Genomic DNA, 57,671 nt, shown 5'->3' with positions numbered 1-57,671 from the left:
ACCTTTAGTGTCATATCCTGCGTTTACTGTTACTCCAAATCTTGTGTTGTCAAATCCGATATTTAAGTCAAATTTACCATTTCCTTTTCTATCTTCTTTATCTCCTCTCAATTCGTAGTAATCTGCTGTTGTTCCTTTCAATCTAGCTTTGTTTCTAACATCGTTTACTTCTCCTAATTCGTTTGTATACGCTGCTGTCAAACTAGCTTTAAAGTGACTCTTAACTCCCACAGGTTGGCTATAGTTGAATGCTACTCCTAATTCTGGTTGTACTGAGAAGTAATCGTTTCCTTTTACTTCCAATGCCATAGGCCCATCTTCTTTAATATTAGAATATCTTCCATATTCCAAGTTCAATGCTCCATATGGTCTTATGCTTGTTCTTTCACTAGTTCTAAAGTCTTTTCCAATTTCATTTTTCAAAGCAACTCCATATGTTGTATAATCTGATTTCGCTTCAAATGTATCATCTACGATCCAGTATCTACGTGTCATATTATTAACACCTGCAAATGCTTCTCCTGCAATTGTCCAAGTCAATGAACCATTGTGATCATTGTAAGGCGATACTGTCTTGAATAATCCAGCTTTTATCATAGTTTGAGTTTCTTTCGATTTACCTAAATCTTTGAATTCAAATCTATTTGTTACAGCTCCTGCATACCATCCTGATTTACGTCCAAGTTTAACAGTTTCATTTTCATGAACATAAGCCACTCCGTAAGCATTGTCTGTATAATCAACTACGCCAGCTGTATCAGTATTATATTCTCCTCTATGACCAAACATTTTAATCTTGTTATTATCTTTAGTAGGATTTCTCCATTCATCTTGTAAGTAATTAAATTCTTGACTCAAGATATCTCCAGTTTCTTTAGTTCTTTGTTGGATATTTGAGTATTGGTGACCTTTCATTTCATCAAATGCTTGTGCTAAAATGTGTCCTTCTCCACCACTTAAATTACTAATCTTATCAAATGCCGCTTTTTCTCTAGTTCCTAAACCTTCTTGTCCATATTTTTGTTCAAGTCCAGTCAAGAAATTAAATGTTTGTGTATCATTTTTATTTGCAAACATTGTGTAAGGAATTTTAACTAAGTAAACTTTATCAAGAAGTCCAGTTGCCGCATTTTTTGTAGGTTGTGCCATCCAAGTTAATGAAGCAGCTGTTACATTTAATGTAGTTCCTGCTGTTACAACTCCGCTTAACGCATCGTTATAAGGTTTCAAGATATTATCTCCAACTTCGATTGCTCTAGCAGTAGTATATCTAGACGCTTCTGTTCCAAAGAATAAGTTAATATCAGTCAATCCTGTCAAGTTACTTAATCCTTGAATAGGGTTAGTATAATTAACTCCTGAAGTATCTACATACATTCCTAAACTTGAAGCTTCTGAAGCTGATGGGAAGTTCAAGAAATTACTTGTAGCAAGATTTATTGAAGTAATTCCTGAAGGTGCTGTTACAATTGCAGTTGTTGGTGCTGCAGTTGGGATGTCTGTATCTACCTTGATTATTGGAATTACGTTTCCTTGTGCATCAGTTACTGTAGCTGGTGTCATTCTAGGTGGAACTTTAATTGTTGTTCCTCCCATTTCTTTCATATCATCAGGTGTTACCACTTTTAATGCTGGTGTTGAAGTTCCTGTTTGATTTGTTCCTCCAGGTAATGGATTTAATCCTGTTGCAGTATCTTCAACGTTTGGATAAGATGAACTATCTGTCCAAATTCCTGCACTCTTAAGATCTGTAGCTGAAATCGCTATTGTACCATAGTTTTTAACATAACTTCCATTAGCTACATAAATACCTTTTACTGATTTAAGTCCATTTACTGTTGTTTTAATAGTTCCCCAGTTTATTCCTGTTGCTCCTCTATCGATATACATTCCAATTGTGTTATCTCCAGAAAGATCAATTGTATTATAGTTAACTGCTTTAGAACCTGTTCCAACAGCATACATTCCAATTGAATTTGGTTGACTTACTTCAATTGTTCCATAATTTTCAATTGTTCCTTGGTTAGAAGTTTGACCATATGTTGGTGATGCTGGATTATCATCATAATATCCAGTTGCCATACCTACACCGTATTCTTTAGTTGCTGTATTAGAAGGTCCAACTTTTATTAAATTATTATTTTTTGCAATTCCACCAGTTGAGTAAATACCTACGTTTCCGTTACCAGTTGAGAAATTAATTACTCCATCATTAATCAATGTACCATTTCCGTATAATCCGTAGTTTCTGTCACCTGCTGATGTTAATGGTGTATAATTTTTTACTTCTCCAGTATTGTCATTTTGATAAATGAATACTGCATCTGTTCCTAATGTTGTATTTGAAGCATTAGAATCAATTTGATTTCCACTTCCTTGGTTAACTAGTCCAAATGAATCGTTACCAATTGTAATATTTCCATCGAAAGATACAGTTTGTCCTGTTCCAACTGTAAGAATACCGATTGATTTATTCGATCCAACTGTAAGATTTCCATAATTTCCTACATGTCCTTCATTAGAATAGATTCCTATACTGTCATCTCCCATAACAATAGTACCATTCGCTTCATTAGATATTCCTTTACCGTAAATACCTACTACATCAGTTATACCTGCTCCTGTTATCAGTCCCTTATTTTTTACCGAATCTACAGTTGCATTTTCTGAATATATTCCAGTACCTTTACTTGCAGTTATTTTAATCGTACCATCATTAACTAATTTACCAGTTTTAGTAACCATACCAAAGTTAGTAGCTCCTACTTCAATTGTTCCAACTGCATTGTTTGTTGCCAGACCACTTGTAGTGTATATTCCTGTGTTCTTAGTTCCTGTATTAAATAAAAGTTTTCCATCATTAGTAATTGTTCCACCTTTTTGATAAATACCAATTACTCCGTTACCTATAGAAGTTAAATCCTGTTTATTATATATTCCATTTACTCCTACTGGACTTGTCGCATCAGAGTAAATAAAGATTGCACCGTCATCTAATGTTATTGGACTACTTCCATTTGTATTTGTATAAGTTAAGCTGTGAACATTTTTAAAGTAGTATCCATAAGATTTTTTACCAAGTGGACCTTCAATTAAATTATATACATCTACGTTTACACTTCCTGCTGAACCTTTATTTTCTACAAATACTCCTGTTGCACCATCTGCTGGAGTTGTACCTGTTCCACCTTTCAGAAGTTTAATTTTAGCTCCTGAGTTAACTGTGATGTCTCCTGTACTTGAGTATACACCAACTCCTGAATCTCCAACTGTTATACTTGAAGCAGTTCCTAATACAGTTTTTGTATTTCCATAAATTCCAATTGTTTTATCTATTCCTTCAATTTTTCCATTATTTGTAATAGTTCCTTTTGTTCCTTCTTCAGAGTACATTCCAACATTTTCTGTAGAATTATTTAATTTAATTGTTCCATTTGTGTCATTTGTTATCTTAGAATTTTTTGCAACCATTCCAATATTTTTATCACCTGTTGTTGTGATTATTCCTCTATTTATTGCTGTTTTAGTAGGGTTAGTCACAGTTGAAGGTTCAGTAGAATACATTCCTGTCGCTGATGTTCCATTAACTGTTATATTTCCTTCATTTGTTGTATTAGCATTTGAACCAACCATACCAAAGGCACCATCTCCATCCATTGTTATAGATTTATTAGATTTATTAGTTCCTTCTGCACCATCTGAAGCATAAATTGCAATTCCTTTTTTGATTTTACTTGTGATTGTTCCGTCGTTTATAGCTTTTGAAACTGTTGTTCCAGCAGTATTTTTACCCATTGCAACTAATACTTTTAATTCATCTGGTGATGTAGAATTTAATGTAATAGTTCCGTTGTTTGTTAATGTTCTTCCGTTATTTACACCTAGGATGTATTTTTGTCTAACTAAATTTGTTGAATTTACTACACTTGGAGTAGCTCCGTCTTGGATAGTTTTTCCATTTTCTACTGTTATATCTGAATCATATATCGAAACCTTGTTTAATTTATTTGTTCCAACTGATAAATCAATATTTTCATCTATTTTTACATCTGCTCCTTTTAATGTTACATAGAAATAATCTCCAGAAGCACTATTAAGTGTTGCTACTGTTTCAGGAGTTGATTGAGCATTTTTTAAAGTTGAAGTACCTGGTGCTATAGGTGGTGTTATATTAGTAAATTTTATAGTTCTACCCGTACCCGTAGCAGTACTTACATCAGTTAATAATAAGCTTGAACCAGTCTTCATCGTTAAATCTAACCCTGTTCCAGTTGTTGTGCCTTTCCAATCATTCAAAAATGTAGCAAAAGCATTAGAACCTAATGCAAAAATGTTATTTGTAGTATAGAAAGCAAATGAATTAGCACCTATTGTAGCGGTACCTGGGTTTGTATCTGATAAATCAAAGAATCCTTTATTAGTACCTGTTTTTGGTAGATTATAAAATAAAATTGATCCTGCTGAAGCAGTTCCAGATACATTTGCAGTCAATCCTATTAATTTTTGTGTAGAACCTTCATTTGCATAAAGTCCAACTCCTCCATTTAAAACATTTAAAGTTCCCGATAAAGTTGTAGTTGAATCTGTTCCATTTGCAGAATAAACACCTACTGAACTTTCTCCATCAGCATTTATTATTCCACCTGTAGCAAAATTAAATTTTCCATTATTTACAACCCCAACATTTTTAGATTTTGCAGTTATAACTGCACCATTAAGTTGTTCTGCATAAGAATCTTTATCTGCTGTATACATACCTACCGAGTTTGTTCCATTAACATTTATTTTTCCATTATTTCTAATAATTGTTTTATAATTAGTAACTGTTCCAGATTTATCTTCTGCCATCATACCAACGTTAGTCCCGCCAACATTAATAGTACCTCCACTAGCATTTTCCCCTAAAATTTGATATCCATTTATTCCGACAATATCGTTAGTGTTTGCTACATCATAAGCATATATTCCTACATTTCCGCTTCCATTATTAAGATTTATTGTCCTGTTATTTATACCTACAAGATCTCCTGTTGCTAAATCAGCTGTTTTAAAACTTTGAATTCTTATTCCAGCATTACTTGTAGCATAAGCATTGGCATAACTACGATCACGTTTATCAAATAAATTATACGCTCTATCTATTGTTATATCTCCATTATTCGTTACAGTATCCTTATAGATAGATTCTAATAAAATTCCTGAATTATTGTTACCTGCAACATAAATTCTACCATTATTGAATATTGTATTCTTTGAATTCCATTTTGCTTCTGATAATTTTGCCATTCCAGCAGATGATCCTTTTTTATCTGTATCGTATGAACCTGAAATTAATATTAGTCCATTATTAGCTATATATGAAACTGCAGAACTATCTCCATAATCATCATTGTTATCAACATATAGTTTTTGACCTGATAATTTCATTCCATAAGAATAAGCACCATCTAATTGCATATAACCTGTTTGTCTATTATCAGCTCTAAGTAATGATTCACCAGTTCCACTTCTTTGAACCGAGGCAATCTGTATCCCTGTTGAATAATCTCCACTGAAATGTATTACTCCATCTTGTGAAAAATTATTTCCACCAATGGATGTATCTTTTTCAATAGTAGAAATTGAAACATTACCAGCAGTAGTTGTTCTATTAGCAATAGCTCCATTCACCTTTGCATCAAAATCATTAAAAAAGCTTGAACTTGTAGCTGTTGTTTGTCCATTATGCAATTCGTAATAAGTTCCTGTATGATGGTCAACTGTTTCTTCAGTAGTTTGTGTTATACCCACTTTATAACCTACTTTTCCGTTTCTTGCTGTTACTTGTAAAGGTTCTGTACTTGTACCATCTACATTTAATCTTCTTGTTCCATTAAATACTCCACTTAAATTTTCACTCTCGTCACTAATACTTCCTAAATTTTTAATATTCGTAGTTATATTACCATCTGTATATGAAGTTTCTTCATTTACTATACCAGCTATCGCAGGTCCAATCAATTTAATATTACCTTTATTTTCTAAGGTAAACTTTACATTAGTCACTGAAAGAGCTCTTCTTACATCATCAACATAAGCAAATCTACTTCCACCACCATAAAATTGATTAGAACCATATGTATTATTTGCCGTTGCATTTCCATTTAAAGTTATTGTTACATCTGAGGTACTCCTTATAGGAACACCTGTTCCATCTTGATTTCCAGCAAATTGATAATATGAAATATAATTGGGAGTTCCTGGATGAATAAATGGAGCGTTTGAATTTGTATTTGTAGATAAATTCACTGATGTTCCATCACTACCATCTGTATAATATTTACGTGTACCATGAGTTCCATTATCTCCTGAACTAGGAAATACCAAAGTAAATCCTTTAACACTATCCATACTAACAATCGGTATAGTTACACTCGGCGGAGTTATAGAAGGCACTGTTGTCTCTGATGGATTCACAGCCGACACCTGTATATTCAAAGTAGGCGTCACAATAGTTGGAGCTTCCGCAGAATCCACAGTTTTTATTGTAGGTATTTTAGGTTTAACCGCAGCATCCACTGGTACCGCTGAAATTGGTTCAATAACCTTTTTATTTAAAGTTGTACTTCCATATTTTCCACCTGTGTAAGTTCCGAATTTATCTTCTGAATTTCTTTTGTATTTTACGTTAGGTGTTTTGTCTCCACGACCTTTGTATGTTCCAGTCCAGTCGTTATAGAAATAGTTCATTCCGTATTGCCAGCTGCTCCAAGGCGATTTTACTACATGATCTCCTTGTTCCATTAACTGAATTAATTCTAAGTTGTAATTTTTTACTAATTTATTATTTTCTGTTTTTACTTTTTTAAATTCTTGTCGTATATCGCCTATTGAAGTCGATATTTCTTGTCTTTTATTTTGAATTGCTTGATCCGTCGTAGTCGCCACATCTGCAAAACCAGCTATTCCACATAACAAGAATACAAACAAAGCTTTTTCTGTATATTTAAAGTCTTTACATCTTTTTGCAAAAGCCTTCAAATCTTTAGCCAATTTTCTTAAACTATCGTCATAGTATCTCACCCCGATAAATTTATTTTTTGCTACTTAATCCCCCTAAAACTTCCTTCATTCACTTCCACAAAACAACCAAATCAAAAACAAAAAAGGTGAACTACTCCCGCTTTTAGAAGTGGGAGCTTCTTGGGAAGTACCTGCTTTTGCTAGCCAAATATATTTACCAAGCTCTTCGGACAGTCCCTGCCCTGTTTTTTTATTTCTCTAATATTCCAACATCAATTTTCCAATGTTTTTTATATTCACTGCAGCATTGTAATCTCTATCAATTTCAATCCCACAGCACTCACATTTGTAGTTTCTTTCTGATAATTTCAGTTCCTCTTTAACGTTTCCACATTTACTACAAGTTTTTGACGATGGAAACCACTTATCTATCTTCAAAAATTGTTTCCCTAAAAACATCAGTTTATACTCAAGCATTCTCAAAAACATTCCCCACCCATTATCTCCTACACTTTTACCAAAATTTAATGCCTGGCTCATCCCTTTCATATTCAAATCCTCAACAACCACAGTATTATACGCTTCAGACAATTTTTTCGACAATTTATGCAAAAAATCCCTTCGACAATTTTTGATATACTCATGTAATTTTGATATTTTCATTTTTTGTTTATACCAATTTTTAGAAAATCTCACTTTTCTTGATAATGATTTCTGTAATTTCTTCAATTCTTCTTCTAGCATCCTAAAATATTTTGGATAATCAGCTCTTTGGTTTTCAGAACTGACAAATAATTCAGACATTGAAAAATCAAGTCCAATCACTTTATCTTTACTTGGCATTTTTTGAATTTCTTTTTCAAATTCTGTCAAAACAGAAACATAGTAATTTCCATTACTGTTTGTTAGTGTTACCGACTTTATCTTGTAATCTTCTGGTATTTCTCTATGATATTTCAATTTTATTCTTTTCAATTTTGGCAAAATCAAATATTTATTTTCCTCAATTCGTATTGAATTATTCACACAATTTGTCGTGTAACTTTTAACATTATTCTTTTTAGATTTGAACCTTGGAAACTTTGCTCTCTTCTGAAAAAAGTTCGTAAATGATCGTCTCACATTCAATTGAGCATTTGAAAGTGCTAGACTGTCTACTTCTTTTAGAAATTGATTTTCACTTTTCAAACTAGCAGGTGTAATTATTTTATTTTTTCCAGTTTCTTCATAAATTTTATTCGCAGTATACAAAATCGTATTGTAAACAAAACGAACACATCCAAAAGTCTTGTTTATCAACAATTCTTGATCTTTATTCGGATAAATTCTATATTTGAATGCTAAATTATATTTCATGAAATTACACCTCCTTTTGATTTTGAATATTATTTTTAATTATTTCTTTAGAGATTTTATCATTAATGATTTCTCTTCGATATTTTATATAAAAATTGTATCATAAGAGTATCCTTTTTTCAATTTTTTTTACAAAAAAAGCAATTCATCTCCCACTTATAGAAGTCGGAGACTTCTTGCTATCTTTTTGTTAAAAAGACAGTCAATAAATTTTTTTCAATTCGTCATTTTTATAGAAATCTACTAAAATTCTACTTTAAGGCATATTTTTATTGTAGTGAATTTTGATTAATCATTAATTATTACAATAAAAATATATACTTTTAATTAGCTCAATCTTAGTATAACACATAAAAATAGAAAAGACAAATAATGTAAAGAAATTTTTATCAAAAATTCAAGATTTAAGATAAATTACTGTGAGTTTTTGTATTTGTTAGTAATAGAATTAACTCCTCATTATTATTTATTATCGTTGTACTTATTCTCATCACTTATTTAATTTTATTCTTATAATACATCTATTATACTGATAAAGAAAATAAAAAAAGACAAAAAACTTTCAAACTAAAAATGATCCAAAAGTTTTCTGCCTTTTTTCATGTTTTTAAAAATATTATATTTAACTTCTAATTATAAAATTCCTTCAACCTATATTATTTAGGAGATACCAAGATTTTTACTTGGCTTTTTTCTTTTACTAAAGTCTCAAATCCTTCTTCAATAATATCGTCTAATTTTATTTTTTTTGTAACTAATAAATCTTTTGAGAAATATCCTTTTTTCATTAATTCTAATGTTTTAGGGAACACATCACGATAAGCGATAACTCCTCTTATTGTTCTTTCTTGAATTACTACTTGATTTGGATCAATTTCTGCTGGTTTTTCCCATATACTTACAATCATTAATTCTCCATCTTTTTCAGCTACTTCCAATGCTTGTTCTAACACTGCTGGAACTCCTGTTACTTCATAAGAAACGTTAACTCCGCCATCAGTTTGCTCTTTTATATATTCTACCGCATTTACTTTCGATGGATCTACAACTATAGCACCCAATTCTTTTGCTTTTTCTTGTCTTTCAGGCGATAATTCCACTGCATAAATTGTCGAAGCTCCTGCTGCTTTTAATGCATCAATCATCAATAATCCAATTGGTCCGCAACCAAAAATTGCTGCTGTATCTCCTGATTTTATTTTACTTTGTCTTATCGCATACAATGCAACTGCTGCTGGTTCTGTCAAGGCCCCTTGCTCATAGTCAATTTCATCAGGCAACTTATGTGCTTGATCTTCATTAACAACTACAAATTCAGAAAAACCTCCTCCTCCACCAGCTAATCCAACAAAATTAAGATTCGGATCTAAATTGTATTTACCTTTCAATCCATGTTTTGCTAAAATTGGTTCTACAGTTACTCTATCTCCAACTTTAAATTTTGTAATTTTATTTCCCACTTCAATAACTTCTCCACAAAATTCGTGTCCCATTGTTATCGGAGCTTTTTCTCCAGTATATGGATGAGGATTTTCAACAGGAATAAAAATTGGCCCTCCCAAATATTCATGCAAATCGCTTCCACAAATACCAGTATATTTTACTGCTATTTTGATTTGTTTTTCTCCTGTTACTGGCACATCAATTTCTTCTACTCTAATATCTTTTCTTCCGTACCATCTTGCTGCCTTCATTTTTGCCATTTCAATTTCCTCCAAAAATATTTTGATTTTAAAATGTTTTTACTTTAGAAGTATACCACAAAAATAAATTTTGGCAATAGCAATTTACATTTTTTTATTACATCAGTAAATTTTTATCTTTATTGTCATACAAAATTACTTCAACATTTCCCTTTGTTCAGGCGTCAAAACTTTATCAATTTCTTCATTTCTAATTTTTCTCAATTCATAATATTTTTCCGAAAATTCACTGTCTGATAAATTTTGATTTTTCAATTTATTTATATTTCTTTCAAATTCTCTTTTAGCCTTCAAAACTTCATTTTTTTGTTCATTTGTCAAGTCTAACGAATCCACTAATTTTTTTATCTTATCATTTTTTTCATTAAATTCAGTCTTTTGTCCATTCACATAATTACTAAATTTTTGTAACTGTTCAGGCGACAAAATTTTAGAAATTTCTAAATATCTTTCCTCTTCAATTTTCCCAATTTTTGCTTTCTTTTCATCAAATTTAACAGTTCTTCCATCTACTTTATCTGCTTCTTTTTGATATTTTTCCAATATTTTATTCAATCTTTTTTGTTGTCTTGGAGTCGCATTTATCTCCTTGTAAATATCATTTTTTGAAACTTTTACAACATAAACCTTCTCGTAATAATCTTCATACGAAAATGAAATACCACTCAATCCAAGCATCAATGCCAAAAACAATAATTTCTTCATAAATTCTCCTTTTCACTTAAATTTATTAGATGTGTCCAAAAACACAAAATCCCTAATTTTTCAATCATTTTTAAACTAGAAATTCCTTACTGTAACTCGTTTTCAAACACATCTTTCTAACATTTTTATTTTTTCTAATAACTTTTTATTTCAAAAATAGTTTTTTTAAATTTTTCTAAAAATTATTTTCAATATCTTATTTTTTATTCTAAAAACTATTTGCTAGTATTGTTATAGTTTGGTGCTTCTTTTGTTATAATTACATCATGAGGGTGACTTTCTGCCAATCCAGCTCCTGTTATTTTAACAAATTTTCCATTTTCTTTTAAATCTTTAATTGTAGGTGCTCCACAATATCCCATTCCTGAACGAAGTCCTCCACAAATTTGATAAACAGTGTCTTTCAATCTTCCTTTATATGGAACCATTGATTCAATTCCTTCTGGAACCAATTTATCTGTTGCAGATTCTAATTGGAAATATCTGTCTGAACTTCCTCTCTTCATCGCTGCAAGTGATCCCATTCCAGCATAAGTTTTGAATTTTCTTCCGTTATACAAGATTTCTTCTCCTGGTGCTTCCTCAGTTCCAGCTAACATTCCACCTAACATAACGCAATCTGCTCCAGCTGCAATCGCTTTTACAACATCTCCAGATAATTTAATTCCACCATCAGCAATTACACCAATTCCTCTTTCATGACAAACTTCTGCAACTTGCATTACTGCTGAAATTTGAGGAACTCCAACTCCTGCAACTACCCTTGTCGTACAAATTGAACCAGGTCCAACTCCTACTTTTACCGCATTTACTCCAGCTTCGATCAAATCAAGAGCTGCTTCTGGCGTTACAATATTTCCTCCAATAATATCTAAATCAGGAAATGCTTCTCTAATTTCTTTAATTCTTTCGATTACACCTTTAGAATGTCCATGTGCCGAATCAACTGCAATAATATCAACTCCAGCTTCAACTAATGCTTTTACTCTTCTTACTGAATCAGCTCCAACTCCAACTCCTGCACCTACTCTCAATCTTCCTTGAGCATCTTTCGCAGCGTTAGGATAGTTAATAACATTATCAATATCTTTTATTGTGATTAATCCTTTTAATTTATCGCCTTCGACTATTGGCAATTTTTCGATTCTATGTTCCAACAAAATTTGTTTTGCTTCATCCAATGTAGTCCCCACTGGAGCAGTGATTAACGGTTGTTTTGTCATAATATCTACAACTTTTACCGATAAATCTTCTCTATATTTCAAGTCTCTATTTGTAATAATTCCTTTTAAATTATTTTCTTCATCAACTACTGGTAATCCAGATATTTTATACATTTTCATTAATTCATTTGCTTCTTTTAGAATTGCATGTTCTCTTAAAGTTATAGGATTTGTAATCATTCCACTTTCAGATCTTTTTACTTTCGCAACTTCATCAGCCTGTCTTTCAATTGTCATATTCTTATGAATAAACCCAATTCCACCTTCTCTTGCAATCGCAATTGCTAATTGAGATTCTGTTACTGTATCCATTGCCGCACTTAAAATAGGTACATTTAACTCTAATTTTTTAGTTAATTTTGTTTTTAAGACAACCTCACTAGGTATCACCTCAGACGCTTGTGGAATCAACAATACATCATCAAATGTTAACCCTTCCATTACAATTTTTGAACTTTGATTCATTTTCAAATCTCCTCCTTATTTCGAATTTATGTGTTACGAACAGTTTTGTACATGAGTGTAATCAGTAAATTAAGAGAGATTTTTTACTCTTCTGTATTACTATCACTATTTTTTAAATTAAACTATTTTATCACAAAATACGCTATAATTTCAACACTTTTTTCAAAAGAAAATAAAATTATTTTATTTATTAAAAATCTGGAGTTTCTGGCAATATCTGTCCGCCATCTACAACTATTCTTTGTCCAGTAATAAATCCAGCTTCATGACTTGCCAAAAAAACAGCTGTGTACCCAATATCTTCAGGTTTTCCTAGAGCATTAACTGGAATTACACTCTTCATCTTATTCATATATTCTTCCCCAGCTTCTATTAATCCATCTGTCAAAATATTACCTGGTTGAATAGCATTAATTGTAATTCCATATTTTGCATATTCTAAAGCTGCAGTTCGCATAAATCCTAATTGAGCCGCTTTACTCGCTCCATAATGTGCCCATCCTGGATATCCAGTAATATCACCTGTAATTGAAGATGTTAATACTATACGTCCATAATTTTGTTTTTTCATATGTTTCAATGTCGCTTGTATTACCAAAAAAGCTCCTTTTACATTTATATTCTGAACCTTATCCCAATCTTCTTCTGTCATATCTTCAATAGCCACTTGTGGAAAAATCCCTGCATTTGAACAAAGAATACTCAATTTTCCATATTTTTCACAAATATTCTGAACAACTTCTTGCACTTGCTCTTTATTTGTAACATCAAGATAATAAAAATCTCCATCCAGCTCATTTGCTGTCATCTTCCCATTTTCCTTATCAATATCTCCAATAATAACCTTTGCCCTAGCCTGTTTCAACGCTTTCGCAATTCCTTTTCCAATTCCTTTTGCTCCTCCTGTAACAAGAGCAACTTCACCTGCTAAATCAAACATTTCATCTCATATCCTTTCCCATCATATTTTTTTATCCTTTAAACTTAACTCCAAAACCTTTTCTTTCGCAACTTTAATAAAATAAATTTCACTTTCTTTTTCAGCCACTTCCTTATAAAATTCCATTGTTTTTTCAAAATTTCCAATTTCTTCATATGTTATTGCTAAAGCATTCTCCACTTGCAGTTTATACAATCTATTTTTCTGTTTTGGTAATATTTTTTCAAGTTCAACAACCTTTTGTTCGGGATTATCTCCATAATCTAAAAAAATTTCTAATAAGTTTTTGTTAGATTCTTTCTTAATATTCTCATCAAGTATTTTTCTAGCTTCTTCTTTTTTTCCATTGTAATATTTATATTCTGCTAAATTCATATAATAACAATATCTCACTATTGGCAATGTAAACCTGCTTATTCTCACTTCATTCAAATATCTCAATGCTTCTTCCTCTTTATTTAATAACCTATAATAAGCTGACAAATTAATTCTATGAATATCTTTCATAATATTAATTTTTTTAATCTTATATAGTTTTTTCTCCATCATAATACTTTTTGAAAGATTCAATTTATACACATAATATTGCGATCTCAATAAAATTATCAAATAAATTATCAAATAAAAAAACACCACAATATTTATTATTAAAATTATAAAAACTCCTAAAATAAATTTTTCTTCAAAAATTTCCAAAAGTTTATTCATAACTGTTAAATAAATACACAAAAAAATTAATTCATATATATACGTTTTTACTAGCGCTTTCCTCATTTATTATTTTTCTTCTCCATTCAATTTCACAATTTCCACAATCACATCAGTTGCCAAAATCATGCTTTCAAGTGCAACAAATTCATATTTTCCATGAAAATTTTCTCCACCTGCAAAAATATTTGGTGTAGGAAGTCCCATAAATGAAATTTTAGAACCGTCTGTTCCACCACGAATTGGCTCAATTACTGGTTTTATTCCCAAATTTTCCATTGCTTTTTTAGCAATTTCCACTACATTCATATGGTCTTTAATTATTTCACCCATGTTGTAATATTGGTCTTTTATCTCAACACTTACCAATTCTTTTCCATATTTTTCATTAATTTTTTTCGCAACATTTGCTGCAAATTTTTTCTTTGCTTCAAATTTTTCTCTATCATGATCTCTCAAAATATACGACAATTCTGCTTCTTCACAATTTGAATTAATTTTATCAAGGAAATAGAAACCTTCATATCCTTCTGTTTTTTCAGGCACTTCATCAGCTGGAAAACTATTCACAATCTCTGCTGCAATCAAACTTGCATTTATTAATTTTCCCTTTGCTGTTCCAGGATGTACGCTCTTACCTTTTATCTTGAAAACCGCTCCTGCTGCATTAAAGCTCTCGTATTCAAGCTCTCCAACAGGTCCTCCATCCATCGTATACGCAAAATCAGCACCAAATTCTTCCACATTAAAATTATCTGCACCACGACCAATTTCCTCATCAGGCCCAAACGCCACTTTTACAGTCCCATGCTTAATTTCTGGATGCTCAATCAAATACTTCATCGCTTCAACAATTTCCACAATTCCAGCTTTATCGTCAGCTCCCAAAAGCGTAGTCCCGTCAGTAGTAATCACCGTTTTTCCCACATAATTTTTCAAATTAGGAAACTCCTCAACTGACAACACAATATCTTTCGCCTCATTCAACACGATATCTTTCCCATCATAATTTTCCACAATTTTCGGATTAACATTAGTCGCATTAAAATCTGCAGTATCCATATGCGCAATAAATCCAATCACAGGCACATCTTTATCAACATTTCCAGGCAATGTCGCATTTACAAAACAAGCATCATTCACATACACATTTTCCATCCCAATTTTTTCCAATTCCTTCGCAAGAATCTTCGCAAACTCAAGTTGTGTCGGTGTCGATGGAATAGTCTCACTTTTCTCATCCGATCTAGTTTCAAATTTTACATATCGCAAAAATCTATCTTTTAATGTATCATACATTTTCTCATTCCTCTTTTCCTTTTAAAATTTTCTTCATCAAATTTCTATTTATATTTTCATTATATCACATTTACTTCATTTCAAAAAACAGAAAAATTTCATTTGAATTTTTCAAACTACTAATTATTTTATTGAATTAACACATCCTACTGAAAATAAAAAGAACTAACTTTTATTTCAATAAAAATCAGTTCTTTTACATTTTTACAACTTCTGTTTCAACAAATGTCCCATTTTCTCTTTTTTTGTCTTCAAATATTTCTCATCAACATCATTTGCTGGAATTTCAATTTCTTCTCTATCTACAACTTTGATTCCATAAGTTTCCAATCCCTTGATTTTAGATGGATTATTTGTCATTAAAGAAATTGATTTAATATTTAGATCTTTTATAATCTGAGCTGCCACAGCATAATCTCTCAAATCATCTTCAAATCCTAATTTGTGATTAGCTTCCACAGTATCATAACCTTGATCTTGAAGTTTGTATGCTTTCAATTTATTCAAAATCCCAATTCCTCTACCTTCTTGTCTCAAATAAATTACCAAGCCTTCTCCTTTGTTTTCAATTTCATGCAACGATTTATGTAACTGATCTTGACAATCACATCTTTTAGAACCGAAAACATCCCCCGTCAAACATTCTGAATGAAGTCTCACAGTCACATTTTCCTTACCTCTAACATCCCCTTTTATAATTGCTAAATATTCTTTATTCTCAATTTGATCACTGTAACCAACGAACTCAAATTCCCCAAATTTCGTAGGAATTCTAACATCCGCCTCATTTTTAACTAACTTTTCGTTTTTTTTTCTGTACAAAATCAATTCATCAACTGTAATTATTTTCAAATCATGTTCTTCACAAAATTCAAATAAATCATCTCTTCTAGCCATTGTCCCATCTTGATTCAAGATTTCCATAATAACTCCAACTGGTTCAAATCCACAAAGTTTCGCCAAATCAACTGCTGCTTCAGTATGTCCTCTTCTTTCAAGCACTCCACCTTTTTTCGCTATCAACGGAAACATATGACCTGGTCTCAAAAAATCCTCAGCCTTTTTAGTCGGATCTGCCAAATCCAAAACTGTTTTCAATCTATCACCTGTCGAAATCCCAGTTGTCGTACCTTCTGCCGCATCTACAGAAATCGTAAATGCTGTTCCATGATGATCAGTATTTCTAGCAGTCATCGGATCCAATTGTAATCTTTGTGCAACCTCCACTGAAACAGGCACACACATCAAACCTCTTGCTTGATTTATAATAAAATTTAACCATTCATAAGTAGCAACTTGTGCTGGCAATACTAAATCTCCCTCATTTTCTCTATCTTCATCATCCACAACAACAACCGGTTTCCCAATCTTCAAATCTTCCAATGCTTCTTCTACTGTATTAAATTTTCTCTCCATTTTCTTCTCCTTTCTAATTAATATTCACTAAAATCCATTCTTTTGCAAAAATTCCATTGTCAATTTTGATTTTTTCTCATTATCATTATTTTCAAAATTATTAAACTTCAAGATTTTTTCCACATATTTTCCAAACAAATCAGTTTCAATATTAACGAAATCTCCTATTTTTTTCTTCCCAAGCGTAATATTTTCCAAAGTATGCGGAATCAACGAAACCGAAAAAGCTCCCAAATCATCGTCCACATCAATTATAGTAAGACTAGCTCCATCTATCGTAACTCGCCCTTTTTCAACCACATATTTAATATTCTGTCTATGCTTTTCCTCCAACTGAAACTTATATAATTTAGCGATCCCTTTCGGAACAATTGAAATAATCTTTGCTTCACTATCGACATCTCCCATTACTAAATGTCCACCTAGAAACGTCATCAAAGTCAATGATTTTTCAAGATTTACCGCTTCTCCAACAGTTATTCTCTTCAATCCACTTCTTTCAATTGTTTCATACATCACATCTGCCGTAAAAGTATTTCCACTAATTTCCGTAACCGTCAAACAAACTCCATTTACCGCTATACTATCTCCAATTTTTGCCTTTTCAACAACCTTGTCACCTTTTATCGTTATTCCTAAACCCGTAGCCTTCTTAGAAATATTCACGACTTTTCCCATTTCTTCGACTAAACCTGTAAACATATTTTCTCCTAATCTTATCCCATTTCATTATATTTCTTGAAATAAAACTCCATTCCTACATTTTCGCCATAAATATTATTTTTCACATTTGTCAATTGAATAGCCTCGTCCATTTTTTCTCTCACAAATCCAGAAATAAAAGGTTTTGCACTACTATCACCTAAAATTTTATTTGCAATGAAAATTTCTCCACCATCAATCACATTTTCTTTAAATGCAAGTGAAATAAGGCTTTCTCCACCTTCTAGCAAAACACTGTCAATTCCTATTTTCCCAATCTCTTCAAGCATTTTTTCAAAAGAAAATTTTTCACCTTCAATAAAAATAAATTTTATTTTGTTTTCATCACATAATCTTTTCTGTTTTATTTGAATCTCAGTATTTTTAGATTTTTCAATATTTTCAATAAATTGATTTTTTTGTGAAGTAATAATCACTGTTTTTTCGTCCTCATTATTTTTCACAACCTTAAAATTTTCATTAATCTTTAAATGTGGATCAACAATGATTCTAAAAGGATCTACACCATTTTCAATTCTCGCTGTTAAACTTGGATCATCCACGAGAACCGTATTTATCCCAACCATTATTCCCATAAATTTATTTCGATAATACTGAACTTTCTCTCTAGCGATACTATTTGTTATCCATTTTGAAATCCCATTTGACAAAGCTATTTTCCCATCTAATGTTATCCCACATTTCACAAACAAATAAGGAATTTTTGTTTTTATATATTTAAAGAAAACTTGATTCACCTCATCACATTCTTCTTTTAATACATTTTCCACGACTTCAATTCCTGCTTCCTTTAGCATCGCCACACCTTTTCCAGCTACTTTTGGATTCGGATCACTAGATCCAATAAAACATTTTTTTATTCCCATATCTATTATTTTTTTCGCACAAGGCGGTGTTTTCCCATAATGCGAACACGGCTCTAAAGTCACATAAATCGTAGCTCCATGAGCATCTTCTCCAGCCTCTTCCAACACATAAACTTCAGCATGAGGTCCACCAAAAAACTTATGATATCCTTTCCCAATCACTTCTCCGTTTTTTACCACAACAGCTCCAACCATTGGATTAGGATTTACCGCACCCGCACCTTTTTTCGCAAGTTCAATTGCCATTCGCATATATTTTTCATCAATATTTTCTTCCATTTTATTTTCCCTTTATTTTATTAATCTTTCTAAACTTTTAAAACTTAATCTTAGAAAATATCAAATATTTATTCTGAAATTATCCAATATTTTTTATCAAATCAATCATTTCCAACGCACCAAATGCAACGTCAGCACCTTTATTTCCTGCTTTTGTTCCTGCTCTTTCAATTGCTTCTTCAATATTATTCGTAGTCAACACACCAAACATCACAGGCAATCCTGTTTGCAATGAAATTTGAGCCACTCCTTTAGAAACTTCTGCACAAACATAATCAAAATGAGGTGTTGCGCCTTTTATAACAGCTCCTAAAGTCAAAATCGCATCATATTTTTTTGATTCAGCCATTTTTTTAGTAATTAAAGGTATTTCAAAAGCTCCTGGAACCCAAGCAATATCGATATCTTCATCATTTACATCATTTCTTTTCAATACATCTACTGCTCCACCTACTAATTTTGAAGTAATAAACTCATTAAATCTCCCTGCAACAATTCCTATTCTTAAACCTTTTCCATTAAATTTTCCTTCTAACGTTCTCATTTTTATTCCTCCTAAATTATTTTAATATTCATTTTTCTTATTTCCCATCAAAATTTTTCACTTATCAAAAGTTGTTAAATTCAAAAAAAAAACTGGATTTCTAAAACCCAGAACATTCACTATTAATAAAAAATATTTTTCTTAATACCATTTACAAAAATCTAAATATTTTAATTTTCTGTAGTATAACTCAAAATTTCTAAAATAACTTTTACAAACTTATTCTCAAAATCAATAAATTAAAATTAAATTTAGATCAAAATATTTTTATATTAACTTCTTTCATCTAGACTCTACTATCGGTACTGGAATCCCACCAGTTCGTGCTTGCAAAATAATCATATTTGCGCTCGTGGACTATACCACCGGTCGGGAATTTCACCCTGCCCTGAAGTTTTTGTATTTACAATCTTATTGTATACCTTTTTTCTTTTTTTGTCAAACATTTATTTTTTCTAGGACAGAGCAAAATAGTGAATAACCATAACTTTTACATTTGATTTCAAAGAAATTTTACTGTACAAATAAAAATACGCCACCATTTTTACATTTTATCAACAAAAAACTTATGACGTATTTACAACATTTTTATAAAATAATTTTCCCTTAAAAATTACAATATTTCCTCAATAGAATTATCACAATAAATAGTTTCAGACGTTTCCTCCAAAACTTTTTTCAACCTAATTTTTTCCTCAATTGGCAAATATTTAACATAAATATTTTTCAATCCTTTTCGTTCTTCATTAGTCAAATCTGATAAATAAACAATTCTTTCAGACTTTTTACTTTTGAAATCTAAAATTTTCAAACGATACTTTTCAATAACCTTTTCATCCAAATCTGTTTTTTTATTTGTAATTATACAAAATTTATTTTTCCATTCATTTTTAAAGTCTTCTAAGTTTTCTTTTTCCCTATTATCACGAGTTCCTACAAAATTTTCTGTAGCTCCCCCATCTTCAGCAACTTTCAATCCTACGTCTTCACTAACAACTCCAGAACTTGCATTTTTTATTTCCAAATTCTTTCCTTCTAAATTTGTATTTTCTTTATCTTCAACTTCATTTTCGTTTTTTAATTCATCAGAAAACAAATCTAAAACTTCATTTTCATCAAATTCATAAAATACAGTAAATGGATATTCTCTCACATCTTCAACATTATTATTAATATCAAAATAATCTTTAAACAATGGAGTTGCAAATATTTTCTCATTTTCTTCTGTAACAACAATTTGACTTTTTTTATCCAACTTTGTTTTATAAAACATCCCTACTGTCAAAATATATTTTATTACAGAAAATAAATTTTTGTTTTTTCTATTTAATTTTACTGAATTAGAATCTGTAAAATCATTTTCAATTATCAAATTTTTATCATTCCTAAAAAATTCTGCTAACATTTTTTTTGTAAAAGAATTATATTCCAATTTTCCCAATAAAAATGATTTAATCTTATTAAAAATTCCAACATCCTTAACTTCATAACACTTAAACGAATAGTCCCTTTTTATTGTAATAAAAATAATATTATGAGTTGTTGTACGCTTTATTTTTTCAATTTCCACAGAAAAATTCCAATTGTAGTATTCTTTCAACTGCATCAATAATTTTGAGACATTATAATCTAAACGTCCTATAAATTTTTTCCCTTGAAACAACGAAATTTGATCAACTTCTGTTTTCATACTAATTTCACTTTTACTTTCATCACTAACATCAATATTTGTATAAAATACTGATTTTATCGGAAAAGACGTCGTAAAAAGCGAATAATAATAAATAAGTCTATCATCTATTAATTTTGAGTGTTTCACATCCTCAATATAAACTTTCGTATAATATCTATCTTGATACAATTCATTTTTCATTTTATAAACAATATCATAAATTAACCCTTCATTCAACTCTTTAAAAAATTCTCCTGAATTAAACCAAACAGCATTTCTACTCGTATAACCCTTTTGTTGAACATCAAACATAATATGATTTTTATTCTCACCAATAAATTTAATATTCTCAAAAAAAACACTCTTTGTCAAAAATGTTGGCGTTGGATTTCCAAAACCAAATGGTTTCAATAAATCTATCAACTGAAAAAACTCATATGATATTTTTTGAACAGGAATTTGCTTATCAATTTCTATTATCTTAACAAAATCCTCTTCCTTCAAAATATTCTTTGCATAACTATTAATTTTTTTTCGTAATAATTCAATATTCTTTATAGGTAACGTAAATCCCGCTGCACCTGAATGCCCACCAAATTTCAAAAACAATTCTGGCATTGACTGTAACGCCTCCAAAATGTTAAAATTCCCAATACTTCTACATGACCCTACAGCTAACCCTTGATCCTCCTTAATTTCCATAATTATTGTCGGCTTGTTATATTTATCGACAATCTTTGAAGCAGCAATTCCAATTACACCATGATGATATCCTGGATCCCCATCCACAATAATATAATCTTCTTTTAAATTCTTATCTTCAATATTCTTTTCAACCATTTCAACTATATTATTTTGCAAATCTTTTCTCTCAAAATTTTTATCAATCAATTCTTGTACAATAACTTCAATCTCACGACTATTATCAGAAATCAGCAATTTTACAACCATTTTTGCATCTTTTAATCTCCCAGCTGCATTAAAAACTGGTGCAATAATAAATCCTACATCATATGTAGTATACTCTGTTTTACTCTCCTTCTGATCCTTATTCCCACTAAAAAATAATTTATACAACAAATAGTTCAAACCTTTATTTTTAGAATGTAACAATTTTTCCAATCCAAATTTAGTTAAAATTCTATTTTCCTCTAATAATGGAACAATATCCGCTACTGTCCCTATTGCCACTAAATCTATGTATTCATAAGCCTTTTCTTTTTCTCCAGCCCTTTCAAATAAACACAAAACGACCATAAAAATCGTCCCAACTCCTGCTAAAGATGGAAACGTAAATTTGTTTTCTTTTCTTTTAGGATTCACAACTGCAACTGCATCAGGAACTTTATTTCCATGTAAATTATGATGATCCGTAATAATAATTGGCAACCCAATAGAATTTGCAAACTCTATTTCTGGAAATGACGTTATCCCACAATCCACTGTTATAACTAAATCTGCTCCCGATTCTTTAATTTTCTTTAATGCCTCATTATTTAATCCGTATCCTTCATCTCTAATCGGAATATAATAATTCACATTTTTAGCTCCTAATTCCTTCAAAGCCAAATAAAGAACTGACGTCGAAGTTATCCCATCAACATCATAATCACCATAAATCCAAATATTTTTATTCTCTCTAATCGCATTCTCAATCTCTAAAACTGTCTTCTCCATATCAAATAACCCATATGGATCTTGTATATTTTCAAGCTTAGGATTTAAAAATTTTTGAACATCTTCTTTTTCTCTTATCCCACGCGAATAAAGAATTTTCAAAATGTCATAATCAACATTTAAATTTCCCCCTACAATTTCTCTATTACTAGGTATACTTTTCACATTCCACTTAGTATTTCTCATAACAACTCCTCCCAATTCTATAACCCCCAAAAAGTTCTAATCTTCAAAATATAAAAATTTTACCACAAAATATAATATTTATCAACTCCGTTTTTTACAATATTTTTTTGTAAAATAAAAAAATGGCGTCCCCGGTTGGACTCGAACCAACGACCCTCTGATTAACAGTCAGATGCTCTAACCAGCTGAGCTACGGAGACACTCTTTTTTAATAAGAATATATATTAAAAAGTTTGGCAATTTCCTATTTTCCCTAGATAACTCTAAGTATCTTCGGCGTAAACAGACTTAACTACTGGGTTCGAAATGTAACCAGGTGTATCCCTGTCGCTATTGTCACCAAACTTAAAATTTAATAAAGACAATGAGAAATAAATAGTACGGTAAAAAGAATATTAAAAGCTTTCGTAATATTAGTACTGGTCAGCTAAATATATCTCTATACTTACACCTCCAGCCTATCACCACCTGTTCTCGATGGATACTAAAAGAACACTCATCTCAAAGTGGGCTTCTCACTTAGATGCTTTCAGCGATTATCCCTTCCAAACGTGACTACTCAGCCATGCCACTGGCGTGACAACTGATACATCAGAGGTTTGTCCATCCCGGTCCTCTCGTACTAAGGACAGATCTTTTCAATATTCTAGCGCCTGCAGTGGATAGGGACCGAACTGTCTCACGACGTTCTGAACCCAGCTCGCGTGCCTCTTTAATGGGCGAACAGCCCAACCCTTGGGACCTTCTCCAGCCCCAGGATGAGACGAGCCGACATCGAGGTGCCAAACACTTCCGTCGATATGGACTCTTGGGAAGTATCAGCCTGTTATCCCCGGGGTAGCTTTTATCCGTTGAGCGATGGCCCTTCCATACGGAACCACCGGATCACTAACTCCTACTTTCGTACCTGCTCGACCCGTCAGTCTCGCAGTCAAGCTCCCTTATGCGTTTGCACTCTTAGGTTGATTTCCATCCAACCTGAGGGAACCTTTGAACGCCTCCGTTACTCTTTTGGAGGCGACCGCCCCAGTCAAACTGCCCACCTAGCACTGTCTCCGATACCAGATTAGAATTTCAACAACATATGGTTGGTATTCCAACAGCGACTCTGTAACAACTGACGCCATTACTTCATAGTCTCCCAACTATCCTATACACACATTGCCAAAACCCAATGCCAAGCTACAGTAAAGCTCCACGGGGTCTTTCCGTCCTACTGCAGGTAGTCGGTATCTTCACCGACATTACAACTTCACCAGGCCTCCAGCCAAGACAGCTCTCAAATCATTTCACCATTCGTGCAGGTCGGAACTTACCCGACAAGGAATTTCGCTACCTTAGGACCGTTATAGTTACGGCCGCCGTTCACCGGGGCTTCAATTCGGATCTCTCAATCCTCCTCTTAACCTTCCGGCACTGGGCAGGTGTCAGCCCATATACGTCGCCTTTCAGCTTAGCATAGACCTGTGTTTTTGGTAAACAGTTGCTTGAGACTCTTCACTGCGACCTATTTCCCCTTGAAGTGTTTCTCTTCTCAAGTAATATAGGCACCCCTTCTCCCGAAGTTACGGGGCTATTTTGCAGAGTTCCTTAGCTAGAGTTAGCCTGTCGGCCTTAAGTTTCTCACTCTGTCCACCTGTGTCGGTTTACAGTACGGGCACTTAATTTCCTCCTTAGAAGTTTTTCTTGGCAGTGTAGGATTTGTGACTTACACCAAGAGGTGCTTACCCATCAGTTCTCACGTTTAAGCATACGGATTTACCTATATGCTCACGCTACTTCCTTAGAAAGGCTAAACCGTCAGCCTTCTCACATACCTTCCTGCGTCACTCCATCAGTAATAACGTTAATTAAGTGGTATAGGAATATTAACCTATTTTCCATTCGCCTGCGCTACTTAGCCTCGGCTTAGGTCCCGACTTCCCCAGGGCGGACAAACCTTCCCCTGGAAACCTTGGACTTCCGGCCGGCGGGATTCTCACCCGCCTTCTCGCTACTCATTCCTGCATTCTCACTTCTGATACCTCCAGCAGGCCTTACAGCCTGCCTTCATCGGCTTACAGAACGCTCTCCTACCAAGATGCGAAAGCATCTTCCACAGCTTCGGTTTATGTCTTAGCCCCGTTACATCTTCGGCGCAGATACTCTCGACCAGTGAGCTATTACGCACTCTTTTAAGGTATGGCTGCTTCTAAGCCAACCTCCTGGTTGTCTGTGAATATCCACCTCCTTTCCCACTTAGACATAATTAGGGACCTTAGCTGGTGGTCTGGGCTGTTCCCCTTTTGTCCACGGACCTTATCATCCATAGACTCACTCCTAATCATTAATATATGGTATTCGTAGTTTGCTTGATTTCGGTAAGCAATACGCCCCCTAGATCATACAGTGCTCTACCCCCACATATCTTAAAATTAAGGCTGCACCTAAATGCATTTCGGAGAGAACGAGCTATCTCCTAGTTCGATTGGCTTTTCACCCCTAGACCTATCTCATCTCCCAACTTTTCAACGGCGGTGAGTTCGGTCCTCCACTAAGTCTTACCTTAGCTTCAACCTGGACAGGCCTAGATCACTAGGTTTCGCGTCTATGACATACGACTTATCGCCCTATTAAGACTCGGTTTCCCTTCGGCTCCATTCTTTTTAACCTTGCCATATATCATAACTCGCAGGATGATTAACCAAAATCCACGCAGTCACTCTTGCGAGCTCCTACCGTTTGTAAGCACACGGTTTCAAATTCTATTTCACTCCCTTACTCAGGGTTCTTTTCACCTTTCCCTCACGGTACTCTTCTCTATCGGTCAACAAAAGTATTTAGCCTTACGTGATATGGTCCACGCTGATTCACACCAAATTCCTCGTGCTTGATGCTACTCGGGTGCTTTAAGTTTCACTAATAGTTTTACGTTCTACAGGACTATCACCTTCTTTGGTCCAGCTTCCCAGCTGTGTTCCACTTACTCTACTAGTAAAATAACTTTATGGCTATCAGTCTATTAAAGTCCCTCTACCCCATATACACAACGTCGCCAACTTACATGTATATGGTTTAGGCTATTCTCCGTTCGCTCGCCGCTACTTAGAGAATCGTTTTTACTTTCTTTTCCTCCCGTTACTTAGATGTTTCAGTTCACGGACTTACCTCTTTCGTATATGTGATTTACACATATAGGTTTTCCCATTCGGACATCTTGGCATCAAAGGTTATGTGCACCTCTACCAAGCTTTTCGCAGCTTATCACGTCCTTCATCGGCTTTTGTTGCCTAGGCATCCTCCGTGTGCCCTTAATAGCTTTTTATTCTAACTCTAACAGTTTCCTGTTTTCATTGTAATCTTTTTACCTACTATTCATTTCCCATTGTCCTTATGCTAGAAGAAACATAATCCAAACAGATTTAGTATTTATATACTCCTTAGAAAGGAGGTGATCCATCCGCACCTTCCGGTACGGATACCTTGTTACGACTTCACCCCAATCACTATCCACACCTTAGGTACCTTCCTCCTTACGGTTGAACCAGTAACTTCAGGTGCAAACAACTCTCGTGGTGTGACGGGCGGTGTGTACAAGACCCGAGAACGTATTCACCGCAACATTGCTGATTTGCGATTACTAGCGATTCCAACTTCATGAAGTCGAGTTGCAGACTTCAATCCGAACTTAGATTGGCTTTTTAGTTTTGCTCCACGTCACCGTTTTGCTCCTCTTTGTACCAACCATTGTAGCACGTGTGTAGCCCAGATCATAAGGGGCATGATGACTTGACGTCATCCCCACCTTCCTCCTGCTCTTCGCAGGCAGTCTAGTTAGAGTCCCCAACTTAATGATGGTAACTAACTATAGGGGTTGCGCTCGTTGCGGGACTTAACCCAACATCTCACGACACGAGCTGTCGACAGCCATGCACCACCTGTCTCTACGTTCCCGAAGGCACGGCCTGTTCTCACAGGCCTATGTAGGATGTCAAGATCTGGTAAGGTTCCTCGCGTTGCGTCGAATTAAACCACATGCTCCACCGCTTGTGCGGGTCCCCGTCAATTCCTTTGAGTTTCAACCTTGCGGTCGTACTCCCCAGGCGGATTACTTATCGCATTAGCTTCGGCACAGACACTCTTCATGCCCACACCCAGTAATCATCGTTTACAGCTAGGACTACCAGGGTATCTAATCCTGTTTGCTCCCCTAGCTTTCGCACTTCAGCGTCAGTTGCTGTCCAGTGGACTATCTTCATCATCGGCATTCCTACACATATCTACGAATTTCACCTCTACTCGTGTAGTTCCGTCCACCTCTCCAGCACTCTAGATATACAGTTTCAAAGGCAAGCTTTGAGTTGAGCCCTAAGTTTTCACCCCTGACTTGTATATCCGCCTAGATGCCCTTTATGCCCAATAATTCCGGATAACGCTTGCGACATACGTATTACCGCGGCTGCTGGCACGTATTTAGCCGTCGCTTCTTCTGCAGGTACCGTCACTTTCTTCTTCCCTGCTGAAAGCACTTTACAATCCGAAAACCGTCTTCGTGCACACAGAATTGCTGGATCAGAGTCTCCTCCATTGTCCAATATTCCCCACTGCTGCCTCCCGTAAGAGTAAGGGCCGTATCTCAGTCCCCTTGTGGCCGTTCATCCTCTCAGACCGGCTACCTATCTTCGTCTTGGTGAGCCGTTACCTCACCAACTAACTAATAGGACGCAAAGCTCTCTCTTAGCATCTCTTTTCATTAAAGCTTCATGCGAAGCTTTAATAATATCTAGTCTTATCAGTCGTTTCCATCTGTTATCCCAGACTAAGAGGCAAGTTCTTTACGCGTTACTCACCCGTCCGCCATGGTTATCACGGTGCAAGCACCGTTTCCCCATTGACTTGCATGTGTTAAGCATTCTGTCAGCGTTCATCCTGAGCCAGGATCAAACTCTTCATTCAATATTTATTTTCACCTTTTAAAGTCTTATTGACAGGAACTTTTTATTATTAAAAGTCCTTATTTATCACATCTTTTATGGTATATGCTTCTTCTATTTATTTGTTTATTGTACATGATACATTTTCGTATCGACAAGAGGTATTATATCAAAAACAAAAAAGATTGTCAACTACTTTTTTTTTTTTTTTTATATTTTTTTAAAATGGACGTTAAAGTTTCTATTACTTTTTCATTGTTTAGTTTGTCTTTTATTGCCAATCTAAAATAATGTTTATTCAAATAAATAAAATTTGATGCATCACGAATTAAAATGCCTTTTTCTAACATTTTTTTTCTTAGATTTTTTACATCTAAACCTTTTTCTAACAAATTATCTTCAATTTTTAAAAGAATAAAGTTTACTTCTGTTTTATAGGCTCTTAAACCTTCGATTTTATTTAAATTTTCATACATGTATTTTTTTTGATCTTTTATCCATTCTTTTGTTTTTTGAATATAATTTTCATCATCTAAAACAGTTTTTCCAGCTAAATCTGCTATATTGTTTACGCTCCATGGTTCTTTTTTTTCTAGCATTTTTTTTAACAAATTGTTATTGAAACAAATTCCATAGCCTAATCTTAAGCCTGGAATTGCGAAAAATTTTGTGAAAGCTCGAATTACAAATAAATTTTCTTTATTTTCTTTGGAATTTATTATGCTTTCATTTTCCCAATCTTCTACAAATTCTACGAAGGCTTCGTCTACGAATAATTTTGTATTTTTTTGTTCACAAATTTTTAAAATCTCTTCTAATTTTTTTAATTTTAAAAATTGTCCCGTTGGATTGTTTGGATTACATAAAATTAATAAATCATAGTTATTTTCTAATTCTGTTTCAAGATTCTTGACATTTAAAACAAAATTTTCTGTTTCTTTTAATTCAAAATAATTTATTTCAAGGCTATCATTAGCTAATGTTGAGGCTTTTATCGCTCTTTCGTACTCTCCGAAAGTTGGAGATACTATTAAAACTTTTTTTGGAGATAATATTTTCATAAAAAGAAAAATTATTTCTGTAGCTCCATTTCCAACAATTATATTTTCTATATTCAAATTATTTTTTTCTGCTATTTTTTCTCTAAGTTCGATATAATCTGGGTCTGGGTATCTTTCCAAAACAAATAATTTTTCAAAAATTTCTTTTTTTAAATTTTCTGGTAATCCGTAAGGATTTATGTTTGAGCTGTAATCTAAGATTTTATCCATATTTTTTTCTCTAAAAATTTTGTATATGTTTCCTCCGTGAAAATCTGTTTTTTCTTTATTCATCTCACATCTCCTTTCTTTATTTTTTACAAGTTTTTTAATATTTTTTATGAAATAGAATTTTAATATTGTTGTAAATTATTCCTGCTAAAAGACTTATAACAATTGTTGCGATAGACTTAAAAATCATTTCATCGCTTATTCTTATTACATAATCTAAAACAATTAAATGGACTAAATATGCAAAATATGTTGCGTCTGAAATACTTTTTATACTTTTTTTTCGTTCTTTAAACCTAAATTTTAGCCAAAATCCAAAAAATGATATTGTCATGAAAAAAGTTCCTAGGGAATTCTTATCAAAAAAATTGGATATTTGTTTTCCTGTTGTGTTTAAAATATATTTTGTTGAAAAAAAACTTATTAAAAATCCGAAAAAATATATTCCTAAAGTGTAAAATATCGGTATTTTAGAAATTTTTTCTTTGTATTTCTTGAAGTAGTATCCGATTAAGTAATATCCAAAAAATCCTACGATTGGAAAATTGGAAAACGGAATTCCTTTTAAATGAAAAAATCTTAAATATGGATTTAAAATATTACATAAAAACCATATGATTATTACAAAAAAAGTTTCCTTTTCTGCATATTTTAGTACTTTTCTCAACCACGGCGTTAAAAGGTACAATCCTAAAATCATGTAAATGTACCAAAAATGTGGGGCTGAAAGACTCTTTCCATTATTTTTTATTAATGAAAATTTATACATAAAAACATATATTATATTAAATGTGATAAATAGAGGGATTATTCCCATCAACCTTTTTTTGAAAAAATCTTTTGTAGTTTCGACTTTATCGAGTAATAAATAACCACTTATCATGATAAAAAGGGTTACTCCAATTGAGATAACTGAATATCCTGCCATCCAAATATCAAGTCCATATTGACGATTTAGAGTGTGCAACATTACTATGAAGGTTAAAGCAATTATTCTGATTATGTCGATATTCATAAATTTAAGTATCTCCTTTCTTTTTGAGAGAATAATTTCTGTCAATTTTTTATATTTTTTGTTCCACAATCTTAAATTAATTTTTTTAATTCTATAAAATTTTAAAAATAATAAATCTTATTAATGAAAAAATTACTAATCCAACAAAACTTGTGACGTACATTATTCTAATATTTTTTCTAATGTCTTCTGTTCTAAATTCCTTTTTTTTATCACCAATTGTTGGTTTTTCGACTTCTTTTCCAAAATAAGAAACTTTTCCACCAAATTGGACTCCTAAGGCCCCAGCTACACTTGCTTCTGAATGTGCAGAATTTGGGCTGCTATGATTTTTTCTATCTCTGAAAAATATTTTTTTTGCATTTTTGTAATCAAATCCTAGAAGGAAACTTGAAATAATTATTAAAATTCCTGTTATTCTAGCGGGAATAAAATTAGCAATATCATCAATTTTTGCTGAAAACTTCCCAAAATCCATATATTTTTCATTTTTGTATCCCACCATTGAATCCATTGTATTTATTGCTTTGTAGGTCATTGCAAGTGGTAGGCCCCCAATAAACATGTAAAACATTGGAGCAATTATTCCGTCGACTGTATTTTCTGAAATTGTTTCCATCGTGCTTCGAATTATCATTATTTTATCCATTTTCTCAGTATCACGAGAAACCAAGTAAGATAGCTCTTTTCTAGCAATTTCTAAATTTCCTTTTTGCAAAATTTTATAAACCTTTTTTCCTTCTCTTGCTAAAGAATTTATAGAAAAAATCGTATACATTAAGTAAATTTCAAAAAATGTAAAAATTATATTTTTTTGACTTAATTTTTCTAAAATTAACATTGATACAAACGTAATAAAAATCACGCAAATATTCATTAACATTCCATTCCAAAAATTGCGTTTTTTTATTTCTTGAGAAAGATTTTTTGAAGTCTTATTATTTTTATCTTTTCCTATTTTTTTCTCTTCAACATCAAATTCTTCCGTTTCTTCTTCCTTTTTGGTATATAATTTTTTTTCTAAAAAATCTATCAATTTCCCAATAATCTGTACTGGATGTGTTACATTTATCGGATCACCAAAAATTAAGTCTAAAATATATGCAATAAAAATTTTTGATAATAAGCTCATAATTACTCACCGTCCATTATTTCATATATTTTTTTCATATCTAAATTTTCTCGCAAAATCTTTGCTAATTTATCATATTCATTATTTTTATACTCTGCAAAACTAAAATTTTCGCTTAATTCATCGACACCTTTTTTCCGTCTAATTGCATTCAACAAATAATTCGTAAATTCTGAATTATCAAAAATTCCATGCAAATATGTTCCAATTATATTATTTTTCACAATTCCTTTTATTTTTTCATCACCAAAAATACATTTTATGCTATCCTCTGACATTTCTTTATTTTCAGAACTTTTTTCTTCTATTGGATAACTGTAACCTTGATGAATCTCGTATCCCTTCACTTTTATTTCACTAATTCCCTCTAAAATTCCACTAGCATTTTTTATTGTATTTTCGTATTGAGTCGTAACTTTTCCTTTTTCCATGACCGTTTCAATTTCTAAAAGTCCTAATCCGCTGATTTCTTTTAGATTTGACTCCATTTCGTGAGGGTCTGAAATTTTTTGTCCAAGCATTTGAAAACCACCACAAATTCCAAAAACAAAGGTTCCTGTTCTAGCTAATCTCACAATTTGTCGGCTAATATCTTTTTCAATTAAATCTTTCATATCTTCAACCGTATTTTTAGATCCAGGAATAATTATCATATCTTCGTCACCTAATTCACTTGCTTTTTCCACATATTTTATCGAAACATCTTCATAATGAGCCAAAGCGTCAATATCTGTAAAATTAGAAACTCTCTTCAACCTAATTACCGAAATTTTTATTTTCGCATCTTTTTTTTGCTTATATTTATCAATTCCAAGGCTATCTTCCTCTTCAATTCCTAGTTTTACATACGGAATTACTCCTAAAACTGGCACGTTCGTAAGATTTTCTATCATTTCGATTCCTGGAGTCAAAAGACTTTTATCCCCTCTAAACTTGTTAATAATCACACCTTTTATACGCTTTCTTTCACTTTCTTCAAGCAACATAATCGTTCCATAAATTGCTGCAAAAACTCCTCCTCGGTCGATATCTGCAACCAAAATAACAGGTGCATCAGCCATTTCAGCCATTCCTGTATTTACAATATCATCTTCCTTCAAATTAATTTCTGCAGGACTTCCTGCTCCTTCCAGTACACAAATATCAAAATTTTTTCTAATATGCTCATAAGCCTTCATAATTTCGCCTTTCAAGTTATGCTTATACGCAAAATATTCTCTTGCATCCATATTTTTAAATATTTTCCCATTCACAATAACTTGAGATTTTCTATCTGTTGTAGGTTTTAACAAAATTGGATTCATAAATGCTTCTGGCTCAATGTTAGCTGCTTCAGCCTGTACCACTTGTGCTCTACCCATTTCTTTTCCATCTTTCGTAATAAACGAATTTAGAGCCATATTTTGTGATTTGAAAGGAGATACGCTAAATCCATCTTGATAAAAAATTCTGCATAACCCTGTATTAATTATACTTTTTCCTACATTTGACCCTGTTCCTAATATCATTATATTTCTGTGTTTTCTATCCATAAATCTTACTCCTATTTTCATTTATCTAAAAAGGTTATAATTATTTTCCTTAAAATAATTATAACCGATAAAAATACTATAAGCAAATAAGTTTTTGAATTTCTTTCTCCTTTATTTTTTTGCATCTTTTAAGGCTTTATCAAGAGGAACAAAATTAAAATCAGAATCTATTGATTTTAAATCGTCCTGTGAGGAAATTACTCCTATCATATTATCTGAGTATTCTCTTGGATCAAAACCAGAATAATCTGCATCTTTTTCTATTGCAAAAACACCATTTTTGTATCCTGGAACTTCGATTTTTATTGATTCATCTGAATCCCTAAAAATTGTGTATCTCTTTTTTAATTTTTCATACATTTTTTCATAAGAATCATTAGTATCAAATTTTTTCAATTCACTTCCAAAATTGCTCAAATAAAATTCTCTTGGAAGATCTACAACTTTATATTCATTGATTATTACATCGTTTGCTCCCCATTTTTCATTGACTTCTGAAACTTTTTTTAGTTCCACATCTTGGATATCACCTAATTTTTCTGCCTTTTCCTTAGTTGAAATAAATTTATCAACTGTTAATTCTGAATCTTTTCCATAAAGTTTTATATCAGATATTCCTGTCATAGCAAGTTCATTTATATGAACTTTTCCATATACTTTTATAAGTCCTCCATCTGCATTTACTTCTTTTAATGTCTGATTTTTTCCATCTAGTACAAGAGTTGCATTTTCAAATACCCATATAGGTGAAGTTATAGCATCTCCATCAATTTCAAGTGTACCTTCCAAAACTTGAGTTGGACCTTTATAATTTAGATTTCCTGTTGTTATAAGCGTACCTGTACCAGCTTTTCTAAGTCCTGTATTATATTTACTTAATTTTTCATAATAATTGTATTCGCTAGGAAGTACAGCTTTTATATTCATATTTTCTATTACACCCTTTTCTTTTCCTTCAGTTGTTATTTTATACTTGTCATAGTTCACAAGAAAATTGTATGTCTTATCATTTGATGGAACGCTTGTCAATCCTCCACCAATATCATTTGACCATTCCCACTTATCATTGTCCTTTACATCTGCATAAAAATAGACATTTCCTTTTTTGTCAAAAATTTTATCATATCTTCCTGTAAAAAATTTTTCTTCTTCAATTAATCCTGCATTGAAACTTGATGGACCTTTTAAGGCTTTTTCAATATCTACGGCTCCCCATCCAGCTATGTTACTAAGTTCATCTTTAGGTCTATATGCTGTTGTTAAGAGAACTTGTTTTATTTGCATATAATTCATATTTGGAAATTTTTCTTGAATGAGTGACGCATAACCTCCTACTTTTGGAGTTGCATACGAACTTCCGTGAGAATATTTATTTACTGCTTTTATTTCACCATTACTAATTACAGCTGCCGCTCTATTATACAATGCAAAATTTGCCATTTCTCCTTTTGAAGCTGCAAAATTACAAGTATACGAATCTTCGTTATAATTACTTTCTCTTTTATCATTTTTAGCTATCCTCTTAGGAACTTCAAATTCCCATTCAAATCCTCCATCATCTCTACAGATATACTCACCTACAAATATCTTGTCACTTCTTATTAATTTTTGTGCCTCACTTCCAAAACTTGGAAATATCATCGTTTCTGTTGTAGGTACTACAATATCTCCTATTTTAGTACCACTCGTATTATGAAATTTATAATCACCTTCATCCTCTGAATTATCAAGAGCTGTAATAAAAAGATTTCTATTATCAGTATTATCAGTAAACACTCGTCTAGAACCATTTCTTCCAAGTAATACTTCATTTATCACATTTCCAAAATAAATTCCATCGCCACTTAAATAACTTCTCCCACCATAAACTCCAAATTTTGAATTTACTATTATTCCACTCCACCATCTAGGATTAGTAAATGATGACATTATATAGTATCTATCCTTATTTCTAAAAAACCAATCTTCTCCCACTGCATTTTTAAAGCTTTTTATCATTTTTGAAGTATGAGCATCATCTATTTCTTTTGTAGGTTTATTACTTGCATAAACATTTATATTTGAAAGTCCTGTTATAGCTTTCAAATCCTGTACTCCATAGCCAAGATCAGAAAATTGAATGTAGCTACTTTCATCCATCTTTTCGTGTTTCTCTTTTTTATATTTTATATACTTTGCATCTTTTTCTAAACTATCTGTTTTTTCCTTTGTCATTTTTAGACTTGCACTCAAACTGTTTAAACTTAAAAATAATGTTAACAATATTAATGTTTCTTTCATTTTTTCTCCAATATATAATTTTTTTAATGAACAATTATATCATAAAAAAAGGCTCTATTCAATTAAATAGAGTCCCTTTTTCGTTATTTTCCCATTCTAACAAAACTTTTCGATGGATTTTTAGTGTTACTATATTACTTATCTTTTTAAAAATCAAAATAATTACTTCTACTACTTTATTTTTATTGATATCCCTGAAACTACAAAATACACTTCATCTGCCTTTTCAGCAACCATTTGATTCATTTTGCCAGCAATTTCACGAAAATATCGTCCAAGTGGGTATGCAGGGACTATTCCCATTCCTAGCTCATTTGATACAACTACTACATTTTCAAAATTTTTTGCAGTTTTCAATAATTCTAGAACTTCTTTTTCTACGGCTTTATCGCATTGCTCCAATTGATTTTTTTTAGGATTATCCCAATCAATTTCCATATTTTCAAAAATAATATTGCTTACCATATTCGTCAAACAATCTACAAGCATATTATTATTTTCTACTGAAAAATCTTTCAAACTTTCCGAAATATTTTTATAACTTTCTACTATAATCCACTTATTTTGTCGTCTAGCCTTGTGTAAATCAACTTTTGTCTGCATTTCCTCATCATAAACAATGGAAGTTGCAAGATATATATTTTTCTGATTACCATTATTCATAGATAACAACAAATCTTCTGCAAACTTGCTTTTTCCACTCTTTGCTCCACCCGTAACATAAATTAATGCCATTATTTCCCCCTTTCTTTACTCGAAAAAAGAACAAAAATATTTTTAATATTCGTATTTATTACTGTAACCTCTCGGAGTTATCATTTTTCCATCTTTAATGAATGTATTTGCATTTCCAATTATTACGATTGTAAGCATATTAATTTCATGATTTAGCATTTCATCTAAAGTCGTTACAACGTGTTCTTCGTCTTCTCTTCCTGCATTTCTAACGATTGCAACTGGTGTTGTTTTTGGTTTATATTTTAACATAATTTCTCTTGCTTCTTCAATTTGAGTCACTCTTCCACGACTTTTTGGATTATAGATACTCACAACGAAGTCTCCTTGTGCTGCTAATTCCAATCTTTTTTTAATCAATTCCCAGTCAGTTAATAAATTACTCAAGCTAATTGTCACATAGTCGTGCATTACTGGTGCTCCAACTATTGCTGCTGCTGCATTTGTTGCTGTTACTCCTGGTATGATTTCCACTTCTACTTCTCCATCAGCAATTTCCAACATGATTCCAGCCATACCATAAACTCCTGCATCTCCACTACTTATCAACGCCACATTTTTCCCCTCTTTAGCCAATTTCAAAACGTTAATACATCTATCAACTTCTTTTGTCATTTGAGAATTTTTCATTTCTTTTCCTGGGTAATATTCTTTTATTAAATCCATATATGTTTTATAACCAATTATAATATCACTTTTTTCCATTGCTTCGTATGCTCTAAATGTCATATCTGCTTTTTTTCCTGGTCCTATACCTACTACGTAAATTTTTCCTGTTTTATTCATCGGGTTCCTCCTGAAATTTTATTTTGTTTAATCTTATTACATTTTTATTATCTTGTCAATTTTTTTTCTTGAAAAGTTCAAGCTCTACTCTCAAACTTAATTTTTATTTCAAAATTTTTAACACTTCTTTTTTCTAGTGACATAATTACTAAAAATTTTCCATAATTTTACTATAAAAATAGAGTAAAACTCACAAGTTTACTCTATTTTTTAACAAATCAACTCTCTACAAACTAGAAAGTATTTCTCCATTTCTTAAATTTGCTCTCATTTTTTGAATTTTTTCGTCCATTTTATCTAATTCTTTTAAAATTTCTTTTTCTTCTAGCGTTGTTTCGATTATTTTAGCAATTCCACCATTTTTTATGATTACTCTTTTGTTTGCAATTAGAGCTAATGTTGGATCGTGAGTCGCCATTAAGACTATTTTATCTGCAGAAACCAATAATTCTAATGCTTTTTTTCTATCAATTCCAGCGTTTTCAATTTCATCAATTAAAACGATTGGAGATGAACTTAAAATTGCTGTATCAGCGATCATTAATGCTCTTGATTGTCCTCCACTTAAGGCTGTAATTGCTGTATCTAGGTTAAACTTTTCTCCTGCTAATTTATTTGCTTCTAAAATTATTTTTTCTGTTACAGCTTCCACATCTTCAACCATACGGCTTTTAGCATGTAATTCCAAAAATTCTTTAACCGACAAATCCATAACAAAATTCATATTTTGCGATAATTGAGCAACTAATTTATTATTTGATGAAAATCTCCATTTTTTGTCAGGAGATTCGTTATTTATTAAAATTTCTCTTTGGGTTGGCGTATCTTTTTGTGCCGTCCATTCGATGTCAGCTAATAATCTTGATTTTCCTGAACCTGTTGGTCCTACGATTGAAATTATTTCTGATTTATGAATATCTAATCTTCCAAATCCTTCTGGATTTCCTGTTTTGTCTTGTCCAGCCAAAATTGTAAGCGTTTCAACACCTGTTTCTTCTTCCATTCCCAAAAACAATTTCATTTGCTCAACATATTCAATTAACGAAATCTCAATATTTTCCACATCAAGTGCCATGTCTTCTTTTTGCTCTTCTGTAAACATTTTCAAAAACTTACTAAAAGTTTCGTTTTCATATCCTTCAATAATTATATTATTTTCAACGAAAAAATTTTCAGCAAACGGATATTTTTCTATTAATTCTTTCATCGAAAGTTTATCCACTAAATTTCTATTCATTCGCACCACCTAAATTCATTTTTCTAACATTTCCCATTTGGTATTTTTCACCAATTCTTGTTTCACCTAAGCAATACGAACAAAGTGCTGAAGGCATTGGAAATCTAAGTTTTTTCCCTTGAACTGTTTCAATTTCTTTTTCTTTTTCATACAACAATGTGCTCAATTCATAAGCTCCTTGTCCTGTCAAACCATTCACATGCATTGTTACAGCTGTCGGATTTACTGAATTAACTCTCGACGCAAATACTTCTCTTTCTGCTTGAGAAACGATGTCCCCTTTTGTGATGATGACAATATCAGCTGATTTTAACATTGGACCAATTTTTTTAGGCGTATTAATTCCTGATAAATTATCAATTACACAAACTCCTTTTATATCTTTAATATATGGCGAACAACGATTACACAATCCCGCTGATTCTGTAATTAAAACCGATAATCCCAAACTTCTTCCCCATTGCACAACTTCCTCGATATTCGATACGAAAAAATGATCTGGACACAAAGCTCCTGAAATCCCTTTTTTCACTGGAATCCCTGCTTTTTCATACAATTTGTCATCATCTGTGTACAAGCAATCAAATTTTACTACACCAACTGACATTCCTTGTTTTTTTAATGCATCGACCGTTTTCAAGATAACACTTGTTTTTCCTGAAGATGGCGGTCCTGAAAATATAACTAAATTCATTTTTCTCTCCTTAATTTTTTCATTTTCATCATTTTAATTTTTAATAAAATTTCTATCTTATATATTTTTCCACAGCCTTATTAAATTCATCTTCTCCTTCTCTAATTATTTTCCCAATATCATGACTGTGAATATAATCCCATCCAATCCACTTAAATCCTTGTTCTGGCGTTAAATGATTATCTGTTTTTGGATTCGTTGAAGGAAATTTCCCACTTGCTGAAAATAATTCTCCAATTTTTTCTGATACAAAGAAATCCATAAATGGTTTTATTTTATCCATTTTATCTTTTTTCGTAATCATAAATATCGGACTTAGTAATGCTCCATCTTTTGGCCAAACTGCTTCTAAATCTTTTGCTCCATTTAACATTTGTGTAAAGAAATATGGAATAATACTGACTGCTGGAGCTTCTGGCGTTCTACCTTTAGCTTTTACCATTTGAGCTGGATGTAAATTTTTCTTGTATGATCTTGCTAATTTATAAATCCCATCCATACCGTAATCTTTGTAGATAGTTGCTATTAACGCATTAAATAAATCCAAATCATTCATTGGTAACGCAACTGAGTTTTCCAACTCTTCACTCAAAATATCATCCCACGTTTCTGGAACTTTTCTATCTCCTAAAACCGCTTTATTTATCAAAAATACTGCTGGAACAACTCCCATAATCGCATATTTTTTTTGAGGATCTCTCAAATCAATCTTTTCATTACAAAAATCTTTATTAATTTCATCAAAATACGTTTCAAATATACCTTTTTTCATGTATTGACCCATCAATTCCTCATCAAAAAATAACTCGTATCCAGCTGATAGTAACACATCTGGCACTTTGTCAGGATCTCCAGTTTTTACTTTTTCCACAACATCATCCAATCCTAAATTTGCCGATTTCAATTCATAAGTAATTTTGTAATCATTTTTCTTGTTGCTATCTTCAACCCACTCTTTTATCCCTTCAAGCAAAGGTATTCTTATTGGACAAGGCAAAACTCCCTCAATTGTAATATCTCCAGTTCCATCCGCTTTCACTTCCTCAAGCGAAATATCAATATCACTATCCTTTTGCAAAAATGTCACTAATTTTTCCTCAAATAAATCTGGATTTATTTTTTTTGCCTTCAATGCCATCTCTAGCTTAATCGTTTTTCCCATTATATTCAACATTTGTTTATTCTTCAATTGCTCAAAACCGTTAGAAATAAAGAAATCTAACGCTTCTGGATATCTATCCATAATATCAAACAGCGTATCTGTCATTTTAAAAAATTTATTTTCCATTATTTAAATTTTCCTTTCTATAAAAATAATTATTTAGTTTTTCAAATTATTATATCACAATAACAGTTCTAAAGATGTTACAATTGTTACAAATTTCAAATTTTTTTAAAAAAATATTGTGATTATCAAAATCAAAAAAAATTTTGAAAAAATAAAAAAGTATGGTAAAATAAGTTCGTGGTAAAAATTCCTACCACTATCAAAAATAAAGAAAATCTACTCAAAGTCAATAAAAATGAGGATTAGGAGTTACGGAAAATGCTAAAAAAACAGCATAAAATGATAAAAATTAATCAAAAAAATACGATTTTAATGTCTGAAAAAATCTCTGTAGCACCTATAAATAAAGGATTTTCTTGAAAGTACGTGTTAAAGAAGTGAATCCATTAAAACAAGGATTGAGACTTTTAACAAAATCAATATAAAGTTCAATTTCTTTTTCGTTAAAGAAGTGAATCCATTAAAACAAGGATTGAGACCTGGCGTTCCCAGCACCCAAATTTCTAAAAGTATTGGTTAAAGAAGTGAATCCATTAAAACAAGGATTGAGACTGACGCTTTTATTTAAAACCTCTACATTTTCACGAGCGGTTAAAGAAGTGAATCCATTAAAACAAGGATTGAGACCGTATTGTATCCCATTTTATTCATCCTCCTTGGATGTTAAAGAAGTGAATCCATTAAAACAAGGATTGAGACGTACACGTCGAAGTGACAGATGGTAAAATATTTCGATAGGTTAAAGAAGTGAATCCATTAAAACAAGGATTGAGACTCTTGTAGAAAATTCTCTGATAAGCCTAGTGGTGAAAGTGTTAAAGAAGTGAATCCATTAAAACAAGGATTGAGACCTGGAGTTAATTTTTCGATATTATTAAAGATGTACCAATGTTAAAGAAGTGAATCCATTAAAACAAGGATTGAGACAACCATCATATCTTGCACTGCCTTTGTCTTTTCGATAGGGTTAAAGAAGTGAATCCATTAAAACAAGGATTGAGACGTTGTCTAATATTGTTTGTACAGCTGATTGAATTACAGGTTAAAGAAGTGAATCCATTAAAACAAGGATTGAGACATTTTTCTTCTTCTACAATTTCTATTTGTGGAGTAATATGTTAAAGAAGTGAATCCATTAAAACAAGGATTGAGACTTGATACCCCATATGAACATCCTTGAATTCTTTAGGAAGTAAGAATAGTGAATCCATTAAAACAAGGATTGAAACATTGAGTCAACTATTAATTTATTAATTTGGGTGTGTAAAAATTTTTGTGTAAACCTCTAAATAATATATGGTAAAATAACTATATAATATTTGGAGGTTTTTGTTATGGCTAAAAAGAAAATTGACAACGAAATTTTTAAAACATTGATTGAGGATTACAATATTAAAGATACTAATGATATTAAGGATATGCTTAAGGATTTTCTTTTGGGTACTATTCAAACTATGCTTGAAGCTGAAATTGAGCATGAACTGGGATATGCTAAACATTCTCTTAGGGAATGGCAGTCTAGACAGCTTGAGGATGTATATCCAATAGTTTTTATGGACGCTATCCATTACAGTGTAAGAAAAGATGGAGTTGTTGTTAAAAAGGCGGTATATTTAGCTATAGGAATAGATAAGGAAGAAAGGAGGTTTTAGGATTTTGGATAGGAGAAAATGAATCAAGCAAGTACTGGCTAAATGTTTTAAATGAATTGAAAAACAGAGGGGTTCAGGATATACTAATTATGTCTGTTGACAATTTAAAAGGGTTCAGCGAAGCAATATCTTCAGTGTTTCCAAAGACAGAAATTCAAAAATGTGTGGTTCAACAAATTAGAAATAGCATAAGATATATTTCTTACAAAGATGCAAGGGAATTTACATCAGACTTAAAAGAAATGTATAATGCACCAACACTGGAACAGGCAGAGTTTAAACTGGATGAATTAGAAGAAAAATGGGGTAAAAAGTATATGGCAGTAATTAATTCCTGGAGAAGTAACTGGAATGAGTTGACAACATACTTTAAATATGATACAAAGATAAGAAAGCTGATTTTTACTATACTTTTTGAATATCAGCATACTGCGGCTTCATTTGTTGTAAAGACTTACGGTATTTAAAAAGCTACCGTGTATAATCTTGTCAATTCTTTTGAAATGCCAAAACTTAATATTGAAAGTTTTGAAAAGGATGATGATTCACTAGTATATATGGAAATTGATGAAGATCATATGAAATGTAGAAGAAGCAGAAATACATATATGAGGATGGTTGCTATACATCGTGGAATTGAGAAGCTCTGCAAGAACAGGAACAAGCTCATTGACAAGCATATGGCTTGAGAAAGATAATTTTACAGAACTTGAAAACTTTTAAGGAAAAAGAAAATGTAAGTCAGAGAAGAAAAGATCAAATGAAGATGCTGCACTTTCTTTGCAAACTACGGCAAGGATAGGGACAAGGCTCACAAACTGTATTTTAATGGGTCAAGAGCGGATACAATGGAAAAAGTAATAGAAACAAATTGTTTGGCAGATATTATTATCGAAGCAGGAAAAAGGACAAATATTCCATATTTAAGAGGAGGAGAAAGCTTGATAAGGGAAGTTCTGAAGGAAATATCACAAAGCAGAATGATTTAAAAAAGACAGCTAAAAATATTTTATTATGTTATTTTGGCTGCCCCTATATTTTTTACTCTGTCAATTTTCTTGAAAAACTTGTTATTCACAAAATTTCCAGGTATAATAAAGTAAAGAGGTGATTTTATGAAAAATGAAAAAAAGAAAGTTATCGAATGGATAAAAAAATATTTTGAAGAAAATGGAAAAAACTGTAAGGCAGTTGTAGGAATTTCAGGAGGAACAGATTCTTCAGTTGTGACAGCACTTTGTGTGGCAGCTCTGGGACGGGAAAATGTGATAGGAGTTCTTATGCCAAAAGGTGTGCAGCATGATATTGATTATTCCAAAAAACTGGTTGAGTTTTTGAAAATAAAGCATTATGAAGTGAATGTGGAAAAGCCTGTGAATGACTTAAAGAAATTAATTTCGCAGCAAATGGGAGTAAATCCAGATGAGTTTGACACCTATAAGACTAATCAGCCTGCTAGAATACGGATGGCTGTGCTTTATGGGATTTCTGCCATTATTGGCGGGAGAGTGGCTAATACTTGTAATTTGTCAGAAGATTTTGTGGGGTATTCGACAAAATTTGGAGATGCTGCGGGGGATTTTTCTCCAATTTCTGATTTTACAAAAACCGAAGTGCGCAAACTTGGTGTTGAACTTGGACTTCCTGAAATGTTTTTGAAAAAAGTGCCTGAAGATGGAATGAGCGGGAAATCTGATGAGGAAAAATTGGGATTTAGCTACGAAGTTTTGGATGAATATATTAGAACGGGAAATATTTTGGATTTAAGAATAAAAGAAAAAATAGACTATTTACACAAAATAAATTTACACAAAATTTTACCTATGCCATCGTATAAAAAAGGAGAAAAATAAAATGAAACTAAAGCCAATTATAACATCGCTGCTTGATACAGATCTTTACAAATTTAATATGAATCAGGTAATTTTTCACAAACATACTGATTTAGTCGGAGAATATCACTTTAAATGTCGTACTCCAAATATTTTTTTTACAAAAGAAATGGTTACGGAAATAAACGATCAAATTGACTATTTGTGCAGTTTACGGTTTAAAAATGAAGAATTAAACTACTTGCGTTCGATAAGATTCATAAAGCCAGACTATGTCGAGTTTTTAAGACTTTGGCATCCGATTAAGGATTATGTGACTACGGTGCTTGAAAATGGAGAACTTAGAGTTATTGTCTCTGGACCACTTTTTAGTGCAATGCAGTTTGAGATTTACTTGCTTGAAATTATTAACGAAGTGTATTTTAGAATGAAGTTTAATTATGATGAATTGCTTGTTTCTGCAAAAGAAAAATTAGAAAAAAAGATTTTGGATTTTAAAAATAAAAAATATAACTTTAAATTTGCCGAATTTGGCTGCAGAAGACGGCTTTCAAGAGAATGGCAGGAAGAAGTAGTGAAAAAATTATCCAGCGAAACTCAAAATATGGCAGGAACTTCCAATGTATTTTTGGCAATGAAATACAATTTAGTGCCAATCGGAACTTATGCACACGAGTATGTCCAAATGTATCAGGGAATCGACTCAATACCGCTATCTTACACAAATCATTACGCATTAAAAGACTGGTATGACGAATACAAGGGAGATAACGGAACAGCACTTACCGACACAATAACGACAGACTTATTTTTAAGAGATTTTGACAGAAGCATGGTAAATAACTACACAGGAGTGCGGCATGATTCAGGTGATCCATATATCTGGGCTGAAAAAATATTGAATCACTATCAAAAATATGGAATAGATACAAAGACAAAGACACTTTTGTTCAGCGATTCACTAAATTTTGATGAAGCAGAAAAAATTTATCAGACATTTAAAGATAAAGTAAAAATTTCTTTTGGAATCGGAACATTTGTAACTAATGATACGAAAGAAAAGCCACTGAATATTGTAATAAAACTTCAGTATGTAAATGGCAGACCAGTTGCTAAATTGAGTGATGTGGAAGGAAAAGTCATGTGTGATGATGAAAAATATTTAAAATATTTGAAGGCATCAGTAAAATTTAGGCTGGAGCGGGAAAAAGAATATTGAAATTTTATATTTAATTTATAAAAAAATGGAGAAATTTTAATGAAAAAATATAAGACAGGCTTGGTTCTGGGAAGATTCCAGACATTTCATAAAGGACATGAATACATTATAAATAAAGCTCTTGAGATATGTGACAAAGTTTTGGTATTTATCGGTTCTAGTGATAAATCTGGAACAATTGAAAATCCTTTTTCCTATGAACTAAGAGAAAAATTGATAAAAAAAATTTATGGGAATGAAATCGTGGAAAATAAATTGATAATTTCTCCACTCGCTGACTTGGGTGCTGGAAATGTTACAAAATGGGGGGATTATTTATTTTGTGAAGCGGGAAAAATTTTTGGAAAAGTTGACTGTATCGTATATGGTGAGGAATCTAAATGTAAGAGCTGGTTTAGTGAAAGAATAAAAAAATCTGTAAATTTTATTGTAATTTCTAGAGAGGACATAAAAATAAATGCTTCAACTCTGAGAGAATATATGAGAAAAAATGATTTTGAAAAATGGAAGGAATTTGTTAATAAAAAAAATTGGGGAGAATTTGAAGAAATGAGGAAAATTTTGATTGAAATATAAAAAAATTATTCATAAAATTAATGAAAGTTTTTTTCCTTGCTAAATAGTATTAAATGAAATATGAGATTATTTTTTTGTATCAATTTTTATCTTTGTAATAAAAAAACTGGCTCATCCTTTTGAAACGAGCTAGTTTTTTTATTTGACAGCTTAATATCTTTCATTTATAATTTATAGTGAAAGATTCTGTTTTTTTATAAAATAATAGTTACTTTGTCACATCTTTAATTTTATATAAAATTATTTTACAGAAGCTTCATAAATTTCTTTAATAGCTTTTGCCAAATCTTTATCAAATTCATCATCACTTTGTTGTGCCGACAATCCTTCAGTTAATGCTCTTGAGAAACTTGCAATAACTCCTTTATTTTTAGCAAGAATCTCGTTTGCTTTTTCTCTTGGGTAACCTCCTGATAATGCAACAACTCTAACAACTCTTGGATGTTCTGTCAAATCTTCGTAAAAGTTTTCAACTGTAGGCAAAGTTACTTTCAACATTACATTTGAAGTTTCAGGTAATTTATCAAGATGTTTTTTGATTTCATTTTTCAAAATTGTTTCACATTCTGCCTTATCAACATTATGAATATCTACTTCTGGCTCAATAATTGGAACAAGTCCGGCTGCAATAATTTTATCTGCAACTTCAAATTGCTGATCTGTAACTTTTGCAATTCCTGTTTGTGATGCCTTTTTTATAACAGAACGCATTTTTGTTCCAAAAATATGTCTTTCATTAGCTCGGCTCAAAAGTTCATCTAATCCTGGAATTGGCTTCATTAATTGAACTCCATCTTCCAATTCTTCAAGTCCTTTATCAACTTTTAAGAAAGGCAATACTCCTTTTTCCTCCCATAAAAAGTCAGCTGTATATTTATCGTCAATTTTTCTATCCATAGTTTGCTCAAATAAAATAGCACCTACAATTTCTTTATCACTAAAAGCAGGACTTTTTATGATTCTTGTTCTCATTTTATGAATTAAGTCAAACATTTCTGTATCATTAGAATACTCGCTTTCGTCAATTCCATACAATTTCAGTGCTTTTGGAGTACTTCCACCACTTTGATCCAATGCGGCAATAAATCCTTTACCATTTCTCATTCTTTCTAATCTTTCTTTCATCGCAAATTCCTCCCAAATTAAAATAATTTGATTTACAAAACTTTTATCTCTATCTTTATAATATCACTTTTAAAAAAAAGTCAAGAATAAATATCAATTTGACAGAGTAAAAAATATAGGGGCAAATAAATTTAATAAAATTTTTAATTAACAAAAAAGAGGAAACCAGTTACAATATAATCACCCAATCCTATTGAAAGGTGGTTTCCTCTATGATTAGAATATCAGATTTTTACTATACTTTTTGAATATCAGCATACTGCGGCTTCATTTGTTGCAAAGACTTACGGTATTTCAAAAGCTACCGTGTATAATCTTGTCAATTATTTTGAAATGCCAAAACTTAATAAGGAAAAAGAAAATGTAAGCCAGAGAAGAAAAGATCAAATGAAGATGCTACATTTTCTTTGCAAACTACGGCAAGGAGAGGAGAAAGTTTGATAAGGGAAGTTCTGAAGGAAATATCACAAAGCAGAATGATTAAAAAAAGACAGCTAAAAATATTTTATTATGTTATTTTGGCTGCCTCTATATTTTTTACTCTGTCAAAATATTTTACTTATTTGACTTTTTTTTTTATATAGAATATAATAAGAGGAAATATGTACTCATCAATAAAAATAAAAGAAAGGAGATAATTATGTTTGAAAAATTTAATTTCATACATCCACCGAAAATCATAAATAAATTGTTTTTTAATATAATCAATCAGATTTTAAATAAATATAATTTTAATGATTTTTTCAATAAAAAATTTGTAAATCTCCAAAATATTTCTTTTATTTATAATAAAAATAAAAATATTATTCTTAATAAAAATGATACTTTTTTGAAACTTTTAGATAAACATATTTCTGAAGCAAAGTTAGATTTATCAATTTTTGAATCAATTGATATCAATAATCTAATTAAAAAATTTGAGAAATTATGTTCAAATTCGTTTATATCATTTATGACGAATGAAATAAGAAATAAATTTATTGAGAATTTTAAAAAAATTCTTTCTAAGTCTAAATTTTCTTATTTTTTCTCGAATCTTTCATTGAATTACACTTCGATTAATCTTAATACTAAAATTAGTCGAGCTCCTCCATTTATATTATTTTTATAATTTAAAAATATAATATTTAGGAGGAAAAAATGAAAGAACTTAAAGGAATTAAAATTGGAAAACATTTTATTGAAAAACCTATTATACAAGGTGGAATGGGTGTTGGAATTAGCTGGGACCAATTAGCTGGAAATGTATCAAAAAATGGTGGATTAGGTACAATTAGTGCAATTTGTACTGGATACTACCAAAATATGAGATTTGTAAAAAAAGAAATTAACGGAAGACCGTTTGGGACAGAAAATGCGTATAATCGTGAAGCACTTTTTGAAATTTTTAAAAATGCTAGAAAAATTTGTGGTGACAAACCGTTGGCTTGTAATATTTTGAGAGCGATTAATGATTATGAAAGAGTTGTAAAAGATGCATTGGAAGCAGGTGCTAATATTATTGTTACTGGTGCAGGATTGCCTTTAGAACTTCCTGTTCTTACGAAAGATTATCCTGATGTAGCAATTGTACCTATTGTTTCATCGGCTAGAGCTTTAAAAATCATTTGTAAAAAATGGAAAGCTGCTGGAAAAATGCCTGGTGCAGTAATTGTAGAAGGTCCAAAAAGTGGAGGTCACCAAGGTGCTAAATATGACGAATTATTTGCTCCTGAACACCAATTAGAAGCTATTTTACCTGCAGTTAAAGAAGAAAGAGATAAATGGGGAGATTTTCCAATTATCGCAGCTGGTGGAATTTGGGACCATGATGATATTCAAAAAATTATGGAATTAGGTGCTGATGCTGTTCAAATGGGAACTAGATTTATTGGAACTCATGAATGTGACGCTAGTGAAAATTTCAAGAAAACTTTAATAAATGCTAAAGAAGAGGACATTGTAATTGTTAGTTCGCCAGTTGGTTATCCAGGAAGAGCTGTTAAAACTAACTTAATTGAAAATTTGGAACCAAATAATAATAAAATTCAATGTATTAGTAATTGTGTATTCCCATGTGGACGTGGAAAAGGTGCTAGAGCTGTCGGATACTGTATCGCTGATAGTCTTGGAGATGCTCAAATGGGTAAACTTCAAACTGGACTTTTCTTTTCGGGAGCTAACGGATACAAATTGAAAGAGATTGTACATGTAAAAGATTTAATTGATGAATTAATGACTGGTGAGAAAAAATAATTTTTCAAAATTATGAAAAGATAAATTTCTCATTCTAGAATATGTAGTAAAACTACTTTAAAATCAAACTTAAAAGTTATACTTGTTTACTCGAAATATAAAGTTATGTATTTGATTTTAAATAAATTCGAGTAATAAAAATTATAAATTAAAAGTTCGATAAAACTGAAAAATATAAATTTATTTCAGCAATATCGAACTTTTTTATTTTTATTCATCTTCGTCTTCATCATCTTTTTTTTCATCTTCTGAAACATACACATATTCTGGTTGTTTGTTGAAATATTTAATTCCTATTATTCCAATAATTACCATTATTATGCTTATTAAATAAGGGGCTCTAATTCCAAAAATATGCAAATCTTCAGCTCTAAATGTACTTACAAATGTTCTAATTATTGCATACATTATCAAATATATCATCGTCAAAACACCTGGATTTTTCTCTTTTTTTCTAAAATAGAACCAAAGTATGATAAATCCTATTAAATTTAAAAATCCTTCATATAACATCGCCGGATGTAAAGGATAATTTGGAAATTCCACACCAGCTGGAGTATCTAACGGGAAAACCAATCCCCACGGTACCAATGGTTTGAATTTTGCTTGTGCTTCTAAACTCATTGATTGATATGCATTCCACCATTGACTAAATTTCCCTGAAAAAATTACGCTTAATGGTGTAAAAGTTGGCACTCCATGAACTTCCCCATTTGCCAAATTTCCAAATCTACCAAGAAACTGACCAAACATCAAAGCTCCAACTCCCATATCTGTCAATACCCATAAATTTAATTTACTTTTTTTAGCATAAATACAAGCTCCTATAAAGGCTCCTATAATTCCACCATGAATTGCAAGTCCACCTTCCCAAACTTTAAAAATTGAAATCGGATTACTTGCATAATCTGAAAATCTAAGAATTACATAATATAATCTCGCTCCAATTAATCCTGAAACAATAGCTGTAAAAGCAAAATCTTCAACTATTTTTCTACTTCTAACTCCTCTTTTTTCTGCAACATCATCAGCAAGACAAATAAAAATCCCAATAAGAAAAGCTAGAATATACATTAAACTGTATATTCTTAGCTCAAACCCTCCTACTTTAAATAAATACGGTTTCATTTAATTATTTTTTCTCCTATCCTAATTGTTTTTTCAATTCCTCCTCAAATACAACGAAGAATTCTTCCAATTGTTCTTTCGAAATTTCACCTAAAATTCCAACTCTCATAAGACTTGTAGCATATTTTCCTTTTCCACCTGTTACAGTGTAACCTCTTTCTTCTAAAGCTGAAATTATTGTTTTAATAACAACTCCTTCTCTGTAAATAGATACTAAAGTATTTGTTCTATTTTCTTCTTCTTTTACAAGTAATTCAAACCCTAAGTTTTTAGCTTTTTCTTCAATGAATTTTCTCAATTCATATTTTTCTTTAATAATATTGTCAATTCCTTTATTAACAACATCTTCTACTGATTTATGTAAAGCTAAAATTAATGAAATTGCTGGAGTGTAAGGTGTTTCTCCATTCATTTCTTCAAAATATTTTTCATATTGTTGAATGCTGAAATAATATTTCGGTAAATCTGATCTTTCCATAGCTTTTTTAGCTTTATCACTTACAGCTACAAATGCCAATCCTGGTGGTATTAAGAATGCTTTTTGGCTTCCTGCAATCGCAACGTCTACTCCCCAATTATCAAAATCAAACTCATTTACAACAAGTCCACTTATTGTATCAACAACTAATAAAACATCTGTATTTTTAGTCAAATCTCCTAATGCTTTAATGTTATTCAAGATTCCAACTGAAGTTTCACTATGAGTAGCTAAAATCCCTTTTACATCACTATTTTCAGCCAATGCTTTTTTTACATCTTCTAATTTATAGCTTTCTCCAAATTCATATTCCAAATTAATTACTTCTAATCCATAAATTTCAGCAATTTTTCTAAATCTATCTCCAAAATATCCAGTGTTTACAACAATAACTTTATCCCCTTTTGAAAAGAAGTTAACTACAGCTGCTTCCATAACACCTGTTCCTGAAGAAGTCACTACTGAAACGTCATTTTTTGTTTTGAAAACTTTTTTCAAATTTTCGTTAGTTTCTCTCAAAACTTTTCTAAATGCTGGTGTTCTGTGGTGTATTATATCCTTTCCTAAAATTTCTAAATATCTTTCTGGGATATTAGTTGGTCCCGGTGTTAATAATAATTTTGAACTCATAATTTATCCTCCTAAAATTTTTTTCTTTTTATAATTCTTTTGTCAATTTATCATATTCCAACAATTTTGTTAATACATTTTCGATTTCGTCTAATTTTAACATATTTGGTCCATCTGATAATGCTTCTTGTGGATTTGGATGAACTTCAGCAAATACTCCGTCTACTCCTACTGACAATGCTGCCCTCGCTAACGGATACACATAAGCACTGTTTCCACCTGATGTCTCACCTTGTCCTCCTGGTATTTGTACAGAGTGAGTTGCATCAAAAACTACTGGATATCCAAATTTACGCATTTCTAGCAATCCTCTCATATCTACAACTAAATTATTGTATCCAAATGTCGCTCCTCTTTCACAAAGCATAATGTTTTCATTTCCAATTTCTTGGAATTTTTTCACAACATTTTTCATATCCCACGGCGCTAAAAATTGTCCTTTTTTCACATTTATTGCTTTTCCAGTTTCTCCTGCAGCAACTAATAAATCAGTTTGTCTACACAAAAAAGCTGGTATTTGTAATAAATCTATAACTTTAGCTGCTTCTTTACATTGCCAAGGTTCGTGAATATCCGTTGCCAAAGCTAAATCGTATTTTTCTTTAACTCTAGATAAAATTTCCAAACCTTTTTCAAGCCCAGGCCCTCTAAACGAAGAGATTGATGACCTGTTAGCCTTATCAAAAGATGCTTTGAAAATATATTGTATTCCTAATTTATCAGTTATTTCTTTCATTTTTCCAGCTACTTCTATTACTAAATCTTCTGATTCAATAACACAAGGTCCTGCTATCAAAAACATTTTATCATTACCAACAGTAATTTTATCAGTAATTTTAACCTTTTTTACATTATCAATTAGCATAATTTTTTCCTTTCCAAAAAAATTTTTCTGTTTCTATTATCTTAGCAAATATATAGAAAAAAATCAACAATATACTATTTATTTTTTAAAATTAAATTAGATTAAATATTTTTAGTAAATAAATCCACCCAGTTAGTGTAAATACGCTCATAATCGTAGTAAACATCACAACACCAGCTGATACAGCACCATGATGACCTTCACTTTTTGCCATCGTATAACTTGTTACTGTAGAAGCTCCTCCTAGCATTACTAAAGCTGCTATTAATTTATCAGTTCTAAAACCTAAGATTATTGCCACAGGAAGAAATATCGCCACAAAAATTGCTAATTTAAAAGTTGAGGCTGCTAATGTTGGTTTTATTTGTAAAAATACTTCTTTTAAATTAAATGATGCTCCCAATGCAAGCAATCCTAGAGGACTCGCTAGTCCAGCCATGCTCGCAATTGTTTTTTTCATAATAAATGGTTGCGGAATTCTAAATAGCGACCACAATATTCCAACTAAAATTCCTAAAATTATTGGATTTTTCATTATTCCTTTTAAGGTTTTTACAATCCGTGTTTTATCTAATTTTTGATTATTGCCTGGTTTCATTAGCATTAAGACAATTACTGAAGTTATATTATAAAGTGGAACGGCTCCGATTATCATTAGAGAAACAGCTCCTGATTTTCCATAAATATTTTGAATGTACACCGAACCTAACAATGCTGCACTACTCCTAAATCCACCTTGAATAAATTCACCTCTAATATCTTTATCCTTCAATAATTTTGAAGAAATCATCATTATAATTATCGAAAAAAATGTTGCTAAAAAACAAAATAATACAAATTTCCCATCCCAAACTTCGATAAAATTTGAAACTGATAAATCTCTAAAAAGTAAAATTGGCAATGAAATTTTAAATACAAAATTGTTTAATTTATTTGCAAAATTTTCATCAATTGCTCCTATTTTATTAAAAATAAATCCTAATGCCATTAGTAAAAACACAGGCATTGTAGCATTTAAACTAAAAATAAAGTCTTTCACCCATCATCCCCTTTCATTCGTTAACAAAAATAAATTATATTCTTAGTATATCATATTTTCCTTGAATTTTAAATTTTTTAAATGATTTTTTATATCAAATATTTTAAAAAATATAACTATTTCTTCACAACTTTTTTTGAAGTTTTTTCTGGAATTTTAGTTGCCTCTTTTAATTTTTTCTTTTTAGCCTCTTCTTCTAGTCTTAATTTTTCATCTTCTGCTGCAAACACACTTTGAGTTCTATAACCAATTTCGTATCCTTTATTTTCAGTCCATTCCACTTTACTTGCCTCTCTCTGAACTTGAATATCTTGTTTTGTCATTTCATCTTCAGTTTTAATCTTAAAATACATTAAAGGACAAACTCTATTCATAAGCCCTTTTCCTCTCATCTCAAAAGCTACTTCAAAATGCAAATGTGGATCTCTCGCTTTATTAGCATTTCCAGTCACACCTGTTTTTCCAATAACTTGACCAGCTTTCACCGTATCTCCCAATTTCACAAAGACCTTACTCATGTGAGCATATCTTATATACTTCGGCTTTGCCATAAAATTATAATTTGTTCCAAAAAGTTTTTCTCCAAATGATTCTTTTGGCTTATAATCACTCCTTTTTAATTTTTCAAGATCATTAGGATTCACTTCCAAATATAAATTCAATCCATATCCATTTTTATCAGCATACAAATCCACAATTTTACCATCTAAAACTGCAAAAACATCTGTCCCAGGCTTAGCAAAAATATCCACACCTTGATGTGGTCGGGTTCCACCTCTACGAACCATTCCAAATTTCGCCATATTCGGCTTTTCTTCCCCACCATAATTAAAATATGTTATCTTAGGATCTTTTACTGGATTAATCCGATTTATTGCATCTTCACTGTTAAATGCATCATTCATTTTAGGACTTTTATGAAGAAATAATAAAACTGCTAAAATTAAAACCACTACTACAAAAATTCCCAAAATTATTTTATTTTTAGAACTTGATTTTTCTTCATCTTCAAATTTAAAATTATTATTTTCCATATTTTATATACATTAAAACCTTTCTCTTATTAATCTTCCAATCATTTTTAATTTAATGAATTACGCAAAATTTGATTTTTATTTCAAAATTTTGTCAATAACTCCTCCACCTAAACATTCTTCACCTTTATACGCAACCACGATTTGCCCTAACGTAACCGCCTTTTGTGGCTCATCAAAAATCACTTCATATTCTCCATTTCCCAAATCATTAATTGTAGCTTTCGTATCTGCTTGTCTATATCTAAATTTAACAGTACATTCTAAAGGAAAAGAAACATCACCAGGATTAATAAAATTAAAGTCTGTCGCAACCAAACCTTTTGAGTAAAGCAACGAATTATCTCCTTGTGTTACAATCAACTGATTTTTCTCTAAATCTTTATCCACAACAAACCATGGCTCTCCAGTACCTTCCTTCGTATTTCCAATTCCAATACCTTTCCTTTGTCCAATAGTGTAATACATTAATCCGTGATGTTTTCCTAAAACTTTTCCTTGAATATTTACAATGTCTCCACCTTTTGCAGGTAAATATTTTGACAAAAATTCATTAAAATTTCTCTCTCCAATAAAACAAATTCCTGTACTATCTTTCTTTTTAGCCGTAGCCAAGTTATATTTTTCTGCAATTTCCCTAATTTTTGGCTTTTCATAATCCCCAATTGGAAATAGCACTTTTTCCAACTGCTCTTGATTTAACTGACATAAAAAATATGTTTGATCCTTATTATTATCAACTCCACGAAGCATTGTCGATTTTATCTTACCATTTTCATCTTCTTCATGAACCACTCTCGCATAATGCCCCGTCGCCACATAATCTGCACCAATTTTCATCGCATAATCCAAGAATGCTCTAAATTTAATCTCTTTATTACACATTACATCAGGGTTTGGCGTTCTTCCCTTTTTATATTCATTTAAAAAATAAGTAAATACTTTATCCCAATACTCTTTTACAAAATTCACTGAATAATAGGGAATTTCCAATTGTTCAGCCACTGCAATTACATCTTTGTAATCTTCCTCAGCCATACAAACTCCATTTTCATCCTTTTCTTCCCAGTTTTTCATAAACACACCAATTACTTCATATCCTTGCTCTTTCAAAAGGATTGCTGCCACAGAAGAATCAACTCCTCCAGACATTCCTAATACAACTTTTTTCTTTTTCATTTTCTTTTCCTTTCTTTCTCAAAAATAATTATTTTGAATAACTTACGGTAAAGTTGTAAGAATTCTTTTTATTTTACCTTTTCATTTGCAGTTTTCCACATTTCCCACAAAATATTTTTAGTAAAATAATTTAAAAAAACATTTTCATATTTTCTTAAATTATTCTACTAAATTCTGAATAATTTCTATAAAAATTTAATACCTTTTTTCTTATTTCTTATTGACAATATTTTATTTTAATTATAAAATTAATAATATATATTATTAAAAAATACGAGGTATATAAATGAATGAAAATATAAATATAAAACAAAAAAGTTTTATAATCAATGAGAGTTCAAAACTCTTTTATTACAAGGGTTACAACAACACTAACCTAACGGATATTTTTGAAAGTTGTAATATTACAAACGATACTTTTTTTAAAAATTTTTCTTCAAAAAATGAACTCTTAATCGATGTTATAAAATTTCATACAAATAATTTAATTGGATTTTTCAATAAAGTCGTTAACGATTTATCTATCGAAAAATTGAAAGAATTTTTTGAAAAATATTTTGAAACTATCGAGCAAAATCGTTTTCACGGTGGGAGTCCTTTAGGAAATTTTGTTTTAGAACTTTCTGATATCAACGAGGACGCAAGAAAAGAACTTAATAAATCTTACAAAAAACTTGAATTACGAATTTCATTTTTTCTTACAACTTTAAAATATTCTTCGAATCAGTACGAACATATTGATACTGAAACTTATTCGAGATTATTAATTTCATTACTTGAAGGTACGATGCTTCGGTTAAAACTAGAAAAAAATAATCTTGCTACAAAAGATTTTCTTGAATTTTTTGATAATATTTTTTCAAAAACGCAAGAAAAAATTGAAGAAACTTCTACTGAAGACATCTCAAATAATTCTTCTTCAAAAGATTCTGAATCATCTGAATTATCAGAACAAAATGAAAATGAATCTGCTAAATTTCAGTTATCTTCAAAAAATGATTCTTCGCAAAATCATGGTTTCTTAAATCATGAATTTGGAAGTAGTGTTTCGTATTATTCAGACTTAGATAAAGTCAAGGTTTCTAACATTGTACATTCTACTGAAAATGATAATTCTCAAAAAGAAATCTCTTCAGAAAATTTTTCAAATGAAACAAATGAAAAAGTCGAAAATGATAATCATTCAATCGAAACGATAGAAGATATTGCTAGTGAGTATAAACCAATTTTTACAGATGACGACGATCAATTAGAAGATGAACTTGACTCAAAACAAGATTTAAAAATTTCAGATGATTCTTTAGAAGATCCTAGTAAAAATTCTACTGAAAACTCTGAACATACCGATGAAAACTACAATTTTGAAACTGATGAAAATTCAGCTTTAAAAAAAGATAGCTAAAATTATTCAAAAATAATAATAAAATTTTTGAGGGGTTTGAGTTCCCCTCATTTTTATTTGTAATCTAATTTTTCGCTTGAAACTACTTTTCCATCTTCTGTTACAAACACTTGATAATAGCAATCTACATCATACAAAATAACTTTCCAGTTTCTAAAACCTTTTTTGTAAATTCCTACATTTTTTTCATCAATATCTCTTCCAAATTTATTGCTCACTTCTGTCATTCCAGCTTTTACAACATCGCTTCGGCTTACAACTTTTGAATTAGGAACCGTTCTAGTTCCAACCGATGAGCAACTAACCATTAGTATAAAAAACATCGCCAAAAATATTTTTTGTAATTTATTTTTTCTAAGATTTTCTTTTTTTGTCATAATCTAAATCACATTCCTTTTACTTAATTCTATATTAACCTCAAAATGTATATTCTTCTCTTCTTCATCCAAATAAGAAATTTTTATTCCTTTCAATACAGCTCCTGAATTTCCCATAAGTATGTTATTTATTTCTGTGTTCGTATCAAATATTTTCTCAAAATGTTCTGACAATTTCTCATTGCTAAAACCTTTTAATTGTAAATAATTAAACATATTAAACATTTTTCCCTCCTCCTTTGTATGACATTTCTCAACAAAAGAATTTATCTACAATTTTTCTGAGATTTTTTTCAATATTTCTTCAAATGGCAAGTCTGTTTTAAATCCAGCTGCTTTCACATGTCCACCACCATTAAATATTGATGCAATCTCGTTTACATTGTATTTATCATTACATCTCAAACTTCCTTTTATTGTCCCATCCACTTCTTCTCTTGCAAACAATGACAACTCCATACCATCAATTTTTAACATTATTTCGGCAACTCCATCAGTTTCGCCTTTTTTAAGATTAAATTCTTTTATTTGTTTCTGTGATAAATAATAGTAAATAAATCCTTTTTCAAAATCTATAACACTATTTTTATAAACATCGCCAAATAAATTCATTTTTTCAACACTCATCGCAAAAATAATATTTGCAATTTTATGATTATTCGCTCCAGCTCTCATTAAATCAGCACAAACTTCAAAAGTATGCTCCGTTACATTATCATGTCTAAAATTTCCTGTATCATTTATTATTCCAAGATACATAAATTCTGCCATTTTTTTTGATAATTCTATTCCAAAAATTTCTATAAATTGATGAACCAATTCTCCCATCGAGCAAATATCCTCAACATAATTAAAATCAGCGTGTTCCGTATTACTTACATGATGGTCAATATTTATTGATTCTTTACATAATTTCTTTATCTCAACTGATTTTCCATATCTTTCTTGATTCGCACAATCCAAGCTAATAAATAAGTCTGACATCCCTTCAACCTTAAACTCATCATAATTTTTAATCAATTCTCTCTCTTCAAAATGCTTCATATACTTTGGCAATTCATCAGCAATCACAATACTTACCTTTTTTTCTAAATTTTCCTTTTTAGAAAATGCTTTTATCATAAAATAAAATGCCAAAATAGATCCCAATGCATCTCCATCAGGACTAATATGAGCTGTCAAAACTATACTTTTCACCTCTTTTATCTTTTCAGCAATCTCTGCTAAAGTTACATTCCCCCTAAAATTCCTTT

38 protein-coding genes, 1 tRNA gene, 3 rRNA genes, 3 pseudogenes, 1 CRISPR repeat array and 1 riboswitch (2 of these 47 running past the window's edge) are annotated in these 57,671 nt (G+C 31.2%); of the genes and pseudogenes, 8 read left to right on the top strand and 37 right to left on the bottom strand.

Annotated elements, in window-relative coordinates; all coding sequences use genetic code 11:
* The 27 genes from J4863_RS02090 to J4863_RS01960 form a co-directional block, all read right to left on the bottom strand.
* A protein-coding gene (locus J4863_RS02090) for an autotransporter-associated N-terminal domain-containing protein (RefSeq protein WP_211618835.1) crosses the window boundary here: on the bottom strand, window positions 1–7,062 show its 5' portion. It extends 42 nt beyond the left edge of the window; 7,062 of the gene's 7,104 nt are visible here — the first part of the coding sequence; it begins with the start codon at window positions 7,060–7,062; its stop codon lies beyond the left edge, outside the window.
* 198 nt (window positions 7,063–7,260) lie between these two features.
* The gene (locus J4863_RS02085) at window positions 7,261–8,358 is read right to left on the bottom strand and encodes an RNA-guided endonuclease TnpB family protein (RefSeq protein ID WP_211618834.1); all 1,098 of its coding nucleotides are present in this window, start codon (window positions 8,356–8,358) and stop codon (window positions 7,261–7,263) included.
* 656 nt (window positions 8,359–9,014) lie between these two features.
* Complete coding sequence (locus J4863_RS02080) at window positions 9,015–10,061, bottom strand: 2,3-butanediol dehydrogenase (RefSeq protein ID WP_305798609.1); 1,047 nt, start codon at window positions 10,059–10,061, stop codon at window positions 9,015–9,017.
* A 135-nt stretch (window positions 10,062–10,196) separates the two neighbouring features.
* Window positions 10,197–10,766 (bottom strand): viral A-type inclusion protein, encoded by a 570-nt coding sequence (locus tag J4863_RS02075; RefSeq protein ID WP_211618833.1) that lies wholly within the window; start codon window positions 10,764–10,766, stop codon window positions 10,197–10,199.
* Window positions 10,767–10,981: 215 nt separating this feature from the next.
* Window positions 10,982–12,454, bottom strand: a complete 1,473-nt coding sequence (guaB, locus tag J4863_RS02070) for an IMP dehydrogenase (RefSeq protein WP_211618832.1) — start codon at window positions 12,452–12,454, stop codon at window positions 10,982–10,984.
* A 190-nt stretch (window positions 12,455–12,644) separates the two neighbouring features.
* Entirely contained in the window at window positions 12,645–13,394 is a 750-nt protein-coding gene (gene fabG, locus J4863_RS02065; RefSeq protein ID WP_211618831.1) for a 3-oxoacyl-ACP reductase FabG, read from the bottom strand.
* A 21-nt stretch (window positions 13,395–13,415) separates the two neighbouring features.
* Window positions 13,416–14,168 carry a lipopolysaccharide assembly protein LapB gene (locus J4863_RS02060; RefSeq protein WP_211618830.1) on the bottom strand — a complete coding sequence of 251 codons (753 nt, stop codon included), beginning with the start codon at window positions 14,166–14,168 and terminating at the stop codon, window positions 13,416–13,418.
* Between the two features lie 3 nt (window positions 14,169–14,171).
* The gene (gene pepT, locus J4863_RS02055) at window positions 14,172–15,401 is read right to left on the bottom strand and encodes a peptidase T (RefSeq protein WP_211618829.1); all 1,230 of its coding nucleotides are present in this window, start codon (window positions 15,399–15,401) and stop codon (window positions 14,172–14,174) included.
* Between the two features lie 204 nt (window positions 15,402–15,605).
* On the bottom strand, window positions 15,606–16,817 hold the full coding sequence (locus J4863_RS02050; RefSeq protein ID WP_211618828.1) for a bifunctional 3,4-dihydroxy-2-butanone-4-phosphate synthase/GTP cyclohydrolase II: 1,212 nt from the start codon (window positions 16,815–16,817) through the stop codon (window positions 15,606–15,608).
* Window positions 16,818–16,844: 27 nt separating this feature from the next.
* Complete coding sequence (ribE, locus tag J4863_RS02045; RefSeq protein ID WP_211618827.1) at window positions 16,845–17,519, bottom strand: riboflavin synthase; 675 nt, start codon at window positions 17,517–17,519, stop codon at window positions 16,845–16,847.
* 14 nt (window positions 17,520–17,533) lie between these two features.
* Entirely contained in the window at window positions 17,534–18,685 is a 1,152-nt protein-coding gene (gene ribD / locus J4863_RS02040; protein ID WP_211618826.1) for a bifunctional diaminohydroxyphosphoribosylaminopyrimidine deaminase/5-amino-6-(5-phosphoribosylamino)uracil reductase RibD, read from the bottom strand.
* Window positions 18,686–18,764: 79 nt separating this feature from the next.
* Window positions 18,765–19,229: a 6,7-dimethyl-8-ribityllumazine synthase gene (gene ribE, locus J4863_RS02035; RefSeq protein ID WP_211616645.1), complete on the bottom strand. Its 465-nt coding sequence runs from the start codon at window positions 19,227–19,229 to the stop codon at window positions 18,765–18,767.
* 270 nt (window positions 19,230–19,499) lie between these two features.
* Window positions 19,500–19,629: riboswitch (FMN riboswitch) on the bottom strand.
* A 213-nt stretch (window positions 19,630–19,842) separates the two neighbouring features.
* The gene (gene recJ, locus J4863_RS02030; protein ID WP_211618825.1) at window positions 19,843–22,764 is read right to left on the bottom strand and encodes a single-stranded-DNA-specific exonuclease RecJ; all 2,922 of its coding nucleotides are present in this window, start codon (window positions 22,762–22,764) and stop codon (window positions 19,843–19,845) included.
* 123 nt (window positions 22,765–22,887) lie between these two features.
* Window positions 22,888–22,964, bottom strand: a tRNA-Asn gene (locus tag J4863_RS02025).
* 31 nt (window positions 22,965–22,995) lie between these two features.
* A 5S ribosomal RNA gene (gene rrf / locus J4863_RS02020) occupies window positions 22,996–23,108 on the bottom strand.
* Between the two features lie 49 nt (window positions 23,109–23,157).
* Window positions 23,158–26,068, bottom strand: a 23S ribosomal RNA gene (locus J4863_RS02015).
* Window positions 26,069–26,187: 119 nt separating this feature from the next.
* Window positions 26,188–27,699, bottom strand: a 16S ribosomal RNA gene (locus tag J4863_RS02010).
* The 16S, 23S and 5S rRNA genes sit together here with 1 tRNA gene alongside, the layout of an rRNA operon.
* A gap of 166 nt (window positions 27,700–27,865) precedes the next feature.
* Window positions 27,866–29,011, bottom strand: coding sequence for a threonine-phosphate decarboxylase CobD (gene cobD / locus J4863_RS02005; protein WP_211618824.1), 1,146 nt, complete (start codon window positions 29,009–29,011; stop codon window positions 27,866–27,868).
* A 34-nt stretch (window positions 29,012–29,045) separates the two neighbouring features.
* Window positions 29,046–29,963 (bottom strand): acyltransferase, encoded by a 918-nt coding sequence (locus tag J4863_RS02000; protein WP_211618823.1) that lies wholly within the window; start codon window positions 29,961–29,963, stop codon window positions 29,046–29,048.
* A gap of 91 nt (window positions 29,964–30,054) precedes the next feature.
* Window positions 30,055–31,095, bottom strand: a complete 1,041-nt coding sequence (cbiB, locus tag J4863_RS01995; protein WP_211618822.1) for an adenosylcobinamide-phosphate synthase CbiB — start codon at window positions 31,093–31,095, stop codon at window positions 30,055–30,057.
* A 2-nt stretch (window positions 31,096–31,097) separates the two neighbouring features.
* A complete protein-coding gene (locus J4863_RS01990) occupies window positions 31,098–32,627 on the bottom strand; it encodes a cobyric acid synthase (RefSeq protein ID WP_211618821.1) in 1,530 nt (509 codons plus the stop codon).
* Between the two features lie 111 nt (window positions 32,628–32,738).
* Window positions 32,739–34,907 (bottom strand): S8 family serine peptidase, encoded by a 2,169-nt coding sequence (locus J4863_RS01985; RefSeq protein ID WP_211618820.1) that lies wholly within the window; start codon window positions 34,905–34,907, stop codon window positions 32,739–32,741.
* 171 nt (window positions 34,908–35,078) lie between these two features.
* Window positions 35,079–35,642 (bottom strand): bifunctional adenosylcobinamide kinase/adenosylcobinamide-phosphate guanylyltransferase, encoded by a 564-nt coding sequence (gene cobU / locus J4863_RS01980; RefSeq protein WP_211618819.1) that lies wholly within the window; start codon window positions 35,640–35,642, stop codon window positions 35,079–35,081.
* Between the two features lie 42 nt (window positions 35,643–35,684).
* Window positions 35,685–36,428, bottom strand: a complete 744-nt coding sequence (gene cobJ / locus J4863_RS01975) for a precorrin-3B C(17)-methyltransferase (RefSeq protein ID WP_211618818.1) — start codon at window positions 36,426–36,428, stop codon at window positions 35,685–35,687.
* 226 nt (window positions 36,429–36,654) lie between these two features.
* A complete protein-coding gene (locus J4863_RS01970; RefSeq protein ID WP_211619279.1) occupies window positions 36,655–37,449 on the bottom strand; it encodes an ATP-binding cassette domain-containing protein in 795 nt (264 codons plus the stop codon).
* A gap of 208 nt (window positions 37,450–37,657) precedes the next feature.
* On the bottom strand, window positions 37,658–38,359 hold the full coding sequence (locus tag J4863_RS01965; protein WP_094079138.1) for a GTP-binding protein: 702 nt from the start codon (window positions 38,357–38,359) through the stop codon (window positions 37,658–37,660).
* A gap of 52 nt (window positions 38,360–38,411) precedes the next feature.
* Window positions 38,412–39,647 (bottom strand): ABC transporter substrate-binding protein, encoded by a 1,236-nt coding sequence (locus tag J4863_RS01960; protein WP_211618817.1) that lies wholly within the window; start codon window positions 39,645–39,647, stop codon window positions 38,412–38,414.
* A gap of 368 nt (window positions 39,648–40,015) precedes the next feature.
* Window positions 40,016–40,876: direct repeats of the CRISPR family, unit length 37 nt; unit sequence GTTAAAGAAGTGAATCCATTAAAACAAGGATTGAGAC.
* 105 nt (window positions 40,877–40,981) lie between these two features.
* On the opposite strand from J4863_RS01960, the pseudogene J4863_RS09530 reads away from it, so the two are divergent.
* The 5 genes and pseudogenes from J4863_RS09530 to J4863_RS01930 form a co-directional block, all read left to right on the top strand.
* A pseudogene (locus tag J4863_RS09530) lies at window positions 40,982–41,646 on the top strand (transposase); the annotation flags it as partial.
* Window positions 41,647–41,670: 24 nt separating this feature from the next.
* Window positions 41,671–42,288, top strand: a pseudogene (locus tag J4863_RS09410) (ISLre2 family transposase); the annotation flags it as partial.
* A 126-nt stretch (window positions 42,289–42,414) separates the two neighbouring features.
* Window positions 42,415–43,152 carry an NAD(+) synthase gene (gene nadE, locus J4863_RS01940; protein ID WP_211618814.1) on the top strand — a complete coding sequence of 246 codons (738 nt, stop codon included), beginning with the start codon at window positions 42,415–42,417 and terminating at the stop codon, window positions 43,150–43,152.
* Window position 43,153: 1 nt separating this feature from the next.
* Window positions 43,154–44,350, top strand: coding sequence for a nicotinate phosphoribosyltransferase (gene pncB, locus J4863_RS01935; RefSeq protein WP_211618813.1), 1,197 nt, complete (start codon window positions 43,154–43,156; stop codon window positions 44,348–44,350).
* Between the two features lie 39 nt (window positions 44,351–44,389).
* Window positions 44,390–44,926: an adenylyltransferase/cytidyltransferase family protein gene (locus J4863_RS01930; protein WP_211618812.1), complete on the top strand. Its 537-nt coding sequence runs from the start codon at window positions 44,390–44,392 to the stop codon at window positions 44,924–44,926.
* Between the two features lie 240 nt (window positions 44,927–45,166).
* Here the strand turns inward: J4863_RS01930 and J4863_RS01925 are convergent, their stop codons facing one another.
* Window positions 45,167–46,051 carry a fructose bisphosphate aldolase gene (locus J4863_RS01925; protein WP_211618811.1) on the bottom strand — a complete coding sequence of 295 codons (885 nt, stop codon included), beginning with the start codon at window positions 46,049–46,051 and terminating at the stop codon, window positions 45,167–45,169.
* A gap of 219 nt (window positions 46,052–46,270) precedes the next feature.
* Here J4863_RS01925 and J4863_RS09405 point away from each other — a divergent pair.
* Both J4863_RS09405 and J4863_RS01920 read left to right on the top strand, forming a co-directional pair.
* A pseudogene (locus J4863_RS09405) lies at window positions 46,271–46,408 on the top strand (ISLre2 family transposase); the annotation flags it as partial.
* A gap of 783 nt (window positions 46,409–47,191) precedes the next feature.
* Complete coding sequence (locus J4863_RS01920) at window positions 47,192–48,286, top strand: nitronate monooxygenase (RefSeq protein ID WP_211618810.1); 1,095 nt, start codon at window positions 47,192–47,194, stop codon at window positions 48,284–48,286.
* A 210-nt stretch (window positions 48,287–48,496) separates the two neighbouring features.
* On the opposite strand, the gene lgt is transcribed toward J4863_RS01920, so the two are convergent.
* The 6 genes from lgt to mnmA form a co-directional block, all read right to left on the bottom strand.
* On the bottom strand, window positions 48,497–49,414 hold the full coding sequence (gene lgt / locus J4863_RS01915; RefSeq protein WP_211618809.1) for a prolipoprotein diacylglyceryl transferase: 918 nt from the start codon (window positions 49,412–49,414) through the stop codon (window positions 48,497–48,499).
* A gap of 16 nt (window positions 49,415–49,430) precedes the next feature.
* Window positions 49,431–50,522 (bottom strand): alanine--glyoxylate aminotransferase family protein, encoded by a 1,092-nt coding sequence (locus J4863_RS01910; protein ID WP_211618808.1) that lies wholly within the window; start codon window positions 50,520–50,522, stop codon window positions 49,431–49,433.
* Window positions 50,523–50,550: 28 nt separating this feature from the next.
* Window positions 50,551–51,387 carry a 3-deoxy-8-phosphooctulonate synthase gene (kdsA, locus tag J4863_RS01905; protein WP_211618807.1) on the bottom strand — a complete coding sequence of 279 codons (837 nt, stop codon included), beginning with the start codon at window positions 51,385–51,387 and terminating at the stop codon, window positions 50,551–50,553.
* 91 nt (window positions 51,388–51,478) lie between these two features.
* Window positions 51,479–52,426 (bottom strand): AEC family transporter, encoded by a 948-nt coding sequence (locus J4863_RS01900; protein ID WP_211618806.1) that lies wholly within the window; start codon window positions 52,424–52,426, stop codon window positions 51,479–51,481.
* 116 nt (window positions 52,427–52,542) lie between these two features.
* Complete coding sequence (locus J4863_RS09500) at window positions 52,543–53,460, bottom strand: M23 family metallopeptidase (protein ID WP_211618805.1); 918 nt, start codon at window positions 53,458–53,460, stop codon at window positions 52,543–52,545.
* Window positions 53,461–53,538: 78 nt separating this feature from the next.
* Window positions 53,539–54,639, bottom strand: coding sequence for a tRNA 2-thiouridine(34) synthase MnmA (gene mnmA, locus J4863_RS01890; RefSeq protein ID WP_211618804.1), 1,101 nt, complete (start codon window positions 54,637–54,639; stop codon window positions 53,539–53,541).
* Window positions 54,640–54,925: 286 nt separating this feature from the next.
* Here mnmA and J4863_RS01885 point away from each other — a divergent pair, with 286 nt between their 5' ends.
* Window positions 54,926–56,041, top strand: a complete 1,116-nt coding sequence (locus J4863_RS01885; RefSeq protein WP_211618803.1) for a TetR/AcrR family transcriptional regulator — start codon at window positions 54,926–54,928, stop codon at window positions 56,039–56,041.
* 53 nt (window positions 56,042–56,094) lie between these two features.
* Here J4863_RS01885 and J4863_RS01880 read toward each other — a convergent pair whose 3' ends face one another.
* The 3 genes in view from J4863_RS01880 to J4863_RS01870 are tightly spaced (at most 45 nt apart) and all read right to left on the bottom strand, a layout consistent with a single transcriptional unit that may run on beyond the window.
* Window positions 56,095–56,418, bottom strand: a complete 324-nt coding sequence (locus tag J4863_RS01880; RefSeq protein ID WP_211618802.1) for a hypothetical protein — start codon at window positions 56,416–56,418, stop codon at window positions 56,095–56,097.
* 3 nt (window positions 56,419–56,421) lie between these two features.
* Window positions 56,422–56,643, bottom strand: a complete 222-nt coding sequence (locus tag J4863_RS01875; RefSeq protein ID WP_211618801.1) for a hypothetical protein — start codon at window positions 56,641–56,643, stop codon at window positions 56,422–56,424.
* Between the two features lie 45 nt (window positions 56,644–56,688).
* A protein-coding gene (locus J4863_RS01870; RefSeq protein ID WP_211618800.1) for a bifunctional oligoribonuclease/PAP phosphatase NrnA crosses the window boundary here: on the bottom strand, window positions 56,689–57,671 show its 3' portion. The gene runs 16 nt beyond the window's last position; the window shows 983 of its 999 coding nt (coding positions 17–999); its start codon lies off the right edge, out of view; the stop codon is at window positions 56,689–56,691.

The sequence above is a fragment of the Leptotrichia sp. oral taxon 221 genome (genome assembly GCF_018128245.1).
Taxonomy (GTDB): Bacteria; Fusobacteriota; Fusobacteriia; order Fusobacteriales; family Leptotrichiaceae; genus JABCPH02.
This window is presented reverse-complemented; position numbering and strand designations above follow the sequence as displayed.

Coding starts and splice junctions, on each gene's coding strand:
- J4863_RS02085 (WP_211618834.1), bottom strand. CDS start 8,358: ATGAAATATAATTTAGCATTCAAATATAGAATTTATCCGAATAAAGAT.
- J4863_RS02080 (WP_305798609.1), bottom strand. CDS start 10,061: ATGGCAAAAATGAAGGCAGCAAGATGGTACGGAAGAAAAGATATTAGA.
- J4863_RS02075 (WP_211618833.1), bottom strand. CDS start 10,766: ATGAAGAAATTATTGTTTTTGGCATTGATGCTTGGATTGAGTGGTATT.
- guaB (WP_211618832.1), bottom strand. CDS start 12,454: ATGAATCAAAGTTCAAAAATTGTAATGGAAGGGTTAACATTTGATGAT.
- fabG (WP_211618831.1), bottom strand. CDS start 13,394: ATGTTTGATTTAGCAGGTGAAGTTGCTCTTGTTACAGGAGGAGCAAAA.
- J4863_RS02060 (WP_211618830.1), bottom strand. CDS start 14,168: ATGAGGAAAGCGCTAGTAAAAACGTATATATATGAATTAATTTTTTTG.
- pepT (WP_211618829.1), bottom strand. CDS start 15,401: ATGTATGATACATTAAAAGATAGATTTTTGCGATATGTAAAATTTGAA.
- J4863_RS02050 (WP_211618828.1), bottom strand. CDS start 16,817: ATGGAGAGAAAATTTAATACAGTAGAAGAAGCATTGGAAGATTTGAAG.
- ribE (WP_211618827.1), bottom strand. CDS start 17,519: ATGTTTACAGGTTTAGTCGAAGAAATGGGAAAAGTCGTGAATATTTCT.
- ribD (WP_211618826.1), bottom strand. CDS start 18,685: ATGGAAGAAAATATTGATGAAAAATATATGCGAATGGCAATTGAACTT.
- ribE (WP_211616645.1), bottom strand. CDS start 19,229: ATGAGAACGTTAGAAGGAAAATTTAATGGAAAAGGTTTAAGAATAGGA.
- recJ (WP_211618825.1), bottom strand. CDS start 22,764: ATGAGAAATACTAAGTGGAATGTGAAAAGTATACCTAGTAATAGAGAA.
- cobD (WP_211618824.1), bottom strand. CDS start 29,011: ATGAATAAAGAAAAAACAGATTTTCACGGAGGAAACATATACAAAATT.
- J4863_RS02000 (WP_211618823.1), bottom strand. CDS start 29,963: ATGAATATCGACATAATCAGAATAATTGCTTTAACCTTCATAGTAATG.
- cbiB (WP_211618822.1), bottom strand. CDS start 31,095: ATGAGCTTATTATCAAAAATTTTTATTGCATATATTTTAGACTTAATT.
- J4863_RS01990 (WP_211618821.1), bottom strand. CDS start 32,627: ATGGATAGAAAACACAGAAATATAATGATATTAGGAACAGGGTCAAAT.
- J4863_RS01985 (WP_211618820.1), bottom strand. CDS start 34,907: ATGAAAGAAACATTAATATTGTTAACATTATTTTTAAGTTTAAACAGT.
- cobU (WP_211618819.1), bottom strand. CDS start 35,642: ATGGCATTAATTTATGTTACGGGTGGAGCAAAGAGTGGAAAAAGCAAG.
- cobJ (WP_211618818.1), bottom strand. CDS start 36,428: ATGAATAAAACAGGAAAAATTTACGTAGTAGGTATAGGACCAGGAAAA.
- J4863_RS01970 (WP_211619279.1), bottom strand. CDS start 37,449: ATGAAATTGTTTTTGGGAATGGAAGAAGAAACAGGTGTTGAAACGCTT.
- J4863_RS01965 (WP_094079138.1), bottom strand. CDS start 38,359: ATGAATTTAGTTATATTTTCAGGACCGCCATCTTCAGGAAAAACAAGT.
- J4863_RS01960 (WP_211618817.1), bottom strand. CDS start 39,647: ATGGAAAATAAATTTTTTAAAATGACAGATACGCTGTTTGATATTATG.
- nadE (WP_211618814.1), top strand. CDS start 42,415: ATGAAAAATGAAAAAAAGAAAGTTATCGAATGGATAAAAAAATATTTT.
- pncB (WP_211618813.1), top strand. CDS start 43,154: ATGAAACTAAAGCCAATTATAACATCGCTGCTTGATACAGATCTTTAC.
- J4863_RS01930 (WP_211618812.1), top strand. CDS start 44,390: ATGAAAAAATATAAGACAGGCTTGGTTCTGGGAAGATTCCAGACATTT.
- J4863_RS01925 (WP_211618811.1), bottom strand. CDS start 46,051: ATGAAAGAAAGATTAGAAAGAATGAGAAATGGTAAAGGATTTATTGCC.
- J4863_RS01920 (WP_211618810.1), top strand. CDS start 47,192: ATGAAAGAACTTAAAGGAATTAAAATTGGAAAACATTTTATTGAAAAA.
- lgt (WP_211618809.1), bottom strand. CDS start 49,414: ATGAAACCGTATTTATTTAAAGTAGGAGGGTTTGAGCTAAGAATATAC.
- J4863_RS01910 (WP_211618808.1), bottom strand. CDS start 50,522: ATGAGTTCAAAATTATTATTAACACCGGGACCAACTAATATCCCAGAA.
- kdsA (WP_211618807.1), bottom strand. CDS start 51,387: ATGCTAATTGATAATGTAAAAAAGGTTAAAATTACTGATAAAATTACT.
- J4863_RS09500 (WP_211618805.1), bottom strand. CDS start 53,460: ATGGAAAATAATAATTTTAAATTTGAAGATGAAGAAAAATCAAGTTCT.
- mnmA (WP_211618804.1), bottom strand. CDS start 54,639: ATGAAAAAGAAAAAAGTTGTATTAGGAATGTCTGGAGGAGTTGATTCT.
- J4863_RS01885 (WP_211618803.1), top strand. CDS start 54,926: ATGAATGAAAATATAAATATAAAACAAAAAAGTTTTATAATCAATGAG.
- J4863_RS01880 (WP_211618802.1), bottom strand. CDS start 56,418: ATGACAAAAAAAGAAAATCTTAGAAAAAATAAATTACAAAAAATATTT.
- J4863_RS01875 (WP_211618801.1), bottom strand. CDS start 56,643: ATGTTTAATATGTTTAATTATTTACAATTAAAAGGTTTTAGCAATGAG.